This window comes from Streptomyces sp. NPDC006510, from assembly GCF_040611955.1.
Taxonomy (GTDB): Bacteria; Actinomycetota; Actinomycetes; order Streptomycetales; family Streptomycetaceae; genus Streptomyces.
Genome location: NZ_JBEXPH010000009.1, coordinates 57,672 through 99,089, shown reverse-complemented (window position 1 = coordinate 99,089; position 41,418 = coordinate 57,672). Strand labels below are relative to the sequence as shown.

Annotated in this window: 52 protein-coding genes (1 of these 52 cut by a window edge); 46 read left to right on the top strand and 6 right to left on the bottom strand. The window is 65.6% G+C overall.

Features of this window, described 5'->3' with window-relative positions; genetic code table 11:
* The first annotated feature begins 557 nt into the window (after positions 1-557).
* The 5 genes from ABZY11_RS05290 (at position 558) to ABZY11_RS05270 (ending at position 3,340) form a co-directional block, all read left to right on the top strand.
* Positions 558-1,145, top strand: coding sequence for a hypothetical protein (locus tag ABZY11_RS05290; RefSeq protein ID WP_356477817.1), 588 nt, complete (start codon positions 558-560; stop codon positions 1,143-1,145).
* A 384-nt stretch (positions 1,146-1,529) separates the two neighbouring features.
* Positions 1,530-1,811: a hypothetical protein gene (locus tag ABZY11_RS05285; RefSeq protein ID WP_356477816.1), complete on the top strand. Its 282-nt coding sequence runs from the start codon at positions 1,530-1,532 to the stop codon at positions 1,809-1,811.
* A complete protein-coding gene (locus ABZY11_RS05280) occupies positions 1,808-2,188 on the top strand; it encodes a hypothetical protein (protein WP_356477815.1) in 381 nt (126 codons plus the stop codon). The genes ABZY11_RS05285 and ABZY11_RS05280 overlap by 4 nt, the downstream gene beginning before the upstream one ends.
* Positions 2,189-2,344: 156 nt before the next feature.
* Entirely contained in the window at positions 2,345-2,857 is a 513-nt protein-coding gene (locus tag ABZY11_RS05275) for a hypothetical protein (RefSeq protein ID WP_356477814.1), read from the top strand.
* Between the two features lie 138 nt (positions 2,858-2,995).
* The gene (locus tag ABZY11_RS05270) at positions 2,996-3,340 is read left to right on the top strand and encodes a hypothetical protein (RefSeq protein ID WP_356477813.1); all 345 of its coding nucleotides are present in this window, start codon (positions 2,996-2,998) and stop codon (positions 3,338-3,340) included.
* 50 nt (positions 3,341-3,390) lie between these two features.
* Here the strand turns inward: ABZY11_RS05270 and ABZY11_RS05265 are convergent, their stop codons facing one another.
* Complete coding sequence (locus ABZY11_RS05265; protein ID WP_356477812.1) at positions 3,391-4,437, bottom strand: IS630 family transposase; 1,047 nt, start codon at positions 4,435-4,437, stop codon at positions 3,391-3,393.
* Positions 4,438-5,004: 567 nt separating this feature from the next.
* Between ABZY11_RS05265 and ABZY11_RS05260 the strand changes: the two genes are divergently transcribed.
* The 16 genes from ABZY11_RS05260 to ABZY11_RS05185 all read left to right on the top strand — a co-directional run bounded on the left by ABZY11_RS05260 (position 5,005) and on the right by ABZY11_RS05185 (position 13,858).
* Positions 5,005-5,580 (top strand): hypothetical protein, encoded by a 576-nt coding sequence (locus ABZY11_RS05260; protein ID WP_356477811.1) that lies wholly within the window; start codon positions 5,005-5,007, stop codon positions 5,578-5,580.
* A 4-nt stretch (positions 5,581-5,584) separates the two neighbouring features.
* A complete protein-coding gene (locus ABZY11_RS05255) occupies positions 5,585-6,379 on the top strand; it encodes a hypothetical protein (protein ID WP_356477810.1) in 795 nt (264 codons plus the stop codon).
* Positions 6,380-6,494: 115 nt separating this feature from the next.
* Positions 6,495-6,911: a hypothetical protein gene (locus ABZY11_RS05250; protein ID WP_356477809.1), complete on the top strand. Its 417-nt coding sequence runs from the start codon at positions 6,495-6,497 to the stop codon at positions 6,909-6,911.
* Entirely contained in the window at positions 6,908-7,456 is a 549-nt protein-coding gene (locus ABZY11_RS05245) for a hypothetical protein (protein WP_356477808.1), read from the top strand. Before ABZY11_RS05250 ends, ABZY11_RS05245 begins: the two co-directional genes overlap by 4 nt.
* Before the next feature lie 15 nt (positions 7,457-7,471).
* Positions 7,472-7,678, top strand: a complete 207-nt coding sequence (locus tag ABZY11_RS05240) for a hypothetical protein (RefSeq protein ID WP_356477807.1) — start codon at positions 7,472-7,474, stop codon at positions 7,676-7,678.
* Positions 7,679-7,759: 81 nt separating this feature from the next.
* Positions 7,760-8,119: a hypothetical protein gene (locus ABZY11_RS05235; protein WP_356477806.1), complete on the top strand. Its 360-nt coding sequence runs from the start codon at positions 7,760-7,762 to the stop codon at positions 8,117-8,119.
* Positions 8,120-8,338: 219 nt separating this feature from the next.
* On the top strand, positions 8,339-9,151 hold the full coding sequence (locus ABZY11_RS05230; protein ID WP_356477805.1) for a hypothetical protein: 813 nt from the start codon (positions 8,339-8,341) through the stop codon (positions 9,149-9,151).
* Positions 9,152-9,162: 11 nt separating this feature from the next.
* Positions 9,163-9,492, top strand: a complete 330-nt coding sequence (locus ABZY11_RS05225; protein WP_356477804.1) for a hypothetical protein — start codon at positions 9,163-9,165, stop codon at positions 9,490-9,492.
* 28 nt (positions 9,493-9,520) lie between these two features.
* Positions 9,521-9,760, top strand: a complete 240-nt coding sequence (locus ABZY11_RS05220; RefSeq protein WP_326742855.1) for a hypothetical protein — start codon at positions 9,521-9,523, stop codon at positions 9,758-9,760.
* Between the two features lie 156 nt (positions 9,761-9,916).
* Positions 9,917-10,078 (top strand): hypothetical protein, encoded by a 162-nt coding sequence (locus ABZY11_RS05215; RefSeq protein ID WP_356477803.1) that lies wholly within the window; start codon positions 9,917-9,919, stop codon positions 10,076-10,078.
* 265 nt (positions 10,079-10,343) lie between these two features.
* Complete coding sequence (locus ABZY11_RS05210) at positions 10,344-10,631, top strand: hypothetical protein (RefSeq protein WP_356477802.1); 288 nt, start codon at positions 10,344-10,346, stop codon at positions 10,629-10,631.
* Between the two features lie 358 nt (positions 10,632-10,989).
* Positions 10,990-11,442, top strand: coding sequence for a hypothetical protein (locus ABZY11_RS05205; protein ID WP_326742857.1), 453 nt, complete (start codon positions 10,990-10,992; stop codon positions 11,440-11,442).
* A gap of 1 nt (position 11,443) precedes the next feature.
* The gene (locus ABZY11_RS05200) at positions 11,444-11,971 is read left to right on the top strand and encodes a hypothetical protein (protein WP_326742858.1); all 528 of its coding nucleotides are present in this window, start codon (positions 11,444-11,446) and stop codon (positions 11,969-11,971) included.
* Between the two features lie 70 nt (positions 11,972-12,041).
* Positions 12,042-12,431 carry a hypothetical protein gene (locus ABZY11_RS05195; RefSeq protein WP_356477801.1) on the top strand — a complete coding sequence of 130 codons (390 nt, stop codon included), beginning with the start codon at positions 12,042-12,044 and terminating at the stop codon, positions 12,429-12,431.
* A 115-nt stretch (positions 12,432-12,546) separates the two neighbouring features.
* Positions 12,547-13,353 (top strand): hypothetical protein, encoded by an 807-nt coding sequence (locus tag ABZY11_RS05190; RefSeq protein ID WP_356477800.1) that lies wholly within the window; start codon positions 12,547-12,549, stop codon positions 13,351-13,353.
* Positions 13,354-13,645: 292 nt separating this feature from the next.
* Positions 13,646-13,858, top strand: coding sequence for a hypothetical protein (locus tag ABZY11_RS05185; protein ID WP_326742860.1), 213 nt, complete (start codon positions 13,646-13,648; stop codon positions 13,856-13,858).
* Positions 13,859-14,053: 195 nt separating this feature from the next.
* Here the strand turns inward: ABZY11_RS05185 and ABZY11_RS05180 are convergent, their stop codons facing one another.
* Positions 14,054-14,815 (bottom strand): hypothetical protein, encoded by a 762-nt coding sequence (locus ABZY11_RS05180; RefSeq protein WP_326742861.1) that lies wholly within the window; start codon positions 14,813-14,815, stop codon positions 14,054-14,056.
* A complete protein-coding gene (locus tag ABZY11_RS05175) occupies positions 14,816-15,319 on the bottom strand; it encodes a hypothetical protein (protein ID WP_326742862.1) in 504 nt (167 codons plus the stop codon). It lies immediately after the preceding gene.
* A gap of 614 nt (positions 15,320-15,933) precedes the next feature.
* On the opposite strand from ABZY11_RS05175, the gene ABZY11_RS05170 reads away from it, so the two are divergent.
* Positions 15,934-17,850: a helix-turn-helix domain-containing protein gene (locus ABZY11_RS05170; protein ID WP_326742863.1), complete on the top strand. Its 1,917-nt coding sequence runs from the start codon at positions 15,934-15,936 to the stop codon at positions 17,848-17,850.
* A 1,305-nt stretch (positions 17,851-19,155) separates the two neighbouring features.
* Entirely contained in the window at positions 19,156-19,674 is a 519-nt protein-coding gene (locus ABZY11_RS05165) for a hypothetical protein (RefSeq protein WP_356477799.1), read from the top strand.
* A 268-nt stretch (positions 19,675-19,942) separates the two neighbouring features.
* Here the strand turns inward: ABZY11_RS05165 and ABZY11_RS05160 are convergent, their stop codons facing one another.
* A complete protein-coding gene (locus ABZY11_RS05160) occupies positions 19,943-20,347 on the bottom strand; it encodes a hypothetical protein (RefSeq protein WP_356477798.1) in 405 nt (134 codons plus the stop codon).
* A gap of 315 nt (positions 20,348-20,662) precedes the next feature.
* On the opposite strand from ABZY11_RS05160, the gene ABZY11_RS05155 reads away from it, so the two are divergent.
* The 12 genes from ABZY11_RS05155 to ABZY11_RS05100 all read left to right on the top strand — a co-directional run bounded on the left by ABZY11_RS05155 (position 20,663) and on the right by ABZY11_RS05100 (position 34,642).
* Positions 20,663-21,574, top strand: coding sequence for a hypothetical protein (locus ABZY11_RS05155; protein WP_356477797.1), 912 nt, complete (start codon positions 20,663-20,665; stop codon positions 21,572-21,574).
* A 264-nt stretch (positions 21,575-21,838) separates the two neighbouring features.
* A complete protein-coding gene (locus ABZY11_RS05150; RefSeq protein ID WP_356477796.1) occupies positions 21,839-22,702 on the top strand; it encodes a hypothetical protein in 864 nt (287 codons plus the stop codon).
* A 303-nt stretch (positions 22,703-23,005) separates the two neighbouring features.
* Complete coding sequence (locus ABZY11_RS05145; RefSeq protein WP_326742868.1) at positions 23,006-24,247, top strand: MoxR family ATPase; 1,242 nt, start codon at positions 23,006-23,008, stop codon at positions 24,245-24,247.
* Between the two features lie 100 nt (positions 24,248-24,347).
* Complete coding sequence (locus ABZY11_RS05140) at positions 24,348-26,030, top strand: hypothetical protein (RefSeq protein WP_356477795.1); 1,683 nt, start codon at positions 24,348-24,350, stop codon at positions 26,028-26,030.
* Positions 26,031-26,202: 172 nt separating this feature from the next.
* On the top strand, positions 26,203-28,101 hold the full coding sequence (locus tag ABZY11_RS05135; protein WP_356477794.1) for an AAA family ATPase: 1,899 nt from the start codon (positions 26,203-26,205) through the stop codon (positions 28,099-28,101).
* A gap of 108 nt (positions 28,102-28,209) precedes the next feature.
* Positions 28,210-28,458, top strand: a complete 249-nt coding sequence (locus ABZY11_RS05130) for a hypothetical protein (RefSeq protein WP_356477793.1) — start codon at positions 28,210-28,212, stop codon at positions 28,456-28,458.
* A gap of 313 nt (positions 28,459-28,771) precedes the next feature.
* Positions 28,772-31,543, top strand: a complete 2,772-nt coding sequence (locus ABZY11_RS05125; protein ID WP_356477792.1) for an ATP-dependent helicase — start codon at positions 28,772-28,774, stop codon at positions 31,541-31,543.
* A gap of 117 nt (positions 31,544-31,660) precedes the next feature.
* Positions 31,661-32,302, top strand: a complete 642-nt coding sequence (locus tag ABZY11_RS05120; RefSeq protein ID WP_356477791.1) for a hypothetical protein — start codon at positions 31,661-31,663, stop codon at positions 32,300-32,302.
* Between the two features lie 52 nt (positions 32,303-32,354).
* Positions 32,355-33,437: an AAA family ATPase gene (locus ABZY11_RS05115; protein WP_356477790.1), complete on the top strand. Its 1,083-nt coding sequence runs from the start codon at positions 32,355-32,357 to the stop codon at positions 33,435-33,437.
* Positions 33,438-33,535: 98 nt separating this feature from the next.
* Positions 33,536-33,706, top strand: a complete 171-nt coding sequence (locus ABZY11_RS05110) for a hypothetical protein (protein WP_326742875.1) — start codon at positions 33,536-33,538, stop codon at positions 33,704-33,706.
* Positions 33,707-33,711: 5 nt separating this feature from the next.
* Positions 33,712-34,074, top strand: coding sequence for an HNH endonuclease signature motif containing protein (locus ABZY11_RS05105; protein ID WP_326742876.1), 363 nt, complete (start codon positions 33,712-33,714; stop codon positions 34,072-34,074).
* Between the two features lie 256 nt (positions 34,075-34,330).
* On the top strand, positions 34,331-34,642 hold the full coding sequence (locus ABZY11_RS05100; RefSeq protein WP_356477789.1) for a hypothetical protein: 312 nt from the start codon (positions 34,331-34,333) through the stop codon (positions 34,640-34,642).
* A 411-nt stretch (positions 34,643-35,053) separates the two neighbouring features.
* On the opposite strand, the gene ABZY11_RS05095 is transcribed toward ABZY11_RS05100, so the two are convergent.
* On the bottom strand, positions 35,054-35,248 hold the full coding sequence (locus ABZY11_RS05095; RefSeq protein ID WP_326742878.1) for a type II toxin-antitoxin system prevent-host-death family antitoxin: 195 nt from the start codon (positions 35,246-35,248) through the stop codon (positions 35,054-35,056).
* Between the two features lie 390 nt (positions 35,249-35,638).
* Between ABZY11_RS05095 and ABZY11_RS05090 the strand changes: the two genes are divergently transcribed.
* The 9 genes from ABZY11_RS05090 to ABZY11_RS05050 all read left to right on the top strand — a co-directional run bounded on the left by ABZY11_RS05090 (position 35,639) and on the right by ABZY11_RS05050 (position 40,385).
* Complete coding sequence (locus tag ABZY11_RS05090; RefSeq protein ID WP_326742879.1) at positions 35,639-35,761, top strand: hypothetical protein; 123 nt, start codon at positions 35,639-35,641, stop codon at positions 35,759-35,761.
* Positions 35,758-35,994: a hypothetical protein gene (locus ABZY11_RS05085; protein ID WP_326742880.1), complete on the top strand. Its 237-nt coding sequence runs from the start codon at positions 35,758-35,760 to the stop codon at positions 35,992-35,994. The genes ABZY11_RS05090 and ABZY11_RS05085 overlap by 4 nt, the downstream gene beginning before the upstream one ends.
* Positions 35,991-36,215: a hypothetical protein gene (locus ABZY11_RS05080; RefSeq protein WP_326742881.1), complete on the top strand. Its 225-nt coding sequence runs from the start codon at positions 35,991-35,993 to the stop codon at positions 36,213-36,215. The genes ABZY11_RS05085 and ABZY11_RS05080 overlap by 4 nt, the downstream gene beginning before the upstream one ends.
* A 9-nt stretch (positions 36,216-36,224) precedes the next feature.
* Positions 36,225-36,443 (top strand): hypothetical protein, encoded by a 219-nt coding sequence (locus tag ABZY11_RS05075; protein WP_326742882.1) that lies wholly within the window; start codon positions 36,225-36,227, stop codon positions 36,441-36,443.
* 96 nt (positions 36,444-36,539) lie between these two features.
* Positions 36,540-37,139, top strand: a complete 600-nt coding sequence (locus tag ABZY11_RS05070) for a hypothetical protein (RefSeq protein ID WP_356477788.1) — start codon at positions 36,540-36,542, stop codon at positions 37,137-37,139.
* Positions 37,136-37,732, top strand: coding sequence for a hypothetical protein (locus ABZY11_RS05065; protein ID WP_326742884.1), 597 nt, complete (start codon positions 37,136-37,138; stop codon positions 37,730-37,732). The genes ABZY11_RS05070 and ABZY11_RS05065 overlap by 4 nt, the downstream gene beginning before the upstream one ends.
* Entirely contained in the window at positions 37,729-37,911 is a 183-nt protein-coding gene (locus ABZY11_RS05060; RefSeq protein ID WP_326742885.1) for a hypothetical protein, read from the top strand. Before ABZY11_RS05065 ends, ABZY11_RS05060 begins: the two co-directional genes overlap by 4 nt.
* A 72-nt stretch (positions 37,912-37,983) precedes the next feature.
* The gene (locus tag ABZY11_RS05055) at positions 37,984-38,994 is read left to right on the top strand and encodes a hypothetical protein (RefSeq protein WP_356477787.1); all 1,011 of its coding nucleotides are present in this window, start codon (positions 37,984-37,986) and stop codon (positions 38,992-38,994) included.
* A gap of 455 nt (positions 38,995-39,449) precedes the next feature.
* The gene (locus ABZY11_RS05050; RefSeq protein ID WP_356477786.1) at positions 39,450-40,385 is read left to right on the top strand and encodes a hypothetical protein; all 936 of its coding nucleotides are present in this window, start codon (positions 39,450-39,452) and stop codon (positions 40,383-40,385) included.
* Between the two features lie 70 nt (positions 40,386-40,455).
* Here the strand turns inward: ABZY11_RS05050 and ABZY11_RS05045 are convergent, their stop codons facing one another.
* Positions 40,456-40,818, bottom strand: coding sequence for a hypothetical protein (locus tag ABZY11_RS05045; protein WP_356477785.1), 363 nt, complete (start codon positions 40,816-40,818; stop codon positions 40,456-40,458).
* 13 nt (positions 40,819-40,831) lie between these two features.
* On the opposite strand from ABZY11_RS05045, the gene ABZY11_RS05040 reads away from it, so the two are divergent.
* Together ABZY11_RS05040 and ABZY11_RS05035 are read left to right on the top strand one after the other, a co-directional pair.
* The gene (locus ABZY11_RS05040) at positions 40,832-40,960 is read left to right on the top strand and encodes a hypothetical protein (RefSeq protein WP_356477784.1); all 129 of its coding nucleotides are present in this window, start codon (positions 40,832-40,834) and stop codon (positions 40,958-40,960) included.
* Positions 40,961-41,081: 121 nt separating this feature from the next.
* On the top strand, positions 41,082-41,418 hold the start of the coding sequence (locus ABZY11_RS05035; RefSeq protein WP_326742889.1) for a hypothetical protein. The gene runs 707 nt beyond the window's last position; 337 of the gene's 1,044 nt are visible here — the first part of the coding sequence; its start codon is at positions 41,082-41,084; its stop codon lies beyond the right edge, outside the window.

Below are 41,418 nucleotides of genomic sequence, written 5' to 3'. Positions count from 1 at the left end.
TCGATGACCAGAAATCGATCACTCGGGAAGGTACGCCCTCCGCGTTCCGCGAGGCACCTCTCCCGAGTCCGATCCACAGGTCTTGAGCATTGCTCTCGAGCCCCCTGAAATCACCGATGCCCGCAAGCAGATCCGAGGACGAGAAGACGCCTACATGCACGTGACTGACGGCACTTACCACGGTTGCCTGTGTGGCTACACCGTGCAGCGCGCGCTATCCGGAGCACCTGAGTGCCCCGTCTGCGTGCTTCTGGACGGCTGAACGACGCAGGGCCGGCTCAGCCGCCCGTTCCACGACCGCGAAAGTGATGGCCCAGGCGTGTCGACGACGATCCCGGCTCCCCGCTTCCGCGCCGCCGAGCCCGTGCCCACGTCAGCCAGTTCTGCACTGGCGTGGTCCTGTGGTTCAAGCCCATGGCGGGTCTTCTGAGGCTCCTCGCGTCCGGTCTGGTCCTCGTCGGGCTCGCCGCCGGTCGGATCTCGACGAGTGTTGGCGTGAGGACGCCCTCTGCGTGCTCGCTTGAGAAGAAGACCAAATCCACACAAGGAGAGCCATCTTGCACACCGCCCTGCACGTCATTCCGGCCGCTTACCGCGACCGCATGACCATCGCCACTGCCGATGACACCGCTGGAACGTTGCGTATCACCATCGCCGACGTGTTCAACACCGCCGAACAGCGCGCCATCATCACCGCGACCGAGCCGGGCACCCGCGCCCACACCCGCGCCCGACAGAAGGTGGCCGAAGAGGTTGCCAAGGAAGTGCGCACGATGCGCGCCAAGGTGGCGAGTGCACTGCGGGCCGCCGGGTACGACGTGGCGGACGCCGACGGGGGACACGCACGGGTGATCGGCGATTGGGAGGGATCCACGGTGCGCCCCCTGGTGGCAGTGCCCGTGGCGTTCGGGGAGGCCGTCTCGGACGCGGGCAAGGCATGGGAGTCCGGCGTGGATCACGGATGGGACCACGCCAACTTTGTAAATGCGTATGGCAAGAAGCATGACCAGCAACGCCCGGAAGTCCCCGGTTTCCATCGGGGATGCACCGAGGCGTTCGAACAAGGATGGCATGAGGGGCGCAAGCGGTACACCCGGGGGCTTTGGCAGGACGGCAGCAAAAAAGAGGACTCACCGCCCCTGTGACGCCCGCACAGGAACGCCCCGCGGATGCCAGCGACTTCGCTCTCGCGGATGGTCTTGCAATCAGCCTCGTAGCCGACCGGACGACGGGTACCGAAATGCTGGCCCTGCTGGGCGCGTTGATCACGGGGCTCCGGGTTTCAGTGCATTCCTTTGCCAAGCGCAGAGTTGCGTCCAACGAAGGGGAATCGCCCCAGAGCACAAACGACACAGCTTTAGCTGGCTCGAAGACCTCCTCGACCGAGCCACCAAAGCGCTCTGACCACGCCCTCTGCACGCGGAGAGAGCTGACGGTCTTCTTCCCTGAGAAGGGTGCGAGCAATGCCCACGCGAAGCGCGTCTGCGACGTCCGGGCCCAGCGCCTGGCCTACGCGCTGTCCACAGGTCGTGCAGCTGATCGGCATGGCCGAGGCCCGGATCAACCTCACCTACGCGACCGTGGCGATTGCCGCCGCGCCGATGAGCCCTGCGGTCATCCGCGGGATGGACCAGGACTTCGAGCACGGATTCGTCGCCCAGCGGTACCTACCTGACCGAGTGCTCGGCACGCAGCGCTACGCGCCGACCGCCAACGGCTTCGAACAAACCATCAACCAACGGCTGAACGCTATCCGCAGCCTCACGCAGCTGAGCACGACAAGAGTCGACACCGAAAAGGCGGCAGCATGAACGGTTCACCCCTCACCCAAGTGTCGGACTTTCCGGCCGAGCACCAGACAGCGGCACGGCACAGTGACCCGATCGGCCGGGACATCAGCCGACTGGCGCGAGACGTCGAGGAACTGGTGCAGGAGTACGGGCACAGCGGGGTCTTGCAGGACAGTGTGCTGCACGCGATCGGCCAGGGCCTGGAGCACCTGCGACTGCACGGCACGCTCCAGGCCCTGGCCAGGGACCTGGAGGACCGCGCCGCTGTGATCAGCCGTCTGTCCAACGACTTGGCCGGTGACCAGTCGTCCAGAGCCGTGGACCGGGTCGGTGCCGAGGTGCAACGCCAGGTGGATGAGGTCCGGGACATCGTCAACATCAACAGCGTGCGCGCGTAGATGGCTTCGGCCAATCTTGGCCCTCCCCGGCGCCGAGACTGGCTGTGGCTGTGCGCGAGTGCGTGCAAGCCGGCCTGCGGGTACCGGCCGACAAAAGCGGTCGGCTGGGACGCAGCAGTGGATCCCGGCCAAGCGAAAGCTGGGGCCTCTGCATAGATGCAGGGTGAACCGCCCGAGGACGATGGGTTTGCGGCCGAGAAGCTGACCGGTGCCGAGGCAAACATCCGCATCCGGGGACTCGTCGTGAACAGCGTGGCCGATGAGCTGTGGACATACGAGGCCCACGATTTGGACGACAACCCGCTGCGGATCGTGGCCCGCACCGTTCGGCCCGGTGCTTTCAACGGCCCGCGTGTGGTGCGCGAGGTCTACGTGCAGGCCGTGACCGGCAGCCAGGTGCATGAACTCGACTGGCTGGAGCGCGGGGAGTACGAGCCGTCTGCGCCGACGCAACAGCCGGTCAAGGTCGGTGACCGTGTCACTGCCATGCCGGACGGCTACAGCAGTCGGGAGGCGGAGATGGTATCGGTCGACTGGAAGTTGCGAGGGGCCCAGGCGCATTACCAACTGCCGCCGCTGTGGACGTGGGAGTGGTCGGACGAGGTCAAGTTCCCCGACGGCCGCACGCGTGAGGACCGCTGGCACTCCGACTGGATCTCCAAGAAATAGGCAGCCGGTGCGGCAACTGCAACATCTGACGGAAGGGAGCCCCGGCACGCGTTTGTGCCAGTCGGCTCCCTTTCCACTGTCCATGCCGATTTTCCAGTCCGTCAATCGAACGACGGAACGTGAGGGAGTGATCACGCGATGGTGCGTAAGGCGAAGCTGTCCGACGGTGCTTTCCTGATCCTGGCGAGCGCCGCGAAGGGATGGGTGAACCGTTCCATCACGGCGCACAGCGACGTGTGGCACATCAGCCCGGGGCGGGGCAACGGGCACAAGGCGATCGGCCGCGCGCCCGCCGGTAAGAAGCTGATCCGGGACGGCCTGTTGACCGAGGGGCCGTCCCCGTCGCTGACCCCCGAGGGACGCGCGGCCCTCGATGAGGCGCAGAAAGCTGGCCGCATTCTGGACTACGGCGTCGGCCGCAAGCCGTGTGTGATCGAGGAGCTGGCCGAGGAGTCGGCGGTCCCGCTCATGTTCGAGAACTGAGCGTGCCGGGACGCTCGATCCAGGAGTTATTGATCAGAAACTCATGGGGTTCACTCGTCGAGGACGTAGCGGACGTGCCGACCGCCGAAGTATCCGCGCACGATGTGAGGTTGGCGTTGTCGACGGTGGAAGAACCTGCGGGTTTCGGCGGCGAGTTCGGCTTGGTTCCTGGCCCGGTGGGTGTGGGGCAGGCTGCGTTTGAGGTCGGCGTTGACGAGCTCGTCCGGGTTCAGCTCGGGTGAGTACGAAGGCAGGAAGTGCAGTTCGATCTGGTCCTTGTGGTCGGCGAGCCAGGTCCGGACGGTCTTCGAGCGGTGGGCCGAGTGCCGGTCGACGATCAGGTGGACCTTCCGGTCGAAGTGCCCGACGAGCCGGTCCAGGAAGCGGCACATGATCTTCGCGTCGAAGGACTCGGTGAAGACCATGAAGTGCATTCGGCCCTTCGTGCTGATCGCGGACATCGCGTTCACGGAGAACCGGTTCCCGGTACGGCGGATGACCGGAGAGGCTCCTTTGGCGCCCCAGGTGCGGCCGGTGACCTGGTCCGAGCGGACCCCGACCTGATCGGCGAAGAGGACTTCACCGTTGTCCGCTTTCGCTTTGGCCCGGATCGCCGGCCAGGTCTCCTCGCGCCAGATCTGGACGGCCTCCAGGCCCTGTTTCACCGCCCGCTTGTCCGGACGCTGGAAGGTCAGCCCCCACCGCTTGAGGTACTTGCCCACCCCCGGCTCGGTGAACCGGACCCGAAACAGCTTGAAGATCAGCTCGCCTATCAGCCCCCGCGTCCACAGCTGACCGGAAAGCCCCAGGTCACAGGGGATGTGATCAAGGACGGCCTGCCGGACGGCGGCCTGCTCGGTCTCGGACAGGACCTGGTGTTCGCCTGTGCGGCGGCCTCGCGGACGGGACAGCAGTGCGTCGCGTCCGCCGGCCTGCCACTTCGCCCACCAGTTGTCCACGGCCCTGGCCGACACCTTGAACAAGGAAGCGACCTCCGCCCGGTCCCGGCCCTCCGCCAGCGCGGACACCGCCAGCAACCGCACGGCCTCCTGCGCGCCCGGCGACCACGTCCGCGCATCCCCCACCAGATCACTCACACATCGTCAACGAGCATGAACACAAAGCGTTTCGGATCAATAGGGCAACTCACGGACCTGGTTGACGGGTTGACCGCGGAAGAGGCAGCGGACGAGCTGTACAACGCCCTGGAAGGGAACCGATGGGGCTGGCTCGGTTTCGCTGTCACTCCGCGGGTCGTCCTGGGGAATGTTGGTCAGCGGTGAGTAAGCGATGCCGGCACTGTACTTCTTCATATTCCAGAGGTATGAGCCTCCGGCCGGTGATCAACCGGTCGGGTAGGTCGATACCACGGACCGATATGTAGAACTCAAGCCGCGTAGCCGCGCACAGAGGGCAAGGAAGTCGATCCGGTTGCCAAGTATTGCGTGCGCCATATAGCGGCGTGTATGCGAAATGGTCAGCCCAAGTTCCGCGTGCTGGTCAAGAAAATCCAGGGTCGCGTATTCCGTGAGGCATTCGTGGTGCACATCGACGGCACCCGCACGCCAACCAACGTCTGAGCTAACGGCAGTCCAGGACGCAGCAGAAACGCCGCACCCTGGGCTATCGACGGTCAGCCGTAATTACCGTTTCAGGGAGGCCATATGCACCACTACAGGCGGCCGGAGAAGCACTACGTGCAGTCCGGTGACACCGTCGTCGTCAGGCTCGGTGCGTCGGAATGCATGATGAGCATGGGCCTGTACGGAAAGCTTATGCCGGTCCGCGTCCTGGAGAACGGGTTCGGACAGCTTCTGTCAACGGAGTCGGGTCGCGAGTACTCCATGCCGAACCCGCTGAGTTGGATGAGCTTTTACAGCGACGACACCGGCTCCTACTCGTACGACATCCACGAGATCGGTGTGGGCCGCACCGTGACGCATACGTCCGGCCGCTTCTACGTCTACGTGGACAGCAAGCAGCTCTACGGTGTCCAGTCCTCGCAGTTCGAAGAGATGCGTGACGCGGCCCGAGACATGCACAGCCGGGATATCCCGAGTGCCGAGGTCCGGTTCGTGGAGAACAGCCGCTGCCTGCCCACCTGGTGGTCGCGCTCCGTCGTCGTGCCGCTCGACACCGAGATCCGCGAGAACGCCACCCGCGCATACCGCGACACGTGGATCGACCTGCCGACGCACTTCAACCTGTTCGCCGGTCGCTACCACACCCAGGAGGTCTGAGCCCATGCGCGCGGTCGCTGACCAGTACCAGAAGCACAACCCGAACGACGGGATGCCCGTCAACCTCCCGCACACCAAGCTGGTCGTCGAGTTCGTCGACCGGCTCGTGGACACGGTCTGGACGCCCGAGGAGCGGCTGGCCTTTGAAGCGAAGTACTACTACCGGGACACCAAGCAGGGCATCGTCGAGTTCTGGCAGGACCGGTGGATGGAATACGCCCCGGAGATCGCCCGCCAAGGCCAGTGCGTCACCTGGAAGCACCAGCGCGACGCCTGGGCGCCCTACCGGGTCGACGGAGTCCGTCTGGAAGACGGCGAGATCAAGGCCGTGATCCTCAAGGACCGCATGGGCGCAAGATGGCAGGCGTGGCCGCAGCATCTGGAGGCCGCCCCCGAGCCGCACAAGCCGCTCGTCCCGGTCCGGATGACGACCGGCTACCGCACCGACCCCACACCGAACCGGGTCAGCGTCGCCACGGCCGTCAAGGTGCTGCGCATGGCCGAGCGCTACAGCAGGAAGCCGCACGACCCGCACTGGACCGTCACGCGCGAGACCTACGCGCACCACGTCAAGGTCGTGATCAAGAGCAACCGCAGTTCGCTCGTGGACAGCGTCCGCGTCCCGCACGGGGTGGCGCTGATGGCGGCCGACGGTCGGTTCCAGATCGCGCACACCTGGGACGGGCACGACGAGCGCAGGTGGCACGCCCGTTTCTGTGGCGAGTTCCTCGGGACGTACCCCACGGATGTCGAGGCCGCCGATCGACTGCACACCTTCAACGTGAAGCGCTTGGGCTGACGGGCTTGCCCGGCCGATGAGCAGCGGGTGCCGGCCTCCCCTATTCGGCATTCGGCGGTTTCGAGTCCCGAACCGAGCACTCAGGAATTCGACTGCGAAAGGTAAGGAGGGAAAGGTGGCCGCAAGCATGCGCGAACTGCGCGACCAAGCCAGGGAATACCTGGGATGGGAGAACCGCGCCCCGGAGCGGTACGACATCAATGGGATCGTGCGGGACGCCTGGATCAACGGCAACGGATCGGACGAGATATGGAAGGCCGCCGTTGAGAAGCACTTCAAGCGCTTCTTGATCGGTGACTGGGTGCGCATCACGGTGGATGTCGAGGACGGATTCACCGAGCATCACTACGGTCCGATCGAGAACTTCTGTAAGCCGGACAGGAACTTCTACCGGCGTAACGTCGCCAAGCCGTACGCGGCCTTCGTCCACCCCGAGCACACGTGGGCCGGCGCCTTCCCGTGGCTCGTGCCCGCCGCCGCAGCAGCCGCGTACACCGAGTGGCGTGATCAATGCACGGCGGTAGCCGCATGAGCAGTCAACGGAGCTTGAAGTGGCCGGAGCTGAGCCTGCGCATCACCAGGCAGGGGAAGCCGCAGGGCCCCAGCGACAGCCGGTACGACGTGACGGACCTCCTGGAGCGGGACGCGGCCGACATCGCGGCGGGCAAGGCCCTGATGGTCGAAGTCCGGCTCCTGCGCAAGCAGAACGCGAAGGCGATTCCGCAGGAGGTGGAGACCCTGTTCAACCGCGTCGGCCCGCCTTCGGCCGTCGGCACCTACAGCCACCCCGAGCAGATCGTCGACCCGGATCTCCGGCGCGATGCGACCGACATGTGGGCCGTGGAGTTCGCCATTGAGGTCGGTGACCTCGTGCGCTGGCGCGGGCGGGAGTACCAGGTCGAGAAGTTGGAAGATGTCGACCGTGAGTGCGGCGAGTTCGGCTACCACACCGGCTATGCATTCTGCCGCCGTACGGACAGCCCGCCGGGAGGCCAGTGCAATCTGAAGCGGCTGCGTGTGGACATGCTGACACCGGCCGACAAGGGCGCGACGAATCCTCGTCAGACCGGTCAGTAAGCAGGGACCTCGCCGATGACCCTGATCACCGTCTTCGGGCTCACGTCCAATGCCTTGGGTGACCGGCTGGTGGCCGTCGTCCTGGAGGGCGACCACGTCGGTTCGGTCCGGGAGTGGGACAGCGAGGACGACTACGCCGCCGCGCGTGAGGTCGTCACCGCCGAGACCAGCGAAGAGGCGGCGGAGATGTTCCGTCGAACGGATCGAGAAGAGACCGTATGAGGGGAGCTGGCCTACTCCAGGCCCTTCCAGTCCTCCCGCGCCACGGACAACGCCGACGATGCGCTGAAGGCGTACATGGAAATGTCGCACTACACCTTCGTGTGGGACCACATCCTTGAGCAACGCGTCGGCGAGGTGATCGATCGGCACCTGGCCGGCCCCGAGATCCCCGGCGCAGCCAAGCTCGCGGCTGGCTGGTCAGAGACTGAGGTCGCCGGTCACCCCACTCCGGCGGCCGGTGGCACGATCCTGCCGCCGTTCCACGAGGCGAGGTGCGAACTGCTCCAGCACCTTCGCCGCACCGAGCTGAGAGCCAAGGCGCACCTGACCTGGCGAATCACTGTCGACCGGCACGGCGCCGTCGAGCTGGTCGTGCAGGCGACCGGCCCGATCCGGTTCAAGTACGGCTACAACACCCACTGGCTCGCGGCCGACGAATGAGCATCGAAAACGACCCGGACAACTTCCCCTGGGACCGCCAGGTCGTGTCCAGTTCGCCACACAGCTATGGCGCCAGGGGTGCAATTACCGGCCGAGGATTCAGCGATCTCAACGTGCTGATTCCCCAGCGCCTCGAACACAACAGATTCTGGAAGAGCCACCATGCGCTGTAGCACCCTGATCGGAACCGATCCGAAGTGCACCGGGACTGCAACCCACGTGCTTCTCTACTTGCTGCCTGCCCTGGAGGGCGAGTCCGGCGAGCGGACCAGGGAACGCAAACCCGTGTGCAAGCCGTGCGGCGAGGGCCTCGCGAGTGAGCCTCGCCTGCGGGGTCACGTTGTCCCGCTCACGGTCGTCGAGCCCCTGCCGAAGTTCCTCATCACGGGCGGACACCGCCTGGTCGAAGCGGCGAACGGCGAGGAGAAGTGCTGGGACTGTCTGAAGACCGCCCGGCCCGCCTGGTTCCGTGTCGGCACGAGCGGATGCCCGGGGCGGCCGGAGTCGCTGCACCTCTCCATTGACATGCACAAGGCCGCGCGAGGTGAGGCTCCCAAGCGTGCCGCCGCATCACGTGCCCTGTACCGCAAGTTCGCCGATCGGGCGCGTATACCGATCTGGGACTGGCGGCCGGTCGACGACGACCCCAAGTACTGCGTTTTCTTCACCTTCAACGACCGCGAGTACGGCGTGAAGTATGGGCTGGCGGGCCACAGGCTGCTGGCCGAGAAGTTGCCGAACCGGGGTTACTCCGAGCCCGGGTTGGTGAACCCGGAGCACGCCGACAACTACAAGCAGCTCGTCTTCCACTTCCACAACATGGCCAACAGGTACGGGAACACGTACTTCGCCACGTACACCCCAGGCCGTGAGGACGTCATCCTCCACGCTCCCGAGGGCCAGGTCTGCGCCATTCTGTGGCTGACCGGCCTGACGCGCCCGGGTGACCCGCTGGCCGAGGTCACCGACGCGGTGTGCGACACCTTCGGCGCCATCGCCAACATCAAGTTCAGCGACTACATCTACGAGTGAGGAATTCCCGGATGGAACCGCAATTCGTATTCGAGCCGACCGACCCGGACGAGGAGACCTGCAACAAGTACCGCGTCTCACTCAAGAGCACCGGCGAGGTGCTCGGCATCACCTACCTGACCAAGGGGGCCGGCTACGTCGCCGAGCACGTCGGCCTCACCGGCAAGCAGGGCGCGGTGCACGGCTTCAAGAGCGAGCGCCTGGCAGCCGAGTTCATGTACTGGTTCAAGGCCCCCGAACAGTCCGACCGGACCAACCCCAAGGACACCCCCCCGGTCGCTCAGCCCCGACGTACTGCCGACGTACGGCGTGCTGCTCTCCCTCGAACCCAACGACGGTGACTTCTTGGTCGACGCCAACACCCGTGGAATGGGAACCCGCCTCGGGTACCTCCAGCGCCGCGACGACGGGGAGTACGACGTCCGACTGGGAGCCATCACCGTCGGCCGCGCCAAGACACCCCAGGCCGGACTCTGGGCCATCGCGGCACTCCACACCACGGACAAGCGCTACACCCCGCTCCTCAAGGGCTTCACGCCCTGCGAAGACGACATCCCCATCACCCACCCCACGGTCCGCACGCTGCTTCCGACGAAGGACGAGGCCTGATCCCTTCCCCGCCCGCGCCCCAGATTCATCACCGCTACGAAGTCAGGACGCTCAAGAACCGCGACGGCACCCGCCGGTGCCTGGGCATCCGGGACAACAATTGCGGCACCTACGTGCGAAAGCTCCCGCTGGCCACACCCGAGCGCCTGGTACGCAGTGTGGTCGACGCACTGGCAGTGGGACGAGATAGTCGAGGCCGGCCACGAGGTCCGGCCGCTCGATGGCAACGGCGCCGCGGACTGGCTGCTTCGGCACTGGGACCGTGAGCACCCGGAGACCGCACGCCGCCTGTACGGAATCGAGGAACCGGGCGCATGAACACACCTGCATCTGCCCTCACCCGCTACCGCATGACGTGGTCGCGGGTGGACGGAACTGGGGAGACGCGGACCGTCGAGTGCTTCGTCGACTCGACATCGTTCACCGGTCGATGCGCCCTGACACCGAAGAAGGCTGAACAGTCTTCGGCCCCTCGAATGGCCAGCACCGAATTCCGCCGTGTGCCGGTTCGCTGAAGGCCAGCCCCCGTTGAATTCGACGGGGCTGGATCTTTTGTGTGCAGACATAAGGAAGGGAATTCCAGATGGAAAATGGCCCGCATGCCACGTGCGCCCGGCAGACCTGCAGCAATGGTGGGTGGTTCACCTGCGGAGGTCACTACGAAGTCCGAGTCGCCGCGTACTTCGACCGCAGTGTCACCGAGGAGGACGGCCTGCGGCTGACCTTCACCGCGCTCGGCGGCGGCGACGGGACCGAGGGCGTCGTCATCAACTGCAATGACTGCGGCGAGCCCGCCCCCCGCGTCTTCTACGCCGGTCTCATCGACACCATCCGCGCCCTGGAAGAGAAGGTGAAGGAGGCCCTGGCATGAGTGAGCTGCGAGCCAACACCTGGGTCAACTACCCCGAGACGGCCGCACGGCTACCCGATCAACAGGCCCTGGACGCTGGTCGGCACGGTCGACTCCGTCCAGGCCGTCCAGATCGTTCTGTGGGTCCGCAAGCCCGGGTGCGGCACGTCCGGCGGGTGGTGGGCACATCTGAAGCATGAGGACGCGGAGAAGCACATGCTGCGCCCGGCTTAATCCGGCACGGCACTCTAAGAACTGTTTATGGAGTCACCCAAACGGGTGTCGCTCTCTCTGGGTCCGCTCATTGTCCACAGCGCGAGAGTGTGACGAGCGGGCCCTTTTTGCATCCCTGTCACACAAATTCGAGAAGGAGCAACCCGTGGCAATCTCCGTCACACCCGACGCGAACGAGGTCCACGCCCCACCCCTCTCTGGCGGGTTCCGGGAGTACCGGACAATCGTCGCCGATTGGGAGAGTGTCGACGGGGTCTCCGTCGCCTTGCGCCCCGTCGTCGTCACCGTGCCCGCAGCGACGCCGGAGGAGGCCATTGAGGCCGCATCGGACCGACTCCAGGAGCACTTCGGTTCGAACGTCGCGGAACTCGGCTACGAGGACATCGAGCGTGACTGGTGGTTCGGCCTCAACGAAGCCGACGCCTTCCTGCGGGTGTGCGCCGTCTTCGTGGGTGCCCCGATTCTCGACAACGGCGACCAGATGACCACCGAAATCCACGGACTCGCCCCGGCCGAGTCCGTGGTGCCCCTGCGGGGCGTGCACGGTCTTCGCCGAGCTGTCCCGTGCTCTCCTCACACGATCACGCTGGAGGTCTGAAATGCACTGCACCCACACCGACCTGTCCGGCAGTACCCGTTCCAAATGCGGCACCGCGGAATTCGCCCTCACGGTCTCCGCCATGCTCACCGTCGACCTCTCCGGCGAGGAACAGGACCACACCGTCGACCTGGACGGCCTGGCGCACGAAGACATCGACCTCGTCTGCAAGAAATGCGGCAATCCGCTGGAGGGGCCCGAATTCGTCAAGGTCGTAACCCTGCTGATCCTCAAGCTGGAGAAGCGCCTGGGCGCCGGAATGGCCCCGTTCTCCTCCTACACCTTCAATGACGGCACGGTCATCCACCCCGACCAGCTCCAGGTGACGCCGCTGCGGGACGTGACCGCCGGCCCCGCCTACCAGAACGCCGTCAAGCAGCGAGCCCGCTACGAACAGTGGTTGGCCCGCCAGCAGACCCGTGTCAACTCCGGCGAGATCCACGAGATGGACCTGCGGGTCATGTGCAGGCGGTGGCATAGGAGTATCGCCGGGCACCACGTCGCTCTGCTCGACGAACTGGCCTCCTGAACACCGCGACCGAAGCCCAACCTGTCGACATCAGAAAGGAATCCGGGTGGCCATGGCCGACCGTCCCCAATTGAACACGCCGACCGGCGGGGAAATGACCAAGCCCCGCAGTCCCGCCCAGTGGCACGGACATCCGTTCGTCTGGGCCTGGTACGTCAACCTAGCCTCCCTCAGCGTCACCTTCATCGAGGACCGCTGCCGCGAGGCGAAGACCGAAGAGGCACCTGCCGACGCCGTGTACAAGACCGGCCTGAGGAACTCCCCGCCCAACAAGTGGGTCACCCTCGAGCAACTTTCCGAAGATCACCGTGACCGCGTCCGCGACTACGGCAACGCCCTGCTGCACTGGGAGCGAGAACTGAAGACGCACCGGGATGGGCCGGTGGTCCAGCCGCTGCACACCCGGCGGCCCCCCGCGGCCCCGACCGTCCCTACGCCGGCCGACCCGCGCGAGCACTGACAGACCACGCGAAGCCGCCCGCCTCGTGACTGCACGGCCCCAGAGCCGAGCCCTCTTCGCTACTTTCCCGGGGCCCGTTCGCATGCCCGAAACACACCGAGAAAGGCACTCAGCCATGAGCGACACCAACCGCCCCGACAGCGACTACGGCCTGCTGCCGGTGATGGAGACCAATATCGCTTACCCGCTCACCCACCACACGATCGGCGTCCACCTCGGCCTGAAGGAGTTCACCGAGGACAACGTTGCCGAGGCCCTGCGCAGGGTGAAGGCGTTCTTCGGCCTCTACGAAGAGGCCGGCAAGCAGTTGATCTCCCGCCAGGATGGCTCGCCGCTGCTGGTCCAGCAGATCGACGAGGCGTTCATCCGCCACCACTTCGGCCAGAAGACGAGCTTCGGCATGAGGACGCCTGACGAATTCGACGAGCACCTCCTGAACATCCGATCCAGCCTCACCGGCATCCCCCGCCGCTCCTACCGCCGCATCACATTCCTCGGTCTCGCCCGACTGAACCAGCGCCCCTTCCGGATTCTTCAGGAGATCGACGACCAGTACCGTTCGGAGGCCCGCCGGGTCGAGATCTACACGGACGGCACCCTGCTGTGGCGAGAGGACGGCTACCACGGTCTGGGGCCTGCGGTGACCGAGCACACCGAATCCGAAGATGTCCCCGGTCTCGGCATCATCAACGACCGCACCAACCAGCGCGCCGAATCCGTGCCGGCCTCCGAGTTCGAAGCCCTCTTCGAGCGCGCCCAGAGCGTCACCTGCGGATGGATCGTCGACTGTGAGCCGTCAGCTGACGAGCAGCACAGCACGGCCATCTACTGCGAGGAATCCCGGCCCGAGGACGAGCCCTTCTGCAGACACCACATGCGCTCCGCCCGCCTGATGCTCCCCGCCCTGTACCCGGGAGCGTAAGGCTGGCGCGGCAAGGACACATCAGCAACGGCCAGCGGCTTCCTCACTGGTTGGAGAAACCCTAGGCCACGCACAAGAAGAAACCCACATTGCCCAAGCTGCCTCACCCGCATTTCAAGAGGAACGGGATCAACGTCAGGGACGAACGCCAAACTCAGTCTCCGCTTCCTGCCCCTCTGTTGGGCAACCCGCACCCCACCAACGGACACAAGACCGGCAGCATCGTGCTGGCAAGGAGGCGGGTGCGGACAGCATCGACGACCTGGGCATTGGACTTCCTGCGGTATGCACGATGCCGGACGACAGCAACGGCCGCCTTTCGGTGATCAGCATCGATGTGCATTTGACTCCGGGGTCCGAAATTCAGGAGTTCTTGGATGAGCCGGCCCGCGCCCTGCGAAATATCCACGGCCTCGACGACGAAGGCCGCGGAGCTCCGCCCAGTGAGGTGAGTTCGGGGCGAAGCCTCGGCCGCTGCTCAGGGGCCGGAGCAACGGCCGAGTGAGCCGCTGCGTTATGAGGACTCCAGTGCGGGACGACGCATCTGCTCCTCGCACTGGGCCAGTGCCCCGGAGGTCACGGCTTGACGGAGCTGGTGGATCCTCCGGGCGGCCGACCGCTGGACGATGTCGTAGGACCGCCGGAATGATCAGTACCAACGGGATGCACTTTCAGATACCGGCGGTCTCGGTGAAGGTCGTCATCTGACGGCTGCGGCCTTTCTCTGGCGTAGACGCTCACGCACAGAGCCAACCATGGGAAGTGTCAGGCCTGAGAAGAGGAACAGCACTGCCAGCCCGCTCAAGGCGGGGCTCACAGCCTCTTCGGCCTTCAGCGGCCACGGATCGTTCAGGGTGTAGAAGATGATGTACGACCCCTTGGAGAAGGAATACGCCATGCCCAAAGCGGCGGCCATCGAGGACAGGGCGAAGCCGGCACCGCTCCAGGGGCGGATCCCCCAATTGCGTCGCGCCGTTCTGCCGCACATGAAGGTGAGCTCGCCACAGGTGACCAAGACGTAGGAAAGGTAGACGAGTAGGTACGCGGCGACCTTGGGGTCATCGACGTAGGCGGTGGTGAACTGGACCTCGGACCGGTTCGTGGCCAGGAAGAGCGGCACCATGATCGCCAGTTCCACCATCGCGGCAAAGCCGCGCTGGAACATTGCAGACTTCAGGTACTCGGGTCGGTAGGCCAGATCCACCATCGTGATCTGCAGAGCGGCGCACCACAGTATTGCGCAGACATGGGCCACTAGTTTGCCCACATTGGCGATACCTGTGATGTCCTCCGCCGCTTGGGCTACTACGGGGACGGCACACAGGACGCCCAAGGTGCACACACTGAAAGCGATGGCGATGGCCCATGTGGAGACGCGTGGGTTGCCCACAGCTCTCCGTGTGCAGAGTGCTGAGACGAGCAAACCGGCCACGGTGCACGTCCCGAAGACTATGCCGTCCACTTACAGCCCTTCCAGTGCGTCAGCCGCATAACGTGCGGCCTCGTCTTTACTCCGTCGGCGTTGGCGTTTGCCCGGCGTCTCGCTGGCGTCACTGATGGCGACCTGATTCAGGCCGAGGCTGGCCCGACGCCTTTCCAAGTCTTCGATGACGTCCTGCAGTTCACTGGGCGGAAGTCCGCTGAGCAGGACCAAGACACGGCGCACGAGTGGTTCCTCGAAGGCCATCAGGGCCTCAAGGTCGTCGTAGGTCTCATGTGGCAGAAGGTGGGCGGGCGGGACACCTCCGAGAGCCTCGCACAGAGCCATGATCGTGTTAATAGTCGGGTTGTCCTGGGAACCGTTGGCCAGCTTGGCGATGGCGGCATGGGAAACCGAGGGGTGTTCACCCGGCAGTTGACTCACGGAGGCCGACAGCGAGCGCGACGTGTGCGCCCGGCCCTGGCTCCTGGCCATAAGCGCCTTGAGCTTCTCCGCCAAGGGCAGACGGCTGCTGCTGCTCACCACGGGCAAAAGCTACCGGATGTGGCCCGGAGGCCGCTCTGCTGGCTACTGCACACCACGACCATGTACCGGTCTCTCGCTCTGTCGGGGACTCGTATCTGTGTACTTTAGTTGACATGCTCGCGTGCGCAAGGCAGGATCACGATCGGGAAAGATCCCGCTGTGCAGCGGGATGCGCACCGACTGTGACGTTCTAGGGCTTCTGGCGTCGCGGCCTGGGCACCCCATGGGGCATGGATCCGTGGTGGCCCGCCGAGTTAGACGATGCGGACGTACTAGGAGGCCGGGCGCACGCCGCATGACCAGCGGATAGCGCCTTCAGGCCAGGTGCTGCGCCGACAGGGGGAAGGGCTGAAGGTGAAGTCGACAGCAGCGATCAGAGGGGCTGGCGCGTGCGTGATGAACCAAACGAGCCGCGCGTTCGCCTGGTGTTCTTCGGTGCAGAATTTCGTGCGAGTTCTTCCGCCTCACGTACCTGTACAAGTTGCGCGGAGCGGCCCTCGTCGTGCGGGCGCAAGTGGAGTGCTCTCATGAAGTCGTGACTGCCCGTGTGCCATGGCAGCCCAAACGTCAATGGCGTGTTCGCGACTTTGTCCGGATAGCCCGAGGAGCGCTCGATGCCGACACTGGGCTCGCTGCCCGCCGACAAGCCTGAACTCAGACTGACATTCGTATGGGGCAACCCAAAGCGCGCCCGGGCCACGGAGATTACCGGTGTGGTCACCATGGCTCCAGAGCAGTTGCTGGAAGACGGTGTTCCCGGGAATCTGCCCGATGGCTCCCTCGTCCTGATCACCGGTGCGGTGCCTTTTCGGCTCCGCGGTCGTATCACGACGGTGCTGGAAACGTTGCTCCTACACATGAGACGGAAGGGGAGCCCGGGGCTAATCGTCAGCGCTGTTTCCGACGCTCGTCAGCCGTTTCCCCAGTCCGTCGTGGATCAGGCCAAGCGCCTGGACGTCGCGCTTCTGACCACGACCGCGCCTGCCGAGAAGTGGGAAGGCGTGCACGAAGAGATCCAGCAGTTCCGGCTCAGGCTTGCCGAGCGCCGAGCTTTCCATCTCAGCTCACTCGTCCAGGAATTGCCCGCTCAGCTGGCCGACTCCCGGGCCATGCAGCGCATTGCGGACTGGCTGGCACGTGTCCTGGATGTTCAGGTCCTGGTCAGTGAGCCGGAGAGGGTCCTTGCCGCTTCGCCGGCCACCGCGGCCGAACAGCTCGCACAGGCCATCATCCAGCAGTCCGTCGACGCTGGTCCGCCCGATGCTCCTTCCAGGCCGCATACCCAGCTCATTCCGCTGGCTCCGACCTCTGCGGTGGATACCGTACTTGCTGTGGCACGCCGAATTCCGTTCAATGAGGCGGACCTGCTGCTGCTGCGTCACGCGGCGAAGTTGTTGGGCCTTGTGTACCAGGCGCACCGCGAGTACCGGGCGGCCTCCGATGCCTCCAAGGCGGCACGCAGCGCAGCTTTTGAGCTGCTTTTGGATGGTGAGGTAGCAAAGGCCCGTCGTGTCATGACCAGCATGGTGCCCGGGTTGCTGGAGCCGGACACTGCTCGTGTCTTTGTCGTAGAAACCGAGCAGGCGCATCGGGATGCCGCTGTGCGTCGCTGCAGTGCCGCCATCGGCTATCAAGCCCTCGTCGTGCCTGACTCAAGGGGAGCACGACGGATCATCATCGTGCATCCGATCCCTTCCGGGGAGGACAACGGGGCTGCCGTTTCTACCGAGCTCACCCACCTGGTCGGCACATTCGGAGCCCATTCGTCGCTGGGCGGCAGCGGCGTCTACTCCATGACGCTACTCGCCGATGCCCTTCACGAGGCGATCACCGCGCAGTGCTTTGCCGCACTGCAGCCGGACTCCGTAGCCCTTTCGGTACATGGATCCGACCTCGTCAACCTTCTTCCTCAGGTGGAAGCACAACACTGGGCTCGTCATCTGCTGAGTCCACTGATGCAGGACCAGGCGCAGTGGGAATCGATGCGTGAGACTCTCCCGGTCGCCCTCGCCTATCCGTACACGGTGGCTGCTCGCCGGCTCCACTTGCACCGCAACACTGTCATGCGCCGTGCCGCACGAGCGGCTGAACTCCTCCACATGAACTTCGGACGTGTGGGCGACCGCGTCACGGTCGCTCTGGCTCTGGAGATGGTCACGCAGAGGGAAATAGCCGTTCCGTCCGCGGCGGACGGCTCGGAGCCCCGCTCCCTGACAGGCCTCCTGGCCGCCCCTCAGGTACAGGCATGGGCGCAGGCCCTGGTCCGGCCAGTCCAGGCAGATCGGCGCGACCTTCTCGCGACGGCACGTGCCTGGCTCGCCTTTGACACGCATGTCGAGCCTGCGTCCCGTGCGCTCGGGCTCTCCGAGGTGACGGTCCGCTCCCATCTGCGCGCTCTTGAGAACCACATGCAGCGCGATCTGACCACCCTTTCCGGTGTACGCGACCTCCACGTCTCTCTGTACGTCGCTACTGGCAACCCTGGTCTTCTCACGGATCACCCCGATGACGGTCTGCGAGTCGTGGCCTGAGCCAGGCCATGCATTCAGAACAGCATGCCGCACTCTTGCATTTGCTAACGGGAATCATGAACAGCGTGAGGGGCTGCGGGCATCCAGGGCGGGTGTAACCCTCTGCCAAAAACCGACCAAGCGGTATCAATGTTAATGCCCCTAATCGCCCTGTATGCCTGATGAGTTCGAACTGACAGACCTGGGTGGCCTTCTTGTTGGGACGGTCAGTGCTCGGGGTGTTGATCCGGCAGTAGGTCGCGCCCGGGAGTGGGGGGTGCCGAGTTGCCTTGGTCGTGGTCTGGCCGTGGCACATAGGCTTGAGGTCGAGGTCTCAATAGCCGGTCAACTCGATTATCTTGCACAGGATTTGGTGAATGGGCGGGTGGCCGGTCCGGCTCCCGGTGAGGTTATTCGTGGCAGAGGTGTGCACCCTCAGCGTGAACATCTTGCCGGAGGTGCACACCTGCGCTGTCGGGTGACTGTGTGGTGATTGCCAGGTGCAGAGTCGAAACGTCCAACCGGTCGGTTTGTGCAGAGGTGTAGTGGCGTCACCTGTCGCATATGCATAGCGTTGCTGGTGCAAGTTGATCCCCGGTTGCGGGGCGAGTGAGGTGGACCGAACTCGCCACCAGTCTGGGAGATCAGGCCCGCGGTGAGTGGGCTGGGTGAGCAACGGCGAACCCGCCGGGCACACCGAGAGGCGAGTGCCGGAGGTGGTTGGAGCCACCACCTGGCACCCGCTCTCGACAGTGCAAAAGCAGGCCCGGAAGGGCCTGTGCGAGACGACTCTTGACGGAGTCACCACCAGCAGGCATGAGAAACCACTGGGGTCTTCCGGCGGCGTGTTGGAGCACGTCGCCGGAGGTCAGGATAGATCAGCGATCCACGCCACAACAGCGCGGTACAGGATCGTCCTGACGTCAGGCCCCCCGAGACAGCGGGGCGGACCACATGTACGTGAGGCACTTGGAGAGCCCTCGTAAGGGCGTAGCGCCGTGTCAGCGGGCGGCAGCGGATTCCGGACAGGGGCGATCCGGATCTAGAACCCCGATGCAGACAGGACCGGCTGCTGGCATCCCCTGGCGCTCGTCGGCAGCCGAGTTGGTCGCGAACTACCGGACCTGTGAGGGGGCGTCAGTCGGGGGAGGGGATTGCCTTCCGCAGCGAGCAATGCACAGCGGGAGCGGGGCGGACTCCCAGCAACTGCTCCTGTCGGAAGGCAGTAGAGAACGGCCGAGGCTTGCTGCCTTGAGATGTGTGTCGTAGCCGATACGCCCCCGGCATCGCGAACCTCCCTGATCTTGCATATGAAGGAGTGCACAGATGATCCACCCCCACCCCGAAGCGCCCAACTCTGACGAGTTCAAGGGCTTCGACGAAGCCCGGCGCATCATGTGGGGCCACGAAGCCCGCGCCCGCGTGTACGAGCGGTTGGAGCTGACGACCTTCATTGTCGACACCGACGTCGCAGCAGTGCACATCAATAACACCGTGAGGGCCGACCGCGTCTTACTCACGGCGTTCGACATGGCCGGCCAGAAGGTTGGCGCCGACACGCTCTTAAACGACGAGCCAGGCCAACACCTCGACATTGCACCCGAGTTCGACCACGACTTCACCGATATGGTCGTCGTGCCCGAATCCCAGCTCGAGCAAGCCATCACCTGCGAGAACGGCTGGGTCGTCAACCTGACGGCATTGCGCGACTATGACCTCGTGGCCGATCGCCGGGCTACGCAGCGGGCAGTGTTCCTCGCGCATCTGCAGGACATGATGAAGTCCGGTGATGTCCGCGGATTCCTCTTCGGCCGGGGTGAGTCCGACGGCACTGAAGCAGCGTGAGAGTCCGCGAACTTGGACGTCAGAAGACCCCGCCGCACGCCCGGCGGGGTCTTCTGGTACCTGGCGCTGGTCCAGCGCTGTGCTTGCCAGCGGGTGGCGGGGATCAGCACGGCTGATCCGGATGTCGAGCCCGGCCTGAGTGCTCTGCGGAGAGGCATGCTGTGGACCGGCTCACGCCGGTCCCGGGTGACGTCTCGTGATGAGCCCGACGGGGCTGAACGGTTCGTCTTCGGAGCTTCCGGCTTCCAGGAGCAAAAACCATGAGCCGTCAGCTCGGCATGAAGGACTTCACTGGATTGTGCTCACCTCTACGAGGATGCCGACCGGTACCCCCGGCGCACCCCGGCACTTCCGAGATCTCGGTGAGCATGTCGCCGGGGCGAATGGTGTACGGCTTCGCCTTTGGCTCGGGCTCCACCTCGGCCCGCGGTCCCGATCCGCTGGGCTTGTCCTCGTCGCCGCAACCCTGCGTCGGATCCGGACTCACCCGGCTCTCGTCCTTCTTGTTCCCGCCCGGCTCCTGAATGCTCCCGCCGCCGGCGTTCTTGTTGCCCGGATCCGCCGGTGCCTGGATCGTTGTGTGCTTGTCCTGCGGCGCCCGGCCGAAGCCGCCGACGGTCGTCGCGAGCAGTGTCACTGCCCACCCTGCGAAGAGCGTCGCTTTGCCCACCATGACGCAGCGATGACGGGTCCGTTGCCGAAGTCCCTCGGGCCCGCGCGACTCTGCGGGTGCTCTCGTTTGCGCCGGCGGCGTCGACTCCGTCTTCACTGGCCTATGGATCGCGTCCTCACACCTGTCGGCTCCCCTCTGGGAATAGCGGGGCAGGTGTCTCTTGGTGGGCATTCGCATTCTACTCATAACCGAACTTAACTTGATAGAATGCAGGAATCAAAGGCGGCCTGAATCCTGTCTGATAGACCATCGATAGACCACTGAAACACCAATCGCAAGACCAACCGTCAGACCGAGCGAAGGAACCGCACCACCATGGCCAACATCTCCGCAAGCAAGCTCACCGAAGGCAACAGCGTCCACATCCGCGGGAAGCTCGCCTTCGCCGTACTCGCCCGCCTCATCCAGGGCGCGGAGCTCGCCGCCAGCGACCAGCGCAAGGAAATGAACGGCATGAACCCCATCGGCAAGCCGCACGTCACCGCGACGATCGTCAACGCCGAAGTCCAGTTCGCCGACCCGAACAACCCCACCCTTGAGGAGCTGTTCGTCTCCGAGCGCCGCTACTCCTCGCTGAAGAACCCCGACAGTGGCCCCAACTATTCGATCGACTCCAGGACTTCGAACCTGCCGATCATCGCAATCCCGTCCGCGACCGGCGACGGCACCTACGACCAGGACGAGTCCGGCCGGGAACTCGCGCAGGGCCTCGACGTCACGCTCGTACTGCGCGTCTACAAGCCGAAGAGCTACAACAACCGCGGCCTGGCCCTCGACCAGGTCATCGTCCACGAGGAGCCCCGCTACTACAACGCCGGCGTCATCAACCAGGCCGAGCTTGCCGCGCGCGGCATCGTGCTCAACGGTGCGCCGCGCCCCATCCGGGCCACCCCCGTCGGAAATGCAGCTGAGGCTCCTGCCGGAACCAAAGTCGAGGCCGGCCTGTCCTTCCCGGCCCCACAGCCGACGAACGCGACTGTGCAGGATCCGGCTCAGACTACTGTCGCCCAGCCGACCGCCACGGCCGCGCCCGTCGCCGTAGCCGTTCCCGCTGCTGCCGCGGTTCCGGCTTCTGCTCAGGAGGAGACCATGGAGGCGAAGCTCGCGCGCCTCGAAGCCGAGAACGCCTCCCTCAAGGACTCCGTTTCGCCCGTGGGCGCGCCCGTGGCCACCAGCTCGCGGAACGGCGGCCCCGCCCCGCAGGCGGGGATCACCTACCAGGGCTGATCCGCTGACCATAGACAGGACCCCCGTACTGGCATCCAGGCAGTACGGGGGTCCTGTCTTTGTCCTTCCTTCCTGCCCTTTCCGATCGAAAGCGTGCGGCCCACGATGATTCCAGCCGACCCCCATGCCTGGTTTCCTCAGTTCTATGGCAACCCCGCGATCCGCACTCTTGCGAGTGCCTGTCGGTGGACCATCTCCGGACAGATCGGAGAAGAGGACCCCGATGATCCTGACAAACCGCCGACGCGCAAGGCGCCGATCGACGTGCGGCATCTGATCGACGTCGGCCTGCTCCGCGGTGCCTGGGCCACTGACCAGTCCTGTCTGGTCACTCTCGACGAGCTCACCAGCGCCATTCCCAATGCCGGGAACGCTGCCTTCTACCTCCAGGCCCAGACCGACGGGCTGATCGTCCTCGATATCGAGCCCGACTGTCCGACGCGGATCGCCACGGACCTGCTGCGGCTGCCGGACATTCTCTACTCGGAGCTGTCGATGTCCGGCCGCGGCTTCCATCTCGTCATGCCGCTGCCGGAGAACTTCCACGACTTCCCTGCGGCCGCCGGCAAGCGCGTCCTGCGCGAGGAGCACGGCTGGTACGAACTGCTCCTGGACCACTGGGCGACCTTCACCCGCCGGCCCTTGCCCGATCACATCGTTGCCCGCATCGGCGCCGCGACTGCTGCGCCCGCCTTCACCTCCATCGAGGACCTCTACACCCAGCTGGCCGCGATGGCCCGCGAGAGCTCCGGCGCTTCAGCGACAGCCGTCGACACCGCCGAGAACATGCCCGACATTCCGTACTCACAGGCCATCATCGAACAGACCTTGACCAGCGCACGCCACCAGCTCCGGGATCCCGGCGACTTCAACCACGACATGTCCCGCTGGGAGTTCTCCGTCTTCGCTTCGCTCTACGGCTGGATGCGGACGCAGTTGCTCGCCTACAGCGCCCTCGGGGTCGAGTACTCGGCAGGTGACACTGCCTGGCTGCTCTACATGGCGGCGCTCGACGTCATCCCACCGCGCCCCAAACACAACCAACGGCGCAACGGCCGGCCCTTCCTCCTCGACCGGGCGGCCGCGCTCGTGGCCGACCGCGAGGCCAGCTCCTCGTCGGCCGACTGAGGCCCCGCACCTGGTTCATCCGCTGACTTCGGCGGCGGGGGATGCGGGTGACGGGTCCTGCGGCGGGGCCGTGCACAGGAGGGAACAGGGCTGAATCGCGCGGAGCGCGATCGGGCGGCGGTGTGCAGCGGGGCTCCAGCGCCACCAGTCCGGACGTGCAGACCGCCGCCCGTCTTTGACGCCATGGCCGATACAGCCTGCGCCACGAAACCGTTCACAGCCCATTTGGCCCCGGTGATACCGAGCACCTTCCTCCGGCACATCTTCTCTTTCTCTCTCGCCCACGCATAAAAGGACATCGACATGAAGTTCAACGGCATCCTCACCGACCTCATCAAGCAGTCCCTCGAGGTCGGCGCGACACCTGCTCTCATGGGCGAGCCCGGAATCGGCAAGTCCAGCTTCGTCGAGGCGCTGGCCTACTCCATGGGCACGAAGGCGTTCGTGCTGCCGTGCAATCAGCTCGCCGACAAGGCGGACCTCACCGGCGCGCGCCTCGTGCCGTACAGCAAGGACGACGGCACACAGAGCTACAAGACGGTCTTTTACCCCCACCAGGTGATCCAGGAGTGCATCGACTACGCCGAGGGACACCAGCGCGAGTGGCCGATCCTCTTCCTCGACGAGATCAACCGCACCACCTCCGACGTCACCTCCGGAGCACTGACCCTTGTGACCCTGCGACGCATGGGCCACGTCGAGCTGCCCAAGAACGTCCGCATCATCGTGGCCGGCAACGACAAGGGCAACGTCACCTCGCTCGACGAGGCGAGCCTGTCCCGCTTCGCGATCTTCCGCGTCGAACCCGACGCAGCCACCCTCATGTCCGTCCTCGGCGACAACGTGAACCCCTGGGTGAAGGCGGTGCTCACGCAGTTCCCCGCGTTGATCTTCCAGAAGTCGACGCCCTTGGCCATCGTCGCCGACGGCCAGGACGACGACGACAACGGCAACGTCACGATGGCCGATCTGTACGACGGCGGTGAGGAGATGAACCAGCTCACCACGCCGCGCACCATCCACAACCTCTCGAACTGGCTCAACAAGGCCGACCCGCAGCAGCTGGCACAGTACCTGGCCACCCCGGTCCAGATCGGCGACCGCGAGGTCTCGCTGCTGAACGAGGCCATCGAGGCCTACGTTGGGGACACCATGTTCACCACGCAGCTCGTGGCGACCATCGCCCAGGACCTGGCGAACAACTCGGGCGGCGCGCAGCAGAGCCGGGTGAACGTCCCGAAGCCGAACTGCTACCGGAGTCTGAAGGCCGCAGCGACCGCAAAGGTCCTGGAGGAGAAGATCTCGGATCTGACCGACAACGAGAAGTCCGGGTCATTGCTGTACGCGCTGAAGGAGAGCGAGGACAACGCACGACTCATCGAGCTGCTGGCCCAGGCCACCACGAAGTTCGAGTCGGAGCACACCCGCACGCTCATCGAGATGGTGACCAGCAAGCAGATCGACCGTCAGAACCTGGAGTCCTTCCTCCAGGTCGACGCGCCGATCGTCAACCAGGCCAAGCCGGTCCTGTCGGCCTTCCTCTGATCGATCGGTCACCGGTGGTGGGGACTGCGGTCCTCGCTGCAACTTCCCGCCACCGGCGGCGTTCTGCCGCTGCCTCGCCATCAGAAGGAGACCACGACCCATGACGATGAACGTCACGAATCAGAAGCCGGCCGTGCTCGACGCACTGCACACGATCTCGTGCACCGGCGACTACGACCCCATGCCTGCGATCCAGCAGACCCTCGTCGACCCGCTCCTGCAGCCGTTGAATCCGAACGCCCCGGCAAGCATCACCGACGCCCAGGGCGCGGATCTGACCGGGGACATCCTGGACCTGATCACGAGCTGCTTCGGCGACACACTGAACATGGGCAGCGAACAGACCGTCAAGGAGTTGTTCGGGCAGACCCTGATCAGCTTCGACCAGGGCACGCCGCTGCCGGTCGCTGAGCTCTTCGCCGTCCAGGCCGGGCAGCAGAACAAGTTGCCCGCGCCCTCACCGCGGGTGCTCTACACGGCGCAGGCCGATGTCATCCCGGCTGCGAAGGCCCTGTTGGCGGGAGGCGACGGAAGCCAGTTCTTCGCCTCGATCGCCTACACCTTCCACCCCGACACCCTCGGGTTCTGGTTCCAGTCCTCCACTGCCTTCGACGATTTCAAGGTCTGGCTGTCCCAGCAGACCCAGGCGATGGCCAGTGCGCTGCCGCCGGCCACCACCCGGCTGCTCAACGACTTCACGGCTCTGTCCCTCAAAGGGCTCACCGAGTCGCTGCTGGTGCGCAAGGACGACTCCGACGCCAACGATGAGCACTCCTTCGCCCGCGTACTCGTGCACTTGCTGATGCGCTACGTCGAGCAGCAGCGGACTCAGGCAGGACAGCTGGGCGCGGCCCTGGACACCGGCATCCTGCCGTTCACGGCCGGGGAGCTGTTCTGCCCGTGCTCACTCGTTCTCGTCAACGTCGAGGCCCATGCCCGGGCTACCGCGGCGAAGGTGACGGGGGAGTGGAACCTCATCAACCAGTCGCTGGCCTCGCCGGTGAAGGTCGTCTCGAACGCGTCGCTGTCCAAGCTGACCTCGTTGCCGAGGGCAGCCGCCCGGGCCGCCGTCATGGGGGCCAAGCAGCAGCCGGGACAGCCCGGCAGCCGCAGCGCCCAGGTGGCATTCCGCAAGCAGCCGCCGAGCAAGCGCGACCTGTTCAAGGACATCAGCCGTGTGCTGCGCCGGATGGGCAAGGTCAACAAGTCGCAGAACGTGTTCCGCACGACGAAATCGACCTTCCTCAAGGCCAGCCGCCGGAGCCCGGACGATTTCAACAAACCCGGCCGGACCACCTTGGTGCAGTACATGCCCGACCTGCACATCTACATCGATACCTCCGGCTCGATCAGTGAGAAGAACTACCAGGAGGCGGTCATGATGCTCATCCGGATCGCCAAGAAGCTCAACATCAACCTGTACTTCAACTCGTTCAGCCACTTCCTGTCCCAGGAAGTGATGCTGCGCACGGAGAACAAGTCGACGGATCGGATCTGGAAGGAGTTCCGCAGGATTCCGAAGGTGTCGGGCGGGACCGAGTTCACGCAGATCTGGCGGTACATCAACGCCAGCCGCGTGCGCCAGCGCAGGCTCTCGCTCGTGGTCACCGACTTCGAGTGGGCACCACCGTCCACGCGGCAGGACCACCCGAAGAACCTGTACTACGCCCCGTGCTCCGCCATGGACTGGTCAGTCATGGTCAGGCTGGCCGAGCGCTACGCCGACTCGATGCAACACATCGACCCGGGCATCCGGCAGAAGCTTCTCGGCCTGGTCGTCTGACCTCGCCGCTCCTCGGAGACCGTCAGGGGCGGCGCCTCCAACTCACTCCATCGGCGCCGCTCCTGAGGATCACTGATTCTCACCCGTCCATCCAGATCCCTGCTCGGAGCCCCGTGGCCCATTCGCCCAGCGCGCCATCACGCCGAGCGACCCGCACAGAAGGAGGACCCCCATGGGTCTCAGCAACTTCACGCCCGGCGGCTCCGACGACGACAAGAACAACGGCGGCAGTCTCCCTCCGGGGTTCCCGCCCATGGGGCCACCGTCCAGCGGCAGCGCCGACGACGTCAAGGAGCTCCTCGTCGACTACAACGAGAAGTTCAAGAACGCCGACCCGACGATGTTCCGCGACACACTCATCGAGCAAGTTCTCTCGGTCGTCATCAGCAGGACCAAGCCCAACGCCCTGCTGGTGGGATCCGCCGGCGTCGGCAAAACCAAGATCGTCGAGGACATCGCACGGCGCATCGCGCTCGGCGACACCCTCATCCCCGACCAGCTCAAAGGCCACACGATCTACGAGCTGCCCATCACCAACATCATCGCCGGTGCCGGCATCGTCGGCTCGCTCGAGGAACGGGTCAAAGCGATCGTCGAGTTCGCCTCGGACCCCAAGAACAAGGCCATCCTGTTCATCGACGAGATCCACCAGATCACCGGCGGATCCAGCAGCCACGGCGACTCCACCGGCCGCAAGATCTCGCAGATCCTCAAGCCGGCCCTGGCACGCGGCCGCATGTCCGTCATCGGCGCTACCACCAGCACCGAGTCGCGGGCCTTCGACGAGGACCCGGCCTTCGCCCGCCGCTTCACCCGGCTCATCGTCGACGAACTGAGCATGGAGCAGACACTGGACGTGATGACCACGGTCCGTCCCGGCCTCATGGCACACTACCGCCACCAGATCGGCGTCTGCGACGACGTCCTGGCCGAAACGGTCAAGATCGCCGAGGAGAACTCCCGGGCCGGCCAGCACCGTCCCGACAACGCCATCACTCTGCTCGACCGGGCGATGGCCGATCGGGTCCTGGAGCAGAAGAAGCTCATCGCCCAGGCCGAGAACGCCGGCGACACGGCGCTCGCGCAGACCCTGCGGTCCATTCCGCAAGTACCGCTGACCAACACGCGCGTGCTCGATGTGGCCAAGCGCCTGATGACCGGAAATGCCCAGCGCAAGGACCTCGACGTCGCCGCGCTGCGCGCCACGCTCGCCAGCCGGCTGCAGGGGCAGGACGACGTACTCGAGAAACTCACCGACCGGCTGGCCCGCGAAGAACTCGATCTGTTCCCGACGAAGACGCCCAAGACGTGGTTGTTCGCCGGGGCCTCGGGCGTAGGCAAGACCGAAACGGCCAAGATCATCTCCGAGCATATGACCGGCACCGAGCCGATCATCCTCAACATGACCGAATACCACACCGAGTGGTCGACGTCGAAGATCATCGGCTCGCCCCCCGGCACCATCGGATCGGACTCCAACCAGGAACTTCCGTTCGACACGCTGGAGTCCAACCCCCACCGGCTGATCCTGCTCGACGAGTTCGAGAAGGCCGACAAGGCCGTACAGCGCCTGTTCCTCTCGGCGTTCGACGAGGGCTACATCCGCAACGCCCACGGCAAGATGCTGGACTTCTCCAAGGCGCTGGTCATCTGCACGACCAACGCCGCGCGGGAGGCACTCAGCGGCAGCTCCATCGGATTCGGATCCGGTCCGAAGACCATCTCGCACCAGAGCCTCACCAAGGCCCTGGCGAACTTCTTCGACGCCGAACTGCTGGGCCGGTTCTCACTGGTCGTGGGGTTCAACCCCATCGACGAGCCGACCTACCGGCAGATCATGGCAGCTGACTACGACCGGCAGCGCGAGCGGATCGTCGAGGCCAAGCCGCGGCTGGCCCAGGCGCTGCCCGCAAAGATGCCCGATGACGAGCTGCACGCCATCGCTGAGACTACTTACGCGGACTCCCAGGGTGCACGGCCGGCCCGCAAGGCCGTTCGCTCCTGGATCGAGGACCACCTGCTCGCCGCCCGGACCGGTGGCGCAGCCTCGGCGTCCTCGTCGGACGACTGACCAGACATCCGCATCGCATCGAGCACCCCCTGTTCCAGTACGTCCGGAACAGGGGGTGCCCGGCGTGCCCCACCGCCGCGTCCTCATCGGGCAGAAAGAAGGACAGCTATGTCCACCAGGGTCCCCCAGCGCGAGCTCAAGGAACAGCAGAAACGAGTCGTGGAGCTCGCCGACACAGCCAGGGCGAATCTCACCGCTCATGCCCGGAGTACCGATGAACTCCGTGAACTGGGCCTCATGCTCGGCCTGATCGAGGTCGGTCCCACTGGATCCCTCGTCACGGCCTACCCCTGGGAACTCGACGATGCTGCTGTCGCCGATGGTCCCGACCGGTGCTCGAACCCGTCCCTGAGGTGACGCCAGCCGCCGCAGTTGAACGACCGCGCGCCTGGGTGGCGGGCGGTGTCCGGGGTGTGGCTTCGCCGCAGGCCCCGGATTCAGGGGCCTGACGCCCCCTGACGGGTGGGTTGAGAGGAACATGGGCGGGGCTCGTCGGCCGACGAGAGCCCTGCCCGTGTTCGCACCTGCGCCCGTGGCCCAGCCCTGTCGCCGCGCTTCCTGCTCGCTTCCGGGCATTCGACCTGCTGTTTGCCTCTTGCCGGAATGGCCGTGGGGCTTGAATCACGTTCTCTCGATCCACCTCTCGACCCATCTGACGAAAGACGGCGCCATGCCTATCCTGCTCGATGACATCGACCTCTCGGAAAGGGCCTTGGCCCAGAAGGTCGTCGACCCGAAGTTCTTCTCCTCGAAGCTCACCGGCAACGGGAAGAAGATCGGCCTGCTCAACGAGAGTCTGCTGCCGGTCAATACCGCCACCAATACCGCCTACGCCACGGCCACCGACATCGAGGTCAAACAGAGCTTGACGCAGCATGACATCACGACAACGTCGATCCCGCTCGCGCCAATCACGTGCCGCGCCCTGAACGCCAACGGGTCCTATACCCTGCCGACTCCGCACGTCGACGACCGCTTCACCGTCAACACTGTTTCCAGCGTGGGCAACGACTGGAATGTCGTCTTCGACATGACCCCGCAGGCGCTCGTGTTATACGAGGACAAGTCCGGGGGCAGGGCCACGCGCGACCTCGTCATCCAGTACCGGATGGAGCTGTACTTCTTCGAGAAGGGGCTCCCCGAGCCGGAGTACGTGTCCGCCTTCTGGCAGAACGCCACCATCTACCTGCAGTGGGACACCAGCCCGCTGGAGAACGCCCGCGGCTTCATCGAGGACGAGCTCGATGCTGCGCGCTTGACCGCCACCAACCTCGACGACCTCGACGAGTGGCTGCGCGAGTACCCGATCTACGAGCGCATCACGCGCCTGGCCCAGGTCTGGGACTCCGAGGCGATCGCGGACGAGGTCTGCCGCTACATCCGGGACATGCCTGCGGGCCCGACGGAGGAGCAGCTGAACGCGCTCGCCATCCAGCTGCGCTACCTGGAGAACTACAACGTCCCGCTGGAGGCCTACCGCGAGATCCACAAGCAACTCGATGCGACCTTCTCCGACCGGATCGCCACGAAGCTGTCGAAGCAGAACCTCAGCCTGTTGATGAACCACACGCTCGACCACCTCGAGCAGATGAAGGCTCAGCTGGTCGTGCCCGCGCAGCCGGCCACCCCTCCGGCGCTGCCGGCCCATCTGTCCAAGCAGCAGCTCGACGCGCTCACCACGCATGAGCCACTGGTGATGACTCAGGCGGGAGCCGGCACCGGCAAGTCAACCGTGATCCTCGAACGCATCAAGTACCTCGAAGCCTGCGGCGTCCCCGCCTCGGACATCACGGTGCTGTCGTTCACCAACGCCGCGGCCGACAACATCACGGAGAAGAACCCCAGCGTCGGCTCGATGACGATCGCCAAGATGATCATCGACATCTACTCGATGAACCACCCGACCCACAAGGTCTCGGCGATCGACACCATCATCAACTCGATCGACATCTTCTACCCGAGCAACACATTTGCCGCACACTTCCGCTCGCGCCTGCTGGAGGTCGACCAGAACAAGACTGGTGCGTTCACCGCGCTGAACACCTTCGTCGAGAACCACTTCGACGAAGTCATCGCCTTGCTCGACCATATCCAGCAGACCTCGCTGGAGCTGCAGATCATCATCTGCTACCAGAAGATCGACGACATGACCGAGCCGGCGCACGTGCAGTCGAGGTACCTCATCATCGACGAGGTTCAGGACAACTCGGTCTTCGAGTTCATCTACGTGCTGAAGTACATCACCAAGCACGCTCAGTCCCTGTTCATCGTCGGCGACGCCTCGCAGACGCTGTACGAGTTCCGCTCGGCGAACCCGCGCGCGCTCAACACACTGGAGGGCTCGGGGGTCTTCGCGACCTTTAGGCTCACGACGAACTACCGGAGCAACCAGGAAATCCTGGACTTCGCGAATGTCGTGCTCGGTGGGCTGGAGACCAACCAGTTCGCGAACATCCAGCTGCAGGCGAACTCGCTCGTGACCCCCACGGCGGACTCGTTCCAGAAGAAGGTCACCCTGGCGTACCGCGAGGTGGCGAGACTCGCAGGATTCGTCACCCAGGACCTGCAGCCGATCGTACGCAACACGGTCATCCCCGAGTACGTGGACAAGTGCCTGGCGAGGGGCGAGCAGGTCGCCTTCCTGGCCTACTCGCGCCGCGAGGTGGCCCTGATGCAGGAAGCGCTTCAGAAGCACTACCCGGACCGTGACGTCGCCTCGCTGGTCAGCGATCGGGTCTACGCCACGGACATCTTCTCGAAGTACATCAAGTTCTTCTGGAACGACGTCCTGCAGGCGCCGCCGAACAACGCCCCGTTCGTGGTCTCCCAGGGGATCAAGGACAACATGGACAAGCTGACAAAGAACGCCGGCAACGCCAACGTCGAGAAGGCCATCCTGCGCACGCTCTCCGAGTGGTGGATCGAGAACAGCACGACCATCAACGGGTGGATCGTGCTCTGTCAGCAGGGCGCTCTCTCCCACAAGGTGTTCTTCGACCGGCTGCGCGACAACCTCCTCTCCTTCGAGATCCAGCGGAACCAGCAGAAGCTGAACATCAACAAGCAGAGGAACCAGGAGCGCAAGCGGAAGAACCTCGAGTCCAAGGCCGACCTCGTCGTTTCCACGATTCACGGTGCCAAGGGTCTCGAGTTCGACAACGTTGTCGTCCTCTACAAGGAAGACACGAAGATGACCCAGGACGCCAAGCGGATGTTCTACGTCGCCTTCACCCGTGCCATGAAGAGCCAGTACGTGCTCGCTTTCGGCACCGTGAGGAACCCGCCGATCCAGAGCAGCTACGAGCAGATCGTGACAGCTCTGACCGAGCGCGACGAGAAGAACGCCCAGCGCGCTCTGGGCGTCGATCCGGACCTCCTGGACGACGACGGTGCCGGAGCCGGCACCGTCGACAACCACAGAGCGGTCGTCGAGGCCATCTGACCACCGGCCGCTCACCACCCCGTCCGCAGGGGCGGGTGCCTCACTCATCGAGGACACCCGCCCCTGCGGTCTCCCATCCTTCATACCCCTCCATGACGCAGCCCGAAGGAGCACGTCATGACCGAATCCAGCCCACAGGGCAACTCCGATGAGCTCACCCCGAGCCTTCTGACCACCTACGACCTCATCATCTGCCACGAGAACCGGATCGTCTTCCACGAACACTACGAGTCGCCTGAGCAGCGACAACGTGCCTGCGTCTGGGTCCTCATGGAATCTGGTGTCCTGGCCGGCATTGTCACCAGCGACAGGTCCGTCTGGATCATGGAACTCCACAGCTCGCTCATCGAGCAGCAACAGACCAGGCCCCCCGGAGACCGTGCCACCCCGGACGAGATCGTCGACGCCCTTGCCGAAGCCTGCCGTGAATGGGATGTCCAGCTCTACATGAGCACCACCGCGAAGAAGGGCGGGGCTCCCCGAACGCTCTACTCGGTCATCACAGAATACGGCCCCGGCCAGACGGTCGCCGAGCATTTCACCGACCGGGAATCCCGCACCGCCAGCCTGATCGAGCGCGCCGAGCACTTCTTCGCCTCACCCGGCAATATCCCCGCAGTTGTGCTCTCCGACGAACAGCGCCTGGCCGCGTTGGTCGCGACGCTCCTGATGCCGGCCACCGTCACCCTCACTGAGTCCGTGCTCGACGAGACCGAAGGCGTCTACCGACCGGACAACAGCGTGCCTCAGGTCCGTTGAGTACCTCTGCGCCACCATCACCCACCTACCCCTGCGAAGGCGAGAATCCTCCATGCCCGCATCCACGATCGTTGCCTCCAGCGGGGAGTTCCGCCTCTACGGGGACTCCGTGCAGACCTTCGCCAGCCTGCCCGTGGCCACCTACACCATCGCCTTTTCCCAGACGACCGGCTACAGCCTGCGCCAGACCGAGCCGCTCGCACCCGGCAAGGAAACCGTCTACGGCAACCACAGTTCCCGTGTGCAGCGGATCATCAACGGCTACTCAGCCATGGACCGCTCGCTCGGCGTCATCCTGTCCGGCGACAAGGGCATGGGCAAGAGCCTCATGATCCGCCTGATCGCCGAGCGAATGCGCGTGGAGTACAACCTGCCCACTCTGCTCGTGCAGCACGACACGCCGGGGCTCGCCGCATTCCTCGACGAGCTGGGCGAGGTCGTTGTCGTCTTCGACGAATTCGAGAAGGTCTTTTCCGACGACGAGGGCGAGTCGCAGAACCAGTTCCTGAGCCTGTTCGACGGTCTGAGCACGACGAAGCGCCTCTACGTCCTGTCGGTCAACGAGCTGGAGCGCGTCAACGACTACATGCTCAACCGTCCCGGACGCTTCCATTACCACATGCGGTTCGCCTACCCCGGACCCGAGACGGTCGCCGCCTATCTGCGCGACCAGGTGCCCGGAGTGGCCGAGAAGCAGGTGAACGAGATCGTCAACTTCTCCCGGAAGTACGACATCAACTTCGACCACCTGCGCGCGATCGCCTTCGAGCTGCGCCTGGGCGAGTCGTTCGCCGAGGTGATCGGGGATCTGAACATCAAGCGCACCACGGACACCGGCTCGCAGGTCCGGGCCCACATCACCTGGGAGGACGGCGGCACCGACGTCCTCGTCGGTCGTGTCGATCTGTTCGACAACGAGAGCCTGCAGACCATCAGCGACTGGGAATCCGGGACCGGGATGCGGTTCCGCATGCGCGACGCCGTCACGTCCGAGGACGGCTACCGGCTCCCGCCGGGAGCCTTCACGTTCATCGACATCCGCGACGGGGAGGACAAATCGCCCGACGACGAGCCGACCCGGCGCGCCGTCTCGGTGACCCTGCGCCGTCCGCCGAAGTACTCCATCGACTTCTGAGACGTTCCGCCGTTTCGAACCGCCGAGGAGCCACTCCGGTCTCTTCGGCGGTTCACTGTCCGGCTCACGCATTCCTGCACAGAAAGCAGCCTTCGACCTTGCCCGAGTACCGCATCGTCTCCGATCCCGACCCCGGCGCAGAGCATCGTGAGCCCCGAAGGGCCAACCTTTGCCTCGGCAAGGCCCGTCTCCTCACAGTCATCGACTCCGAGGACCTGTTCTGGGCGACCAGGCGCGAGCTGATCTCCTTCGGCAACGACCTGCACTGAGCGCCATGCAGCCAGATGCGACTGTGCTGCTCGCCTGCCTGGCCGCCGCTGCGCTCGGCATCCTGTGCCTCGCCATCGGTGTTGGCCGTAAGCGGCGCTGGCGGGACCCCGCCCGGCTCTTCAGCTGGCCTCAGAAGCAGCAGCTCATCCGCCAGGCCAACGGCCGGTGCGAGCACAAGCCGCCCCTCTGGCTCCGCTGCCTGGCACCCGGGACCGAGGCGGACCACATACACCCCTGGAGCCGTGGCGGGCCGACTGAACTGTGGAACGGCCAGTTGCTCCGCCGCCGGCACAACCGGCGGAAGTCCAACAGCGTGCCGAGCCCCTTCTACCGCTGGCGGCTGCAGCGCCGCCGCAGGAAGTACTGACCGACCCGATACGCATCAGGAGGAAGGGGCCATGCGCAGCTGGATCACCTGTCCAAACTGCGGCGAGAAGCGCGACGCCTCCGGCCGCTACACATCCCCGGCCAACCGAGAGAAGGACCAGCGCTGATAGGCCGAAGAGCCCATATCTGGCAGGTACCCGCGCGTCGATGACGAACGCCGGCCACATGGTCGCCCGCGTCAGCGCCACCGGTCTGTACGCCTGCAGCGACCGCGAGCGTGCCGACGGCGATTCGCGATGCGGACCAGGAACGCCTTCCCGCACATCCCGCAGTCAGTCCTCGGAACCGCGCATCACCTGTTCTCCCACCTGGCGCTCAAAGAGGCGATCTGGTTCTTCCAGCGCATCGCCGACGGCGCCGAACTTCCCATCGGGCACCCGGTCCTGGCCCCTCGCGCTCGGGTGACGTCGGAGAGGCTGGACAGCGTACGCATGCCGGAATCCAGGCATATGGCCTACCTGGTGCGCACGTGGAACACCGTGCATGAGGGCCGCTCGCTGGATCGGCTGGTGCACCCACCGAACAGCGCGGTGCCCATACCCAAGTAGCCGCCCATCCAAGCGCCCCGGCCGCGCGAATCGGCCGGGGCACCCACCAACAACCCTCCTCAGAAGTCCAGCACATGACCCGCATCAGTCGCCGCGACGTCGGCGACACCGCCGTCGGCCTCAGCGCCGGCACCGTCCTCATCACGCAGCTCGACGCCCCGGCAGGCAAGCAGTGAACCGCTTCCTGCCGGTCTCGGCGCCGCACTGATCACCGGCGGCATCACCGCCGGAGGGGCGCCATGAACTGCCCGCCTTGCGCCGCCCGGGTCCCGCCGAACTCCGGTTGGTGCAAGGGCTGCGGCGCACCCATCGGAGCCCGGAACTAACCGGGTGATCTTGATGAAACGGTTCCACAACATCACAAAACCCCGCGCAACGGCGGGGCTCGGAGGACGAGAGGATGAGACGGGGTCAGGACTCGGTGGCCCCTGCTTGGTGCTTGGCCTCAAGGGCCTCAGCGACCGTGACGGGCACGATCGCCGCCACGCGCCAGCCGTAGCTGGTGATGTATGTGACGCCGCCCCGGACAGAGATGTCGTTCACGACGTCGCCCAGCTTCGCGCGCAGGTCGCGGATGCCGATCTCCTCGCTTGTGTTCTCTGGCATGCACAAAGCGCCGCCGGATACCCGGTCAAACGCGCTGTCATCGCGAACGTGGAGACCGGCCGCCGCGAGGAAGTCTCCGTCGGCTACCTCGCCGTCGCTGCTCAGGTCCTCGGCGTCGACCCGGCCGCCATCCTCCGCCGAGCCGCCCTCTGCCTCCGGTGGGGGAACGACCCGCCCGCTGGCTTTGCCTGCCGTACGTGCGGGGCCGGAACGTGACCGATCACCTGAGCGCGCCATCCGCTGCCCCTGGTGCCACGTCGCACCCGGCTAACGCTGCACTGATGTCAGCACCAGCCCCCGCGGCCGACGCATTCCCATCCTCAGACACAAAGCCCGCATCCAGGCCTGGACCGCACAGACCACCCGCGACCAGTAGATCGGAGAGCCGCAGTGAGCCACACCGACGAGCTGACCGCCGCAGAGCGCCTCAGGCAGGCGATCGCTAACTACGACACGGAAAGCCTGCTCGACCTCCTGGACGCCCGCGCCCAGCTGACCGGAGACACCGAATGACCACGAGGCCAAGCTTCTGGCGGCAGGTCCTCGCAGCCCTCGCCCACCGCGGCCCCGGCTACGACATCCCGACCACCGGCGAGCGGTACGCCCAGGCCCGCATCACCTACGTTCTCGCGTACTGCGACCGCATTGAGGACCATCTCCGCAGCAAGGACACGGTCACCGCCACCGAGGCGCTCGACGTCATCCGCTGCATCCGCGGCACACTCAACCCGGACGGTGCGCCGTGACCACCCCGTACGAGCGGCTCACGGCCGAGCAAATCCCCACCAGGCCAACACCTCCACCGAAGCGCGACCGGCCCGACCTCCCTGGCTGGTGGACGCCCGACGAGCAGGCCCAGCACGTTGCCGACCTCCTCTCCGCCGTCAGCGGCTGGCGCTTCAAAGAGCCTGACCCCGAGGAGACACCCAGCCTCCGCCTCGTCACCGACCAGACCGATGTGGCATAGGAGCCAACCGTGGACCGGATCTACACCAACCACCGCCACGGCGAACGCCGCATCCACATCGAGATTGACGAGAACGAGATCGCCGATCTCCTCGACGACATCGACGCCTACCCGCCCGATGCGTTCGACGCCACGAAGCGGTTCATCGACATCCTCCGCGAGTCCCACGACACCTTCGGCACCGACCGACAGGCCGACGCCGCCGAGGCCGAGACGTCACGGACCTGACTCCCGAGTAAGAAACCTCAGCGACCGAACCCTCAAGGACAAAACCCGATGGCAAACGCCGCACACGCCCCTCATCGCGCCGAACAGACACCCAAAGTGCCCAGACCCTCAACCGACCCCCACACACCGCCTGGTGGGTCGCCGGAGACCCAAGACGAGGTCACTGCGCCTCGGGCCCCCACTGCCGACGGCAAGACCGCTCGCGAGAGGATCGCCAACCTGCTGTGGTGGAGCGTCCCCAGCGGCACCGACGAAGAGGCCAAAGCCCGCACCGAGCAGCTCCTCGATGAACACCGCGCCGAGGTGCTGCGCGAGGCCGAAGGCAAGGCGCGCGAGATTGTCGCCAAGCTCTGGGTCGACGGAACCACCCAGAAGCAGATGGACCGTGCGGGCGGCGCCCGGGCCGTCGAGTGGGAGATCGGCCTCATGGCCAGCGGGACCGACGAGGCCGCCGTTGCCCCGGACTTCTTCCAGCCCGGCCGTACATACGCGTACGACGCTAGCGGCTTCACCGCGCCCGAGCTGCTCACCGTGTTCCGCGTCGTGGCCACGACCACGCACCCGGATACCGGGAAGCCGGCGGCGTTCGGCTGGATCCGTGGCGAGGGCCACAAAACGTGGGCGCCGCACATCGAACCCGCGAACGAGTGGCCCGCGTGCTGGACCGACATCACCGGGACGGAGGCTGCCCGATGAGCGCCCGCGACAAGCTGCACGCCTACGCCGGGACACCGTGCGTGCTGCCGGAGAACATGCTCGACGAGGCGCTCGACGCCTATCGCGTCGAGGTGCTGGCCAAGGCCATCGGCCGGCTCCGCGCCATCCCCGTCACCTGCACCGCGCTCACCGGCCCGGTCTGGTACGGCACCGGCTGGGACGAGGCGATCACCGAGCTGGAAGAGATCGCCGACTACCAGAAACCCGACGACGAGGCCTACCCCGGCGAACTGCAACAGCTCCGCGCGCTGGCCCTCGCCGCCCGGGCAGCGATCCGGAAGGACAGCTTCGCCGAGGTGAAACGCGTCATAGGCGCGCACCAGATCTGGGAGGACGAAGCCACCCGATGTGTTCCGGCGCCGGAATTCTTCCAGCCGGGCCGTACGTACCAGCGGCGCCGCTGGCTGTTTCAGTGCCTCGCCGTCGCGCCGAGCCCCTTCGACGGTGAGGCCCGTGCGGTCGGCTTCCTGTACCGGCCCGGTGACAACGCCACGGTGACCGGGCTCGGCCCGGACAACTGGGACCACGACGGCTGGACCGAGGCCACCGAAGCCGGGGAGGCGTCCGCATGAGCCAGCGCGCCGAGATCCGCATGGTCCTCCAGCCCGCCGGGGCCATCCCACACGAGTCCGCGTACAAGCAAAGCGACCTCGACGGTGACCGGCTCCTGATCAGCACCGCCTGCATGCCTGGCAACGTCCCCGGCATCTACTTCCGCACCGACCCCAACGGCTCCGCAGTGCCTGACTGACCTGCCCAAGCTGATCGCGCAGGTGCAGGTCATCGCCGAAGCCGCCCAGACCGAAGCCGAGGAGACCGCACGATGACCGAGCAGCTCGAAGACGGCTTCTGGGCCGCCGCACGTGCCCAGGACACAGCCGCACGCGGCCAGGACGCCGACGCCGGCGCATGCGGCAGCTGCCGCGACCGTGTCACGGCCGGCCGCCAAGTCGAGCACGACGAGTGCGCACAGCGCGCCACCCTGCTCCCCGCACCGGACGCCCCCGGGTACGAACTGATCACCGGCCTGTCCGAGGAAGAACTCGCCGCGCTCCCGCCGCGCTTCCATGTCCCGGCGTTCATGGAGTCCAGCACCCCGAAGATGTGGGTGTGCGCGGTCTGCTGGGGCGACGGCTGGGTCACGGGATGGCCGTGCAAGACCGCGGTGAAGCACGGCCTCCGCGTGTTCACACCCGAGCACGACGCCGAGACCGCGGCGAAGAGGCAGGCCGCCGAGCTGGAGCACATCCACAAGGACCGGGACACGTTCCGGGACCAGCGCAACGCCGTCTTCAAGACGAACCAGCGGCTGACCCGCGAAGTCGAGGCAGCTGGGCAGGCGCGCCTCCCCGCGGAGAACCAGACGCGGACGGTGACCCGGACTGCCGAGCAGCTGCGCGCCCGCGTCGCCGAGCTGGAGGCCGAGCGCGCGAAGTACGTTGGCAAGAAGCCGACGATCGCCGAGGAAATGGCCTACCTCTCCCGCTGCATCGACACCGTCCTCGACCAATGCGCGCGGGCCGAAGAGCAAGCCGGCCGGTGGGAGCAGCCGCTCCCCGTACCGGAGTGGGTCGCCGAGGTACGCAAGGCCGCCGGGGGCCTCGTCGAACGCACCACGTACCCGCCCGCGCTGCCGTGGGCCGCGCTCATGGACGCCGAAGACCTCGCCGAGTTCCTGGCCGAACTGGAACACGCCGCCGCCACACCCGGCGCCACCCCCACCGAGGCGCTCGCCGCCGTCGAGAAGGCTTGCGGCACCTACCGGGTCATCGCCGAAACCAAGCACGCCCACAACACCGCGGCCGGACCGAACACCGAGGCGGGCGAGGGCTGATGACCAGCGACATCACCCCGGCCGACACCCCGCTAGCCGTGATCCGCCGCCAGTTCAGCCTCCGGGCGAGCCCGAAATGCACCCGGAATGTCTCGCATACAGAGTGCGCGCCTGTCCGATGTTAATCCCCCGTCAGTTCGCGATTTCTGAAGCGCTGATCCGCCGGAACCCGCGTGCTGAGGTGTGTAACGGCCAGCCTAGAACGTCGGGTTCACAAATCCCAGGTTGGCCCCCTGGAGCACGTCATGAGGCCCCGCGTCTGCCGCAGGGGCCGTAAGCGGCCGATCCCGTTCGACTGCAAGTTGGGTGGCGCGCACTCAGGCGCCTGTAGCCCCTTCACCCACCGGCCCAGCCCGCCCCAGAACCCTGACGATCACGCCGCTCTTCTCGCGATGAGCAGGGGCGATCGTCAGTGCTGGACCTGAGCCACATCCCCTACGTTCAAGGAGAACCCTGTGATTGCTGCACGCTTCAACCCGCTGGACATCGAGTGCCTCGTGAAGACAGCTGTGGAGCTGTGGGAGGAGATCGACCCCAGCGATCTTTCCGAGCGCCAGCAGGACACCCTCAACCGCGCACGCGATGCCATGCTCGCTGAGCACGCTGACCAGCAGCCTTCCTTCCCCGAAGTGGTGACCTTCATCAGCCCGCGCCCGGCGGGCAAGGCCTGGGTGCTGCGCCGCTGGGATCGCCACGAGAATGAGATGACGCTCCATGTGGACGAGGACTCCGCGCTGGCCGATCTCGCCGAATACATCCGCGGGGTCTGGGACAACCTCGTTGGCGAGGAAGGCGTCCCCGACCAGCCGCCCACGGACGACCGCGAGACTGTGCGGCTCTACTACGGCTCCGAGCGCAACGGCCGCCCGGACGAGGGATACAACCTCTACGCCCAGGACATCGCCAAGCGCGGGCGGACCCGCATCGTGCCGCTCGACTATCGCTTCCCTGATGAGGACGCGAGCGAGCAGGCGAATCGGGATGCCGCCTTTCATCCGCAGACCGACTACAACGACCTCCCGTGCGTCGATGTCGATGGCGTCCTGGTGTTCGTCTACCTCGACCACGATGCCGGCGCCGTCAGGGTCTCCGTGCACCTCGACTCCGCGGAAGACCGGCTGGTCCGTCCCGACGGCACTGTGCCGCTGCGCGTGGAGGTCGAAGACGCCGTGGTGCTGGACGATAGTGCAGAGGGCACTCCCAAGCGGGATCTGCTGATCAAGCTGCTCGATGCCGCCGATGACCTCCAGGAGCAGGCAATCCGCGAGGCGGCGTTCGCGGCCGACGTTCTCTGGCGCTGCCCGACCTGCCAGTGGGACAACCCCGGCGAGGCCGCCTGCTGTGAAGGTCCTGGCGCCTGCCGCGTCCCGAAGCCGAAGAAGACCAGCTGAGCCCGCAGCCCTGGGCCAGCTGCCGGTCGGCCCGGGGCACGCACTCGAAAGCGCGAGGTAAACGGTGGACTCACGAGTCGGAGGACTGTCCGTGTCGTCGTTGGTGTTCGGCAAAGCTGACATGGTCGACTGTGGCCGTGTAGCGCTGAGCGGCATTGACCGTAAGGCCGAAGAGATCTGCAAGCCGACGGGCATCCCCGTCGCTGGCGTGCGCTTCGTCGAGGATGCGGTCTTCGCGCAGGGCCTGAGCCGGGATGCCGAGTACGGTGTTGATCCACTTGCCGGTCACGGGCGTCAGGCGCCCGGCCGTCGCCAGGTTGATGAACAGGTGCGGGTTGCCGCTGTTGGGCCACTGCCGCTCCCGGTGGCACAGCGCCGCCGTGAACGCCTGGCTCCCGGACGGCTCGTATCCCATCGAGGCGATCACGCTCACCGACACCGCAAAGTTGGAGAACTTCTCCTGGGGCCACGGGTACGAGAGCGAGATCCCGCTCGACACGCCTGTGAAGGAACTGGCCAAGGCCGTCCTTGCGATGCTCCAGGTCCAGAGGAAGTCGAGTGTGCTGCTCAGCTGACCCTCCGTACGACATGCGGGGGTCTTCGTCAGACGGCGACCCCTGCATTGTCACGCCGTCGTGCTCGCCGCCATAGCCACAACACCTCCGCGCACCTCAGAGAAAGCGCAGCACACCCGCTATGACCAAACCGACCAACCCCTACGCCCAGACCTACTCGGACTTTCTGAGCGAGACCGCCGAGCACCAGCTCGTAGTTCTCCACGACGAGGGTCTCTACCGCCATTTGCGGATCCAGAAGCCCGGCACGCGCACGTGGTCCTGGGACATCACCACCTGGCCGGGGCACCTGGCCACCTCCGGCGACATCGCCGACGGCTACATGTTCAGCCGCGAGCTGGACATGCTCGACTTCTTCGACATCACGAAGAGGGACCACGGCTACTACTCCGATGGCGCGCCGTACATCGACTTCCGCTACTGGGCCGAGAAGATCTGCGGCGGACGGGCGTACGAGA

Excerpts from the sequence above, each read along its gene's own strand:
- ABZY11_RS05280 (WP_356477815.1), top strand. The coding sequence starts at position 1,808 with ATGAACGGTTCACCCCTCACCCAAGTGTCGGACTTTCCGGCCGAGCAC.
- ABZY11_RS05275 (WP_356477814.1), top strand. The coding sequence starts at position 2,345 with ATGCAGGGTGAACCGCCCGAGGACGATGGGTTTGCGGCCGAGAAGCTG.
- ABZY11_RS05270 (WP_356477813.1), top strand. The coding sequence starts at position 2,996 with ATGGTGCGTAAGGCGAAGCTGTCCGACGGTGCTTTCCTGATCCTGGCG.
- ABZY11_RS05260 (WP_356477811.1), top strand. The coding sequence starts at position 5,005 with ATGCACCACTACAGGCGGCCGGAGAAGCACTACGTGCAGTCCGGTGAC.
- ABZY11_RS05255 (WP_356477810.1), top strand. The coding sequence starts at position 5,585 with ATGCGCGCGGTCGCTGACCAGTACCAGAAGCACAACCCGAACGACGGG.
- ABZY11_RS05245 (WP_356477808.1), top strand. The coding sequence starts at position 6,908 with ATGAGCAGTCAACGGAGCTTGAAGTGGCCGGAGCTGAGCCTGCGCATC.
- ABZY11_RS05240 (WP_356477807.1), top strand. The coding sequence starts at position 7,472 with ATGACCCTGATCACCGTCTTCGGGCTCACGTCCAATGCCTTGGGTGAC.
- ABZY11_RS05235 (WP_356477806.1), top strand. The coding sequence starts at position 7,760 with ATGTCGCACTACACCTTCGTGTGGGACCACATCCTTGAGCAACGCGTC.
- ABZY11_RS05225 (WP_356477804.1), top strand. The coding sequence starts at position 9,163 with ATGGAACCGCAATTCGTATTCGAGCCGACCGACCCGGACGAGGAGACC.
- ABZY11_RS05220 (WP_326742855.1), top strand. The coding sequence starts at position 9,521 with ATGGGAACCCGCCTCGGGTACCTCCAGCGCCGCGACGACGGGGAGTAC.
- ABZY11_RS05210 (WP_356477802.1), top strand. The coding sequence starts at position 10,344 with ATGGAAAATGGCCCGCATGCCACGTGCGCCCGGCAGACCTGCAGCAAT.
- ABZY11_RS05200 (WP_326742858.1), top strand. The coding sequence starts at position 11,444 with ATGCACTGCACCCACACCGACCTGTCCGGCAGTACCCGTTCCAAATGC.
- ABZY11_RS05190 (WP_356477800.1), top strand. The coding sequence starts at position 12,547 with ATGAGCGACACCAACCGCCCCGACAGCGACTACGGCCTGCTGCCGGTG.
- ABZY11_RS05185 (WP_326742860.1), top strand. The coding sequence starts at position 13,646 with ATGCCGGACGACAGCAACGGCCGCCTTTCGGTGATCAGCATCGATGTG.
- ABZY11_RS05170 (WP_326742863.1), top strand. The coding sequence starts at position 15,934 with ATGCCGACACTGGGCTCGCTGCCCGCCGACAAGCCTGAACTCAGACTG.
- ABZY11_RS05165 (WP_356477799.1), top strand. The coding sequence starts at position 19,156 with ATGATCCACCCCCACCCCGAAGCGCCCAACTCTGACGAGTTCAAGGGC.
- ABZY11_RS05160 (WP_356477798.1), bottom strand. The coding sequence starts at position 20,347 with ATGGTGGGCAAAGCGACGCTCTTCGCAGGGTGGGCAGTGACACTGCTC.
- ABZY11_RS05155 (WP_356477797.1), top strand. The coding sequence starts at position 20,663 with ATGGCCAACATCTCCGCAAGCAAGCTCACCGAAGGCAACAGCGTCCAC.
- ABZY11_RS05145 (WP_326742868.1), top strand. The coding sequence starts at position 23,006 with ATGAAGTTCAACGGCATCCTCACCGACCTCATCAAGCAGTCCCTCGAG.
- ABZY11_RS05140 (WP_356477795.1), top strand. The coding sequence starts at position 24,348 with ATGACGATGAACGTCACGAATCAGAAGCCGGCCGTGCTCGACGCACTG.
- ABZY11_RS05135 (WP_356477794.1), top strand. The coding sequence starts at position 26,203 with ATGGGTCTCAGCAACTTCACGCCCGGCGGCTCCGACGACGACAAGAAC.
- ABZY11_RS05130 (WP_356477793.1), top strand. The coding sequence starts at position 28,210 with ATGTCCACCAGGGTCCCCCAGCGCGAGCTCAAGGAACAGCAGAAACGA.
- ABZY11_RS05125 (WP_356477792.1), top strand. The coding sequence starts at position 28,772 with ATGCCTATCCTGCTCGATGACATCGACCTCTCGGAAAGGGCCTTGGCC.
- ABZY11_RS05120 (WP_356477791.1), top strand. The coding sequence starts at position 31,661 with ATGACCGAATCCAGCCCACAGGGCAACTCCGATGAGCTCACCCCGAGC.
- ABZY11_RS05115 (WP_356477790.1), top strand. The coding sequence starts at position 32,355 with ATGCCCGCATCCACGATCGTTGCCTCCAGCGGGGAGTTCCGCCTCTAC.
- ABZY11_RS05105 (WP_326742876.1), top strand. The coding sequence starts at position 33,712 with ATGCAGCCAGATGCGACTGTGCTGCTCGCCTGCCTGGCCGCCGCTGCG.
- ABZY11_RS05100 (WP_356477789.1), top strand. The coding sequence starts at position 34,331 with ATGCGGACCAGGAACGCCTTCCCGCACATCCCGCAGTCAGTCCTCGGA.
- ABZY11_RS05095 (WP_326742878.1), bottom strand. The coding sequence starts at position 35,248 with ATGCCAGAGAACACAAGCGAGGAGATCGGCATCCGCGACCTGCGCGCG.
- ABZY11_RS05085 (WP_326742880.1), top strand. The coding sequence starts at position 35,758 with ATGACCACGAGGCCAAGCTTCTGGCGGCAGGTCCTCGCAGCCCTCGCC.
- ABZY11_RS05065 (WP_326742884.1), top strand. The coding sequence starts at position 37,136 with ATGAGCGCCCGCGACAAGCTGCACGCCTACGCCGGGACACCGTGCGTG.
- ABZY11_RS05060 (WP_326742885.1), top strand. The coding sequence starts at position 37,729 with ATGAGCCAGCGCGCCGAGATCCGCATGGTCCTCCAGCCCGCCGGGGCC.
- ABZY11_RS05055 (WP_356477787.1), top strand. The coding sequence starts at position 37,984 with ATGACCGAGCAGCTCGAAGACGGCTTCTGGGCCGCCGCACGTGCCCAG.